Source organism: Fusobacterium perfoetens (assembly GCF_021531475.1).
In the GTDB taxonomy this organism is placed as follows: Bacteria; Fusobacteriota; Fusobacteriia; order Fusobacteriales; family Fusobacteriaceae; genus Fusobacterium_B.
On sequence record NZ_JADYTX010000013.1, the window covers coordinates 1 to 48,643 of the forward strand.

Below are 48,643 nucleotides of genomic sequence, written 5' to 3' on the forward strand. Positions count from 1 at the left end.
AAGATGAATTAGGAGCAGACAGAGTAGTATTCAACGGTCCAGACGAACAATTATTATCAGGACTAGCTATGGGAGCTGACGGAGGAATCGGTGGAACATACGGAGTAATGCCAGAATTATACTTAGAAATAGAAAGATTATTCAAAGCAGGAGAAATAGCAAAAGCAAGAGAAATCCAATATGAAGCATGTAGAATAATCTATGCAATGTGTGGATGTAAAGGAAACTTATACGCAGTAATGAAAGCAATCTTAAAAATGAGAGAAGGAATTGACTGCGGAAGCGTAAGAAATCCATTACCAGAATTAGTAGCAGAAGACATGCCAAAAGTAGAAGCATGTGCAAAAATGATAGACGAAGCAATGAAAAAATTCTTCTAATCAATTGAGTAAAAATATAGCTAATTCAAAATTTATAAAAATTAAGGGGCTATCTATTTTGATAGCCTTTCTTAAAATACCAAAGGAAAAATCTTTTGGTATTTTTTCTTTTAAAAAATAAAGATACTGTATAATATTTTGTTAAAAAAGATAAAACTTATTTTTCTTTTACTTGACAAAAAAAGTAAAATATATTATGATATGATGTAAAATAATTTAGTTTATTTATTAAAGCACTATATAAGCCTATAATATGGTTAGGCGTCTCTACATACAACCGTAAATTGTATACTATGGCCTGCAACAAATTTATTTTATTATAAGGGCCTGAAGCTTTTTCAGGCTCTTTTATATTTTTTATTTTATTAGGGAGGATTCAATGGAAAAGTTTTTTAAATTGTCTGAAAAAAACACAACAGTAAGACAAGAAATCATTGCAGGTATCACTACTTTTTTAACTATGGCTTACATAGTTTTTGTTAACCCAGCTATTTTATCAGCTACTGAGATGGATCAAGGAGCATTAATCACAGCTACTTGTCTTTCAGCTATAATTGGTACAGGACTTACAGGTCTTTGGGTAAATGCACCATTTGCTATGGCACCAGGAATGGGACTTAACGCTTTCTTTGCTTTTACATTAGTAAAAGGTATGGGAGCAACTTGGGAACAAGCTCTTGGAGTAGTATTTTTATCAGGAATTATATTTGTAATTTTAACAGTTACTGGAGTTAGAAAAGCTCTTATCCTTGCAATTCCTATGGAATTAAGACTTGCAACAGGAGCAGGAATTGGTTTATTTATAGCGTTTTTAGGAATGCAATCAATGGGACTTATAGTAGATAATCCAGCTACACTTGTAGGACTTGGAGCATTTACAAAACCAGTGGCTATTTCAGTTATAGGATTAGTAGTTATGGCTTTCCTAGAAGTAAGAAAAACTAAAGGTGGAATCTTATTAGGAATAGTAATCACAACTATTTTAGGAATTTTAATGGGAGAAATTGAAGCTCCAAAAACAATAATCTCTATGCCACCAAGCATAGCTCCAATAGCTTTCAAACTTGATATATTAGGAGCTTTAAAACCAGCTTTAATGGGAGCAATATTATCATTCCTATTTGTTGACTTATTTGATTCTTTAGGAACAATCTTAGCTTGTGCAAATGAAGCAGGGCTTATAGATAAAGATGGAAATGTTGAAAAAATAGATAAAGTATTAGAAGTAGACGCTGCATCAACAATGATAGGTTCACTTCTTGGAACTTCAACAGTTACTACATTTGTTGAATCTGCATCAGGAATAGCAGCTGGAGGAAGAACAGGACTTACTTCTATCACAACAGCAATTTGTTTCTTTATAGCATTATTCTTCTCTCCATTAATCGGAGCCGTACCAGCTTACGCAACAGCACCAGCTTTAGTTATAGTTGGAGTATTTATGTTTAAAAACTTATTAGACATAGATTTAAGAAATCTTGAAACAGCTATCCCTTGTTTCTTAACAATTGCTATGATGCCACTTGCTTATAGTATCTCAATAGGACTTGCATTTGGTTTCGTATCATATGTTTTAATCAAAGTGTTTGTAGGAAAAGCAAGAGAAGTAAACTTAATCCTTTGGATAGTTGCCATATTCTCTTTCTTAGAAATTACAGGTTTAATGAAAGTTTTAGTAGGAAAATTATTCTAGCATAAATTAAAGAAATAGTATATAATATATAGTGTAACATTTTTATGTTACACTATATTTTTTTATTGTAAATTAAGGAGAAAATATTATGTTAGAGAATCTTTTAGTATCGCTAAATGTTGTATTTCCCATTTTTGTTATGTTGACAATAGGGGTTTATGTGAGAAAGAAAAAAATGGTAACAGATCAGTCCCTATCTGTTATGAATAAACTTGTGTTTAGAATATTTATGAGTTCTCTACTTTTTATAAATATCTCAAATATGGATATAAAAGCAGTTCTTGATGTAAGAAATTTAAAATTAGTTTTAATTATCTGGGGAGCTTTATTTTCTATAACTGTGCTTTGTTATTTTTTATTTGAAAAAACTATGACTGATAGAAATCAAATACCAGTTATGATACAAGGAGCTTATAGAGCAAACTTAGCACTTTTTGGAATACCTATGGCAATGTCTTTATATGGAGAAAAGGGTCTTGGAGTGATGTCACTTGTGAGTGCTGCTGCAATTCCTCTTACAAATATGATGGCGGTAAGTCTTTTGGAAGGGTATGCTACAAAAAAAGTAAATGTAAAGAAAGTTTTAATCTCTATTGCAAAAAATCCTTTGATTATTTGTAGTACCCTGGCTTTGATTGTGGTATTTCTTGATATAAAACTTCCAAAACTTATAAAAAATCCTATTGTAAGTCTTGGGCAAGTGGCTACACCTCTTTCATTTGTGGTTTTAGGGGCAACTTTAAAATTTGACAGCCTTGTAAAAAATCTTAAACTTAGTATGGTAGCAAATACAATAAAACTTATAATTCTTCCATTGATAGCTGTAAGTATTGGAATAAAAGCTGGATTTACTAATGAATATTTGCTTGGAATTTTAGGGGCAACAGGAGCTCCAGGAGCAGTATCATCTTTTATTATGGTTAAAGAGATTGGAGGAGATGAAAATTTAGCAGCGGAACTTGTGGTTTCTTCAACTCTTTTATCAATACTTACTTTATTTGTATGGATATTTGTTTTAAAAACTTTTGGTTATTTATAAGAAAATTGGAGAGAAGATGACAGATAAAGAGATTGAAATTCAAATGGAAAAAGCCATAGATAAAATTCCGTGGGAGATAAAAAAAATAAAAGTAATACTTTTTTTAATAAAAAACTTTAGAAAATTAAAGGGATTTTTAAAAATATAATTGGAGGATAGAATGGATAAAAAAGTTGAAAAATTAGTTAGAAAAATAGATGAAGAATTTAAAAAAAGAGGATTTGAAATAACTGAGGATTTAGAAGAACTTGTTGAAACAACTCCTAGCGTAGAAAAAGCTTTAGGAAATACAAATTTTAATAGCATTGAGATATTTCAAGTAGATGAAGAAAATGCAATAGGATTTACACTAGATGAGATGCAAGTAAACTTCTTTATAGAATATGGAGAAGATGAAGAAGGACCTTGGTATGAGGCGTCTGCTGAAATAATCAATTTCTAAAAATAAAAATAAGATAAAAAATGGGCTGTTGTGTCATAAAATATATATGATTTACAACAGCTTTTTTTAATAAAAAAATAATGTTTGACTTGAAAAAATTAAAGGAATATAATATACAGGTATTTTTTAAAAAAGTTAAAAAAGGGGGCAACATTTTGTTTATTCAGCTTTTAATTTTATTGTCTATTAATTTTGTCGGTATTCTTATCCAAAAGTTTTTTCATCTACCTTTACCAGGAACTATAATAGGTATGATGATACTTTTTATATTACTATACACAAAAGTTTTAACAGAGAAAACTATTGGAGATATATGTGATTTTCTTATAAAGATAATGGTACTTCTGTTTTTACCTCCAATAATCGATTTGATAGAAAACTTTGATTTGTTAAGAGTAGGATTTTTGAAAATTATATTTTTATTAGTAGTGACAACAGCTATCACAATGGTTGTCACAGGAAAAACAGTAGACTTTTTAATTAGAATGAAAGAGGGGAAAAAATAATGAGTATGGAAATTTTAAACAGTCCACTTTTTGGGCTTATACTAACAATTTTGGCTTTTAACATAGGGCTTTATATATTTGAAAAATCTGGAAAATTTCCATTATTTAATCCATTGCTTATAAGTGGAATAATAGTTATAAGTTTGATGGAGGGATTTAATATTCCACTAAGTTATTATCAAAAAGGTGGGGTTATGTTATCGTTTTTCTTAGCACCAGCCACAATAGCTCTTGCACTTCCTCTTTATAGACAGGTTGATAAATTGAGAGAACATTTTTTCCCAATCATTGTTGGAGCTTTAGTAGGAGCAGTGACAGCTATTGTATCGATAATATTTATAGGAAAAGCTTTGGGAATTGATGAAGTTCTTCTTAAATCTTTTATGCCAAAATCAATCACAACACCTCTTGGAATAGAGTTAAGTGCTTTGGTTGGAGGAATTCCTGCAATAACAATTTTCGCTATAATAATTACTGGGATAACTGGAAATGCTATCGCTCCATTTATCTGTAAATATTTTGGAATAAAACACCCAGTAGCAAAAGGTTTAGGAATTGGAATATCAAGCCACGCTGTTGGAACAGCAAAAGCTATTGAAATGGGAGAGATTGAGGGAGCTATGAGTGCTTTATCAATAGTAATAGCTGGGATAATTACTTTTTTAGTAGCACCACTTTTATTATTCTTAATCTAGGGAGGAAATGTGAAAATATATTTTGTACGCCACGGAGAAACTGAATGGAATGTAAAAAAAATATTTCAAGGGGTAAAAGATTCTCCTTTAACAAGTCTTGGGAAAGAGCAAGCTAGAAAATTAAAAAATAGATTAAATCAGTTAGATTTTGATTATTTTTATTCATCTCCACTTGGGAGAGCCAAAGAAACTTTAAGAATACTTACAGAGGATAGAAAAAATATTACTTTGGGAGAGATAGAAAATTTTAGAGAGATTGATATGGGAGAGATGGAAGGAGTTCCAAGAGATGATTTTGAAAGAAAATACCCTGTTCAATTTAATAATCTTTGGTACAATGGAAAAGATTATGATCCAAGTGAATATAAGGGAGAAAATTTCCAAGGAGTAATAGATAGAGTAAAAAAAGGCTTAGATTTTTTAGTGACAAATCATAAAAAAGATGATAAAATTCTTGTAGTTTCTCACGGAATTGCTTTAGAGGCAATATTTGCTTGTATAAATAACGAGGGAGTGGAAACTTTTTCAGAAAGAAAAGTTCCAGAGAATACAAGTCTTACAATAGTAGAGTATATAGACAATCAATTTAAAATTTTGGATTTTTCTAATACTTCACATCTGGACTAATAAAAAGGGGGAGATAAGATGAGATTTACAAAAATGCAAGGGGCTGGAAATGATTTTTTATTAGTAAATGGTTTTGAATATAATTTGGAAGAAATAGTTCCAAAAATAAAAAATCTATGTGATAGAAGATTTGGTGTTGGAGGAGATGGGCTTATGGTAGCTCTTCCAAGCGAAACTTGTGATGTAAAAATGTATTACTACAACAGTGACGGTTCACAAGGTGAAATGTGTGGTAATGGACTTAGATGTTTTGTAAAATTTGTCTATGAAAAAGGAATAGTAAACAAAGAAAATCTGAAAATAGAAACTTTAGCAGGAGTTCAATCTGCTGACCTTATAACAGAAAATGGAAAGGTAAAACAAGTTGAAATAGAAATAAGTAATCCTATATTTGAGCCTAAAAAAATTCCTGTGGAAGTAGAGGGAGAAAATGCTTTTAATCAAGAGTTGGAAGTTTTTGGAGAAAAAGTTAAATTCTCTACAATATTTTTAGGTGTACCTCATACAGTTATCTTTATGGATAATGAAAATCAATATGATATAAATAAATTTGGGAAAGAGATAGAAAAACACCCATTATTCCCAAGAAAAACAAATGTAAACTTTATAGTTGTAGAGGATAGAAAAACTATAAAAATATTTACTTGGGAAAGAGGTGCTGGAAGAACTTTAGCTTGCGGTACTGGTTCTTGTTCAGCTGGTCTTGTATCTTACAAATTAGGTTTTACAGATAAAGAGGCAAAAATCATAACAGAAGGTGGAGATCTGTTTGTAAATGTATTAGAAAATAGTGTAAGACTTCGTGGTGGAGCAGAGATAACTTTTGAAGGTGAAGTTGATTTATCAAAATATTAATCTATAAATAAAAAACTTTGAATTACTTCATACTTCAAGAAATTGATTAACTACGGTTTATCTCTCTAAAATCTCAAAACTCGCTAGCGCTCAAACAGTTGAGATTTTTAGCGTTCGATAAATCCTTGTTATTCTAATTTCTTTCAGTAAATTACGTAATTCTTAAAGTTTTTTAAATTAAAATATAATTATGTAAATAAAAATAGGATTTTATTTAGAAAAATTTTTAGAAAAAATCCTATTTTTCTTTTTTTGAAAAAAATTAAAAAATTTTTTAGCAATTTAGCAAAAAATACAGTCTATATAAATGGATAAAAAAATAAATTTTGGAGGAAATATGGAACTGATTCATAGAGATACCAAAGATGGTTTAAACTTAGTAGGTTGTTACTGGGAGGGGAAAAAAGAAAAAGCGTGTATTGTATTTACTCACGGTATGTATGATAATATTTTGGAAAATAATTTCGTAGAACTTATGGGAGAGGAACTTTCAAAAAAAGGTTACGGATTTATTTTTGGACATAACAGAGGTTATGGGGTTATAAATACAATATTAGTAAAAGATAGAGAAAGTGGAAAGTTTAGCAATAAAATAATCGGATCAACTTTTGAAAAATTTGGTGAAAGTATCTATGATGTTGATTTGTGGGTTGAAACTGCCAAAAGTTTTGGATATTCAAAAATTATTCTAGCCTCACATAGTTTTGGTTGGCTAAAAAATCTATATTATATGTCTAAAAAAGGATTAAGTAATATAGCGGGAGTTATAATGATATCTCCGCCAGATACAGTTGGACTTGTAGGAAGATGGGAAAAATCAAAGGAGATGTTTGCTGAGGCTTGGGAAAATATCGAGAAGGGAAACTCTAAAAAAATAATGGAGCATAAAATGTTAGATATATTTCCCATTAGTTCAAGAACATTTTATTCATATAGAAGAGATGGGATTTTGGATATATTTCCCCTTGTAGAAAGTCCAGAAGAATTTGGATATTTTTCAAAAATTGATAAACCAATAATTATGTTTTTAGCCGAAAGAGATAATGTAATAGTGGAAACTCCACAAAAAGATATAGAAAAAATAAAAAGTTATGCAAAGTCTACTGATGATTTTACAGGAATAGTTATAGAAAAAACAACCCATAAATATATAAAAAAAGAAAAAGAGCTTGTAAATTATATTGTTGATTGGGTAGAAAAAAGATTTTAGAAAATAAAAGGAGTAAATTTATGAAAAATGAATATTTTTATGAAATAGAAAAAAAATATTTTGAAATAAAAGATGATATTGATAAAAGACTTGAAGAGTATAAAAAAGTTTGGGAAGAGGGAACAAATGAAGATATTCATGCAGAACTATCTTTTTGTATATTAACTCCTCAATCAAAAGCTCGAAATGCTTGGAAAGCTATTACAAATATGAGAAATGATAATGTTTTATTTAGTGCTGATGCAGAAACTTTATCAGAATATTTAAACATAGTGAGATTTAAAAATAATAAGGCAAAATATCTAGTTGAACTTAGAAACCAAATGACAAAAGATGGAAAAATTATAACTAAAGATTTTTTTGAAAGCATTCCTACTGTTCCAGAAAGAAGAAATTGGATAGTTGAAAATATAAAAGGAATGTCTTGGAAAGAGGCTGGACATTTTTTAAGAAATGTTGGATTTGGACAAGAGGTAGCAATCCTTGATAGACATATTCTAAAAAATCTTGTAAGACTTCAAGTGATACCAGAAGTACCAAAAACTTTATCCAAAAAAATCTATTTAGAGATAGAGGACAAGATGAAAAATTATTGCAAAGAAGTGGGAATTACAATGGATAGAATGGATTTATTGCTTTGGTATCTAGAGGCAGGAGAGATATTTAAGTAAATAGAAATATTGAAAAAAAAGAGAAATCGTGTTATAATTCTCAAGATACTAAAAAAATGTGGAGGACTGATGAAAAAAAACGCTACTGTTATAACTTATGGTTGCCAAATGAATGTTAATGAAAGTGCAAAAATAAGAAAAATAATGGAAAACTTAGACTATGATATAACTGATAATATAGATGAAAGTGATGTAGTATTCTTAAATACTTGTACTGTAAGAGAGGGAGCTGCAACACAAATATATGGAAAGCTTGGAGATCTGAAAAGAGCTAGAGATGCTAGAGGAACAAAAATAATAATTACAGGTTGTTTTGCTCAAGAGCAAGGAAAAAAACTTTTAGAAAAATTCCCTTACATTGATATTATAATGGGAAACCAAAATATTGGAAGAATTCCTGAGGCATTAGATGAGATAGAACACAACAAAAAAGTAAAACACGTAATCTTAACAGAATATGAAGAAGAATTACCACCAAGAATTGATGCAGATTTTGATAATAAAATCACAGCCTCAATTTCTATCGGTTATGGTTGTAATAACTTCTGTACATATTGTATAGTTCCATATGTAAGAGGAAGAGAAAGATATGTGCCAATGGCTGAGATTGTAGAGCAAGCAAAAGAATTTGTAAAAAAAGGTTATAAAGAAATTATGCTTTTAGCTCAAAATGTAAATTCTTATGGAAGAGGGCTTAGCGAAAATGAAACTTTTGCAAATCTTTTACAAAATCTTTGTGATATAGAGGGAGATTTCTTAATAAGATTTGTTTCTCCTCACCCAAGAGATTTTACAGATGATGTTATTGATGTTATTGCAAAAAATCCTAAGATTGCAAGAAGTATCCATATTCCTTTACAATCTGGTTCTAGTAGAGTTTTAAAACTTATGAACAGAGGTTACACAAAGGAAAAATATTTAGATTTAATAGAAAAAATAAAAACAAGAATACCTGATATAGCTATTACAACAGATATAATAGTAGGATTCCCTCAAGAAACTGAGGAAGATTTCCAAGATACTTTAGATGTTGTAAGAAAATCTAAATATGATACAGCATTTATGTTTATGTATTCTATTAGACAAGGAACAAAAGCTGCTGTTATGGAAGGACAAATAGATGATGAAGTAAAACACGATAGACTTCAAAGATTAATTGCTCTTCAAACAGAAATTTCAAAAGGAATAAGTGAAACTTACGAAGGAAAAATCGAAAGAGTTTTAGTTGAAGGGCCAAGTAAGAAAAATAAAGAAGTTTTAAGTAGTAGAACTTCTACAAATAAAATAGTTTTATTTAAGGGTGAAAAAGAGTTAGAGGGACATTTTGTAGATGTAAAAATTACTGAATGTAAAACTTGGACTTTATATGGTGAGTTAGTAAAATAAAAATAATGGAGGAGTGATATGGAGTTTGAAAAATTTCTACTGAAGGAACTTTTAGAAATCTGCAAACAATTAGAGATAGAAAATGTTTCTGGGAAGAAAAAAAATGAGATAATTAAAATGCTAGAGGAACATTTTGCCAATTCAGATGATCTTACAATAGCAAGTGGGACTTTGGATATAATGGGAGATGGATACGGATTTTTAAGGGATACAACAGTAGAAGGGAAAAAAGATATCTATATTTCTCTTTCACAAATTAAAAGATTTAAGTTAAGACAAAAAGATATAGTAATCGGAGTTATCAGAAAACCAAAAGATGATGAAAAAAACTATGCTCTTAGAAAAGTTTTATTTGTAAATAATGAATCAACAGAGAAAGCTGAGGCAAGAGTACCTTTTGAGGATTTGATTCCGTACTATCCAACACAAAAATTAAAACTTGAAACAAATCAAAAAAATATTTCTGGAAGAATAATAGACCTTATTGCACCTATTGGAAAAGGACAAAGAGGACTTATAGTTGCACCACCAAAAGCTGGAAAAACTATTCTTATAAGCACAATAGCAAATTCTATAATCGAAAATCATAAAGATGTAGAAGTTTGGATTTTGCTGATAGATGAAAGACCAGAAGAGGTAACAGATATAAGGGAAAATGTTAAGGGAGCGGAAGTTTATTATTCAACTTTTGACGAAGATCCGAAAAATCACACAAAAGTAACAGAAGAAATTATAGAGAGAGCTAAGGTAAAAGTTGAAAATGGTGAAGATGTTGTAATACTTATGGACTCTTTAACAAGGCTTGCAAGAGCTTACAACATAGTTATTCCATCAAGTGGAAAACTTATATCAGGGGGAATTGATCCAAGTGCTCTATATTATCCTAAAAATTTCTTTGGAACAGCTAGAAATATAAAAAATGGTGGAAGTTTAACAATAATTGCAACAGCCTTGGTTGATACAGGAAGTAAGATGGACGATATTATTTATGAAGAATTTAAAGGAACTGGAAATATGGAAATCCATCTTGATAGAAGTTTAGCTGAGCTTAGAATATATCCTGCAATAGATATTCAAAAATCAGGAACAAGAAAAGAAGAACTACTTATTGATAAGAAAAAATTATCAGTAATTTGGGATTTTAGAAGATATTTGGCAGGACTTGATAAAGCTTCAGCTACAAAATATTTGATAAATGAGATAAAAAGTACAAAAAGTAATGATGAAATGATAGAAAAATATATGAGTTCTGTGGAAAAGAGTTAGAAAGGAGATTTTAGTCAAATGGCTTTTAATTTAGAAGAACTTAATAAATTAAGAAAAAAGAATATAAAGCAATATGTAATGGTAAAAAGAAATAAAGAGATTGTTATAATTTTAGGAGTTTTTCTAATAATAAATATGATTATTATAAATACCTTTCTAAAACCTTTTAACAGAGAAGTTGTAGATACATCAAAATTTACTGAATTTTATCAAAGTGAAAGCGAAGATAAAAAAGATTTAGAAGATGTATTTGTTGTTTTAAGCAAAAACTATTATACAATAAAGAAAAATTATAATTTAAAAGATAAGCCAGTAGAAATTACAGAAGAACAAGTTTCTAAAATTTTAGGTGAAGAGATAAAAGAGCCTGAAATAAAACCAGAAACGACTACTGCACCAAAAGTAGCTTTAGAAAAAAGAATTTATGAAGTAAAAGCTGGAGATTCTTTAGATAAGATTTCAAAAGAATTTTCTCAAAGTATAAATATTATAAAAGCTAATAATCCTAAAATTGGTACTACTCTTCAAATAGGAGAAGAATTGTTAATACCAACAATAAATGGTATTTATTACAAAGTTAAAAATGGAGATAGTCTTTCTAGAATTTCAACAAAATATAAAGTAAAAATAGATGTTATAAAAGAATATAATAATTTAACATCAGATACTTTAAAAGTAGGGCAAGAGTTATTTTTAAAAGATCCTAACTTAAAAAATATATCTTCTTCAGTAAGAACTTTTACAATGCCAGTAAATTATAAAGGGATTACTAGTCCTTATGGAAATAGATTTCACCCAGTATTAAAAAGATATATTTTACATTCTGGTGTAGATATGGTAGCTAGCTATGTTCCTGTAACAGCTTCAAGAAGTGGAGTAGTTACTTTTGTGGGAGTTGCTGGAGGATATGGAAAATTAATAAAAATAAAACACTCAGATGGATATGAAACTAGATATGCCCATCTTAATAGAATTGATGTAAAAAAAGGTCAAAAAGTAAGCCAAGGTCAATCTTTGGGACAAAGTGGAATGACTGGAAGAGTAACAGGACCACATTTACATTTTGAAGTTAGAAAAAATGGTAAACCTGTAAATCCAATGAAATATTTAAAAAGATAAAACAAAAATAGAGAAAGCCTAAAAAACTTTCTCTATTTCTTTTATAATAACTTTTTAAATTTTAACTAAAAACAAAAACTCTATTTATTTCTTTCTGCAGCAATAGCTCCAGCTCCAGCTCCAAGTCCAGCTCCAACAAGAGTACCCGTATCTCCTCCTATTATATGACCAGCCACAGCTCCGACAGCTGCTCCAGTAGCTATATGTTTTTCAGTTCTTGTACATCCAACAAAAGCGATACTTGCAAGTGCTAAAACAACTAAAAATTTTTTCATAAATTACCTCCCAAAAAGCAATATTGATATAAAAAAAGAGGATACCTTTTTTAATAAGACATATCTTTTATAAAAAAAGTTTAAAAAAATTAATAAAATTAAAAAGAATTTGCAAAAGTTTATAAAAAAATATATAATAACAATTAGCATATACATCTGACAAGACAGAAAAAAGGAGAAAAAATGGGAGTAAGAGAATTTTTAAGAAAAAAAGATGTTATCTTTAGTACAGAAAGGTATTTGATAGTTGCAATGAGTAATATGGCAATGGGACTTTTTTCATCGCTACTTGTGGGAACTATTTTAAAAACAGTGGGAACAAAATTAAATATTAGTTATTTAGTTGAAGTTGTATCACCACTTGCTATGCAAATGACAGGACCAGCAATAGGAGTTTCAATAGCATATGGTTTAAAAGCACCAGGACTAGTTTTGTTTGCTTCTACAATAACAGGAGCTTTTGGAAATAAAGTTGGTGGACCAGTTGGAGCTTTTTTTGGGACAATAGTTGGAGTAGAAATAGGAAAATTAATATCTAAAGAAACAAAAATAGATATAATTTTAACTCCAGTACTTACAATTTTAACAGGAATGTTAGCGGGAGAATTAATAGGACCAACAGTTGCAAGAGTAATGTCATCTTTTGGTAAAGTTATAATGGTAGCAACAGATTTACAACCATTCTATATGGGAATTTGTATCTCAGTTCTTATGGGAATAGCTTTAACTTTACCTATAAGTAGTGCAGCTATTTGTATGATGCTTGGACTAAGTGGACTTGCAGGGGGAGCAGCTACAGTTGGTTGTTGTTGTCAAATGGTTGGATTTGCCGTGATGAGTTTTAAAGAAAATGGATTTGGTGGACTTGCAGCTCAAGGACTTGGAACATCAATGCTTCAAATGGGAAATATAATTAGAAACTGGAAAATTTGGATTCCACCTACACTTGCTTCTGCGGTACTTGGACCAGTGGCTACAATAATATTTAAAATGGAAAATAGTCCTATTGGCTCAGGAATGGGAACTTGTGGTTTAGTTGGACAAATCGCTACAGTTGGTACAATGGAAGAGATTGGAAGAGGGGGAACAAATCTTTATCTTACAATTTTACTTTTACATATTGTACTACCAGCAATATTAACACTTTTCTTTGCTCATATAATGAGAAAGAAAAATTTAATAAAAGATGGAGATTTAAAACTAGAATTATAAAAAAATGTAAATAAAAAAGAAGCTATTTTCTGGGGGGATAGCTTCTTTTTTTCATTAGTATAACTAATGGGGAAAATATTATGATACGTTTATTATAGAGATGTTATATGTCACTAATATGTCAAAAATAAAAAATTAGAAAAAATATTATTAAATAAATATTACAAAAAAATAAAAAAGAAGCTATTTTTGGGGGGATAGCTTCCTTTTCATCCATATAATTAATGGGGAAATATTATGATATTTGAATTGTACTAAATAAATGTGTCAAAACTGTGTCACAATAAAAAAGTATCAAAAAAATGTTATAAAATAAAAAAGAAGCTACTTTCTGGGGGAATAGCTTCTTTTTATTAGTATAACTAATGGGGAAAATATTATGATGGCTTTATTATATCGGTACAATGTGTCAAAAATATGTCAAAGAGAAAAAACTATAAATTTTTGAATAATATCATGTTATGTGATAAAATATCTTTATAAAATCTAAATAAAATATAGAGGTGCTTTAATTATGAGAAAAACAAGAGAGATAAAAATAGGTAATTTATATATTGGCGGAGAAAATCCTATTATTATTCAGTCTATGACAAATACTCCTACTGAAGATGTAGAAAAAACAGTGGCTCAAATAAAAGAATTAGAAAAAGCTGGTTGTGAATTAGTAAGAGTTACAGTAAACACAGAAAAAGCAGCAGAAGCTATAAAAGAGATAAAAAAGCAAATAAATATTCCACTTGTGGCAGATATACATTTTGATTATAAGTTAGCTTTAAAAGCTATGGAAAATGGAATAGACAAACTTAGAATAAATCCTGGAAATATAGGTGATGATGAAAAGGTAAGACTTGTGGTAGAAAAAGCAAAAGAATCAAATGTTCCTATAAGAATTGGAGTAAATAGTGGTTCTGTTGAAAAAAAAATATTAGAAAAATATGGAAGAGTAACTGCTGATGGAATGGTAGAAAGTGCTATGTACCACGTTAATCTTTTGGAAAAATATGGATTTAATAATATTATAATCTCACTAAAAGCTAGTAATGTAAAAATGATGGTTGATGCTTATAGAAAAATATCAGAGCTTGTTGATTATCCATTACATTTAGGGGTTACAGAAGCTGGAACAGAATTTCAAGGAACAGTAAAATCAGCTATTGGAATAGGAAGTCTTTTAGTTGACGGAATTGGAAATACAATAAGAGTTTCATTAACAGAAAATCCAGTTGAAGAGATAAAAGTGGCAAAAGAAATTTTAAAAGTTTTAGGATTAAGAGAGGGAGTAGAGATAGTTTCTTGTCCTACTTGTGGAAGAACTCAAATAGATTTAATTGGACTTGCTAAAAAAGTTGAAAAAGAGTTTGGAAATATAGAAAAAAATATAAAAATAGCTGTTATGGGTTGTGTTGTAAATGGACCTGGAGAAGCTAAAGAAGCAGACATTGGAGTTGCTGGTGGAAAAGGAGAGGGACTTTTATTTAAAAAAGGAGAGATTGTAAAAAAAGTTAAAGAGGAAGAAATTATCCCAGAACTTAGAAAAATGTTAGAGGAAATTTTGTAAAATTTTAAACTAAAATAAAAAAAAATAAGTCAAAAGAGTAAATCAATTTTTAGGAGTATAATTATGAAAGCGAAGGCAGGGATTTTAGTATTATTAATATTAATTGTAACTAGTCTCAGTGGCTGTAAAGCTTTGGATTCTCTTTTGCCAAAAGATTATAACAATGAGATAGCTATGGAAAAAATAGAGGGCAGATATGTCTTTCAAGTTAATTATGACCCTCAATATACAAAACATGTATACCTCGATAATGTAAAAATAAGACCTGGAGTTAAATATTACGTAAAAGAAGGAAAATATTGGTTTAGATATATTGAAGAAGAAAAATATAGATTATCTCTCTTATTTTCAAGACACTCTTTTGATGATGAAGATGACTCAGGTAGCGTAATGCAAGACTATGAAACAGTCAGAAGAGTTATAATGAATGAAGACAAAACAATAAATATAGAAGGAAGAAGGTGTAGAATTGAATTTCAAATCGGCACTGGATGGGATTAAAAATTAATATAGGGGGAGAGAGATGGATTTTGATGAAATATATGATGAATATTTCGATCGTATTTATTATAAAATCCTAGGCTCAGTAAAAAATGCAGAAGACGCGGAAGATATAGCTCAAGAAGTATTCGTGAGTGTTTATAAAAATTTATCTAAGTTTCGAGCTGACAGTAAGATTTATACTTGGATATATAGGATTGCTATCAACAAAACTTATGATTTCTTCAGGAAAAAGAAAATTGATTTAGAATTAAATGAAGAGATTTTAAATATAGAAGATAATAGTGATCTGAATAGTCCTATGATAATTCAAGAAAATCTTAAAAAGTTGAGTAAAGAGGAAAGAGAAATATTGTTGTTGAAAGATGTATATGGTTATAAGTTGCGTGAAATTTCAGATTTAAAAGGAAGAAATATATCGACTATAAAATCTATTTATTATAAAGCTTTGAAGAGTTTAGAGGAGGACAAGTGATGACGCCAAAGGAAAGAGTTAGATTAAATGTATATAAGACATTATTAAAAGAAGAAAAAGAAAAAAATAAAAAGAAATCTTATCTGACTATGTCTGTATTTGTTGTTGGAATATTTGCAGGTTCTGTTTATAATCTTATTCCAAGTACAGAGTCAAAAACTTTAGAAAAAAATATCGGTGAATATACAATATCAAGAGTTGCAGAAGCTCCAAGAGAAAGAGACTTCAATGATTCAATAGACAATTATTTTAATGTCAACTCAAATCACGATAAATCAGAAATAAAAACAGATGAGTATTTTGTATTAAATATGCAATCTTAGTGGAGGCAAAATAGATGTTAAAGAAATACATACTAATATTTACTATCCTTTTTGGAACTTTATCTTTTGGAGATACTAATAGTGAAAATTTAGGAATGATAACAGAAGAAGATTTTGCCAAAGTGGGAGTAACAAAAGAAAATATACTAAAAGCTAAAGATATAATAAATAACTCAAGAAATAAATGTAACTATCTTTTACTTGATAAAAAGAGCAAAGAGTTGGAGATAAATAAATATATTTTAGCTGGAATAGAAAAAAACTGGGATAAAGTTTATGACTTAATTGATGAAATAGGAGATATTGAAGCTGATATTTTAAAGGATAAAATAAGAGCTCAGTACGAAGCTCAACAATGTATATCTCAAGAACAATATTTAAAAGCGAGAGAAATAGCTATAAAAAGAATAGAAAAAGCATCTCAAAATAAGAAAAAATAGAATATTTTATTGACTGAATAAAATATGTGTGATATAATACTAAAGCCGTGAGAGTGATGGAGGTTTATGGCGTAAAGATATCGAACCGTGTCAGGTCTGGAAGGAAGCAGCACTAAGGTATGTTTGCGGGTGTAGATTCAAAGTCATTTTTACGGTTTTGATATGTATATCGAGGAGAGGGAGACTTCTCCTTTTTTTTATAACTATGGAGGAGTAAAAATGTATAAAGTTTTATATGGAGAAGAAATAAAAAAATATACAAATACTTTTAAAAGAATGGAAAAACTTCTTCCAAAATTAAATGAAGCTGAATGTATAATATTGGAAGAGGATAAAGAAACTATCGGATATATTTCTGCTTGGAAAGAGGATAAAAAATATAAGATAGAAAATATCTTTATAAGAAAAGAAGATAGATATAAATCAGCTGGAACTAAACTTATTAACTTTTTTATAAATCATAGCAAAAAGAATGGAAAAAGAGAGATTGAATATGTAGGTGGAGAACAAACAGTTATATCTTTTTTGAAAAAATATAGATTTAAAGAAAAAGATGGAAAAATAGTCCTTGATATATATGAGGATTCTAAAAGGAAAAAAGATGGCTTTGCAGTAGTTATAAGCTCAATATTTTTAAATATATTTTTGGCAGTTATAAAGATTTTTGGTGGAATAAAAGGAAAATCAAATGCTTTATTAGCTGACGGATTTAACTCACTATCAGATGTGGCAAGTTCAACAGCTATTCTTTTAGGGATACATTTCAGTAATATGCCAGAAGATGAAGACCACCCTTACGGTCATGAAAAAATAGAAAGTATAATAGGAATAATGGTTGGAATTTTTGTTGTTATAACAGGGGTTGAGCTTGGAAAAGATGCTGTGATAAAACTTTTAAATAAAGATTATACAGCTATTCCAAATTTTTCAACAATATATCTTGCAATGATATCTATCGTTGTAAAATATGGAATGTATTTTTATAAAATGAAAATAGGAAAGGCTACAAAAAATACAGCATTAATAGCTGATGCAAGAGATAGTAAAAGTGATGTATTATCTTCTAGTGGAGTAGTTATAGGGATTTTACTTTCAATCTATGTGTCTCCAATTTTTGATATAATAGTTAGTATTGTAGTTGCAGGACTTATTTTAAAAGAGGGAATAAGTACAATATTTGAAGTTTCAGATATAATTCTTGATAGACAAGAGGAAGATTTTATTCAAGAGATAGAAGATTATATTTATCATAATACAGATATAAAAAATGTTCACGATATATATATGAGACGTTCTGGGGATAAAATATTTTTGAGTTTGCATATAAGAGTTGATAAAAATATGACAGTTTATGCGTCACACAGCCTTGCAGATAATTTGGAAGAGTCAATAATGACAGATTTTAAAGAAGTGAAAGAAGTTATGATTCATATAGATTCGTTATTAGATTAAAAAGGAGAGGAAATGAAAAGCATACTTGATCAGTTAAATGAACAGCAAAGAAAAGCTGGAGAAAAAATAGATGGACCACTTTTAATTTTAGCAGGAGCAGGTTCTGGAAAAACTAGAACAATAACTTATAGAATTGCTCATATGATATTGGAGAGAGGGATTTCTCCTTACTCTATATTAGCAGTTACTTTTACAAATAAAGCTGCCAAAGAGATGAAAGAGAGAGTTGAAAATCTTATAGGAGAAGATGGAAAAAAAGTTATGCTGTCAACTTTCCACTCTTTTGGATTAAGACTTTTAAGAATTTATAGCTCAAAAATAGGATATAATCCCAATTTTACAATTTATGATACTGATGATCAAAAAAGAATAATAAAACCTATTCTTAAGCAACTGGTAGTAAAAGATAAAGATTTAACAGAGGGAAGAATTGCTTCAATAATCTCTCGTAACAAAGAGGACGGAATCTCTCCAGATGAATATTTAGCAGGAAATAAATATGATGGAAATGCAAAAATTGTTTATGAAGTTTTTGTAAGATATAATCAAGAATTAAAAAATAATAATGGAATGGATTTTTCTGATATTTTAGTAAATACAAATAAACTTTTGGATAATGAAGAAATCCTTACAAAAGTTCAAGAAAAATTCAGATATATAATGGTGGACGAATATCAAGATACAAACAATATTCAATATCAAATTGTAAATAAAATAGCTCAAAAATATAAAAATATTTGTGTTGTTGGAGATGAAAACCAAAGTATATATGGATTTAGAGGAGCGAATATAAAAAATATCTTAGATTTCGAAAAAGATTATAAAGATGCCACAGTTATAAAACTAGAGGAAAACTACCGTTCTACAAAAGTAATTTTAGAGGCAGCAAACTCTGTTATAAAAAACAATAAAACTTCTAAAGAAAAAAATCTATGGACAAGAAAAGCTACAGGAGATTTAATACTTTTAAAACACTGTGACAATGGAAGAGAGGAAGTAAATTTTGTAATTGAGCAAATTCAAAAACTTAAAAAATCTGGAAAAAGATATAATGATTTTACAATCCTTTATAGAACTAATGCTCAATCAAGACTTTTTGAAGAGGGATTTTTAAGAGAAAATATTCCATATAAAATTTTCGGTGGAATGCAATTCTATCAAAGAGCTGAGATAAAAGATATTTTAGGATATTTATCTGTTGTAAATAACCAAATGGACGGAATAAACCTTGACAGAATAATAAATGTTCCTAAAAGAAAAATAGGTGATAAAACTGTTGAAAAAATTAGAAACTATGCTAATGAAAATAATATCACTTACTATGAAGGACTTAAAAATATAGAAAGTGTTGAAGGAATAGGAAAAACAACAGTTGAAAAAATAAAAGAGTTTACTAAAATAATCGATACTCTTATAGAGGAAAGTCAAGAACTTCCAGTGTCAGAACTTTTTAATGATTTACTGGAGATGACAGAATATAAAAAATATTTAGAAACAAATTATGAAGATTATGAGTCTAGAATAGAGAACGTAGAAGAGTTAAGAACTTCTATAGTGGAACTAGAAAAAATTGTTGAAAATTTAACTTTAAGAGAATATTTAGAAAATGTTTCTTTAGTTAGTGCCACTGATGATTTAGATGAGCAAAAAGAGTATGTAAAATTAATGACAATCCATAATTCTAAAGGTTTAGAGTTTCCAGTAGTATTTTTAGTTGGAATGGAAGATGAAGTTTTTCCTAACACAATGAAAGTAATAATAGATCAAGATCAATTGGAAGAGGAAAGAAGAATCTGTTATGTAGGAATAACAAGAGCTGAGGAAAGATTATTTATATCTTTCGCATCTTCAAGATATGTTTATGGAAGAGAGGATTGGAGAACTCCGTCAAGATTTATAAATGAAATTTCTCCAGATCTTATAGAAAAAGAAGAAAATACTCACACAATTAAAGAGAAAAGTGTAGAAGATAAAATTTATGATAAAATAGCTAAAAAATCTTTAAATACTTTTGCAAATACAAAAGAATTAAAACAATCAATTGAAAATATGAAGAAATTACCATATAATATAGGGGACAAGGTTACTCATGTAAAATATGGACTTGGAAAAGTAGTAGGAATAAACGAAAAGAAAGTAAGTGTACAATTTGTTGATGGTACAAAAGATATAGCATTGATATTAGCAGGTAAATTTCTAAAAAAATAGGAGGAAATTGATGAAAAGAAAAACTATAAATCAAGAGATTTTTTATGAGGGGATAGGTCTTCATAAAGGAAAAAATATAAAACTTCATCTAATTCCAGCTGAAAAAGGTGGAATAATATTTAGAAGAACAGATTTAGAAGAGGGAAAAAATGAAATAGCTCTTCACATTGATAATACTTTTGATTTAACAAGAGGAACAAATTTAAAAAATGAATTTGGAGCAGCAGTTTATACAATAGAACATTTTTTATCAGCTCTATATATTTTAGAAATAACAGATTTAGTTGTAGAATTAAGTGACAATGAACTACCTATTTGTGATGGAAGTTCTCATACTTTTATTGAAGAGATAGAAAAAGTGGGAATAAAAGAGCTAGATGAAGATGTAAAAGAGATAGAAATAAAAGAGCCAGTTTATCTTGCTAAAGGAGATAAATATGTAATCGCTCTTCCTTATGATGGATATAAATTAACTTATACAATAAAGTTTGACCATACATTTTTAAAATCTCAAATGTTAGAAACTGAGATTAATTTAGAGAATTATAAAAAAGAGATATCTTTTGCAAGAACTTTTGGATTTGATTACGAGATAGAGTATTTAAAGAAAAATAATCTGGCTTTAGGTGGAACTTTAGAAAATGCAATCGTTATTAAAAAAGATGGAGTATTAAATCCAGATGGATTAAGATATGAAGATGAATTTGTTAGACATAAAATGTTAGATATCATAGGAGATTTGAAAGTTTTAAATAGACCTATAAAGGGGCATATAATAGCAATAAAAGCTGGACATGCTCTTGATATAGAGTTTGCAAATTTGATAAAAAATTTATAATTTGAAAAAATATTTTAAGAAACGAAGAAAAAATCTACAAAAAAAATATACAATATAGTATAATATAGTATAGAAAAAACTCGGAGGTTAATAAATGTTAACAGTTAATGAAATAATGGAAAGAATCCCACACAGATATCCTTTTTTGTTAGTAGATAGAATAGTAGATATCGATAGAGAAAATAATAAAGTAATAGGATTAAAAAATATAACAATAAATGAAGCTTGTTTCCAAGGTCATTTTCCAGGACATCCTATTCTTCCAGGAGTTTTAATAGTTGAAGGAATAGCACAAGCTTTAGGAGTTTTAGTTTTTGAATTAGCTGGAGATGACGGAAAAGATAAAGTTCCTTACTTCGCAGCTCTTGATGAAGTAAAATTTAAAGCTCCAGTAAAACCAGGAGACCAATTAATATATGAAGCACAAATTATAAAACAAAGAAGAAATATTATAAAAGCAGAAGGTGTAGCTAAAGTAGACGGGAAAGTAGTTACAGAGGTAAAATTTACTTTTAGCATAATGGATAAATAACTTAGAATGGGGGAGTTAATGTGACTGAAATACACAGTACATCAATAATAGAAGAGGGAGCAGTTATAGGCGAAAATGTAAAAATAGGTCCTTTTTGCATAATAGGAAAAGATGTAAAAATAGGAAATAATACAACTTTACAATCTCATATAGTTATTGAAGGAATAACAGAGATAGGAGAAAATAATACTATTTATTCATTTGCTTCTATAGGAAAAGCTTCTCAAGATTTAAAGTATAAGGGAGAGCCTACAAAAACTATAATAGGAAATAATAATACAATTAGAGAATTTGTAACTATTCATAGAGGAACAGATGACAAATGGGAAACAAGAATAGGAAATAATAATCTTTTAATGGCTTATGTTCATGTGGCACATGATGTAATAATTGGAGATAATTGTATTTTTTCAAATGCTGCAACATTAGCAGGTCACGTAGAGATAGGAAACTGGGTAATAGTTGGAGGACTGACAGGTGTTCATCAATTTTGTAAAATTGGAGATCACGCAATGATCGGAGGAGCTTCAGCAGTTACACAAGATATATGTCCATTTATTTTAGCTGATGGAAATAAAGCAATTCCAGTGGGACTTAATAATATAGGATTAAGAAGAAGAGGATTTACAGACGAAGAACTTTTAGATTTAAAAAGAGCTTACAAAGTTTTATTTAGAAAAGGTCTACCTTTAAAAGAAGCTTTAGCACAGCTTGAAGAAACATATAGTGAAAGTAAAAATGTAATGAATCTTGTAAACTTTATATCTCAAAGTAAACGGGGGATTGCAAAATAATGGAAAAAGTGGGAGTAATAGTTGGAAATGGGAAACTTCCCTATTCAATTATGAAAGAGATAGAAAAAGATAAAAATATAGAATTTTTTCCAATAGGTCTTTTTGATACAGTAGTCAGCGAGATAAAAGCTCATAAAAATTATAAAAGTTTTAATATTGGTCAGGTAGGAGAGATTACAAAATATTTTATCAAATCCAATATTAAAAAAGTTATTATGCTCGGAAAAGTAGAAAAAGAGTATGTTTTTAAAAATGTAAAATTTGACAAATTCGGAGAGAAAATTCTTGATAATCTTCCAGATAAAAAAGATGAAACTCTCCTTTTTGGAGTTATAGCATTTTTTAAATTAAATGGAATTTCTGTTATCCCACAAAATTTCTTTCTAAAAAAAATAATGTTTGAAAAAAAATGTTATACAAAATCTATGCCAAGTGAAGAGGATTTAGTCACAATAAAAATAGGAAAAGAGGCAGCAAAAGCTTTAAGTGAAGTGGATGCTGGTCAAACTGTTGTATGTAAAAATTCCTCTGTGGTAGCTTTGGAAGGTTTGGAAGGAACTGATAAAGCAATACTAAGAGGAGGAGAACTTGGTGGTGAAGGTTGTATAGTAGTAAAAATGTCAAGACCTCAACAAGATGCTAGGGTGGATATTCCTACAATTGGAGTAGAAACTATAAAAACTTTGGTAAAAATAAAAGCTCGTGGAGTGGTTGGGGAAGCTAAAAAAATGATATTTACAGATCAAGAGGAAGCTATAAAACTAGCAGATGAACACAATATATTTATTGTGGGAATAAAATAAAATTTAGAGGTAAATTTATGAAAATATTTGTATCAACTGGAGAGGTATCTGGAGATTTACATCTTTCTTATTTAATAAAAAATATGTTGGAAATAGATAAAAATATAGAGTTTTATGGAGTAGTAGGAGAGCATTGTAAAGCTTTAGGTGTAGAATCTGTTTTTGATATAAAAGAGTTGGCAATAATGGGTTTTTTAGAAGCTTTAAAAAAATATAGCTTTCTAAAGAAAAAAGCCTATGAGTATATAGAATTTATCAGAGAAAAAAATATAGAAAAAGTGATACTTGTTGACTATGGAGGATTTAATTTAGAATTTCTAAAACTTATAAAAGAGATGCTCCCACAAGTAGAAGTTTATTATTATATTCCACCAAAACTTTGGATTTGGGGAAAAAGAAGAATAAAAAAATTAAGACTTGCCGACCATATTATGGTAATTTTTCCTTGGGAAGTGGAGTTTTATAAAAAATATGGGATAGATGTTGTCTATTACGGAAACCCATTTATAGAAAAATATCCCCTTGTAGAAACTGAAGGAGATAAGATACTTTTATTGCCCGGAAGTAGAAAACAAGAGGTTACATCACTTTTACCAGTGATGCTTGATTTGGTAGAAAATAATAAAGAAGAAAACTTTCTATTGAAACTACCTGATAAGAAAACTTTTAAATGGGTAAGTTATGATTTAACAAAATATAAAAATTTAGAAATTTCTGAAGAAAGTTTAGAAGACGTAGTAAAAAAATCAAAAATAGCTGTGGCAGCTTCAGGGACAGTTACTTTAGAGCTTGCTATTATGGGACTGCCTGCAGTGGTAGTCTATAAAGTGACTTTATTAAACTATTTAATAGGTAAATATATATTAAGATTAAAATATATATCTTTGCCAAACTTAACAGAAAATAAAGAAGTTTATCCAGAACTTATTGGAAAAGACTGTAATGAAAAAAATATTTTATCGAAGATAAAATATATGTTAGAAAATATAAACAGTATCAAAAATGACATAAAAGAAATAAGAGAAAAACTTTACGGTAGAGAGATAACAAAAAATTATGGGGATTACATTTTGAAAGGAAAAAAATATGTTCAAGGATAAAATAGCGAAAATATATAGCAGTGATGCTTTAGGGGGCTTTGTAAAGTATAGTTTTAAATATAAAAAATGGCTTTTTGGAACTTTACTTTTATCAGTCATTTCATCAGCTATGGGGGCGGTACCAGCTTGGTTATCAAAATATTTGGTTGATGATGTCTTAATATCAAAAAATGGAAAGATGATGGTAGTTGTAGGTGGAGGAATATTTCTGACTACAATGATAAAAGCTCTTTCAGCCTATTATGCAGAAACGACCTCTGTTTATCTAAGTGAAAAAATAAGAAGAGAGGTTAAGATAGATATATTTAAACATTTAGAACATCTTCCAATGTCTTTTTTTACTCAAAATAAGCTTGGAGATATAATGGCTAGACTTTCTGGAGATTCCTCAAGTCTTGGAAGAATAGGGTTTCTTTTATTTGATATGGTAAGAGAGATCATAGCTGTTTCAGCATTTTTAATAAGAATGTTTCAGTTGGATATAACACTTTCTTTTATAGCTTTAATAGTGGCACCAGCAATTTTTGGAATGGTAAAAAAATACACTAGAAAAATGAAAAGAAGCGGTAAAGAAAGACAAGATACTATTGGAGAGGCAACAGCTTTTATGCAAGAATCTTTAGCAGGGATTCAAGTTATCAAGGGATTTAATAAAATTGATAAAATTATAGAAAATTATGAAGATGTAACAGAAACAGAGATGCAAAAAATTTATAGAGCAGCTAAGATAAAAGCAAAAATATCTCCAATCAATGAGATTTTAACAGCTTTAATGCTTGTGATGATTGCTGCTTATGGTGGTTATGCAATAATTTATCTAAAAGATTTTACACCAGGAGATTTAATTTCTTTCTTAACAGCAGCAGGACTTATGCAACAACCACTTAAGAGATTTATAAGAAGAAACAGTGAACTTTATGAAATTATCCCATCTGGTGATAGGGTAATGGAAATATTTAAAATTAAACCTGAAGTGGATTGCTTTATAGAAGAACCTAAAAAATTTAGCGGTGAAGTAAATAGCATAGAGTTTAAAAATGTAGGATTTACTTATCCAAATAGTGAAACAAAAGTTTTAAAAGATGTAAGTTTTTCTGTAAAAAAAGGTGAGGTTGTAGCTTTTGTAGGAAGTAGTGGAAGTGGAAAAACTACAATAGTAAATCTTCTTCCAAGATTTTATGATATTGAAGAAGGTAATATAGAAATAAATGGAATAGATGTAAGAGAATATTCTTTAAAACAATATAGACAATATATTGGAATGGTACCTCAAGATACATTTTTATTTAGTGGAACAATAGCCGATAATATTGGCTTTGGAAAAGAAGGAGTATCGTTTGAAGAGATAGTGGAAGCTTCAAAAATGGCAAATGCTTATAATTTCATAAAAGATTTAGAAAAAGGATTTGATACAGAAGTTGGAGAAAGAGGAGTTTTACTTTCTGGTGGACAAAAACAAAGAATCGCTATAGCTAGGGCTTTAATTCAAAATCCAGCTATAATGATACTTGATGAGGCTACATCAGCTCTTGATACAGAATCAGAAAAACTTGTACAAGAGGCACTTGATAAATTAATGGTAGGAAGAACAACTTTTGTAATAGCTCATAGACTTTCAACAATAATTTCTGCTGACAAAATAGTTGTTATGGAAAAAGGAGAAGTTAAAGAGATAGGAAAACACGAAGAACTTCTTGCAAAAAATGGATTATACGCAAAATTATATAATATTCAATATAATAAATCAGAAAATTAGAGGGTGAAAAAATGAACGAAGTAATAAGAGAAGATGGAAGAAAAATAGATGAAACTAGAAAAGTAGAATGTATAAGAAATTATACAATCCACGCTGAAGGATCTGTACTTATGTCTTGTGGAAATACAAAAGTAATCTGTACAGCATCAGTTTCAGATAAAGTACCACCATTTTTGAGAAATACAGGAAAAGGTTGGATAACAGCTGAGTATTCAATGCTACCAAGAGCCACTGGAGAGAGAACTCAAAGAGAATCAGCTAAGGGAAAACTTTCTGGAAGAACAATGGAAATCCAAAGACTTATTGGTAGAGCTTTAAGAGCTTGTATAGATTTAGATAAAATTGGAGAAAGAACAATAACAATAGATTGTGATGTAATCCAAGCTGACGGAGGAACAAGAACTACTTCTATAACAGGTGGATATATTGCTCTTGCAATGGCAATAGAAAGAATGGTAAGAAACGGAGTTTTAGAAGAAAATCCAATAAAATCTAAAATAGCTGCTATAAGTGTTGGAATTGTTGGTGGAACACCTATGCTAGATTTAAAATATAGCGAAGATTCAGCAGCAGAAGTTGATATGAATGTAATTATGAATGACAGAGGAGAATTTGTAGAAGTTCAAGGAACAGGAGAAGAGGCTACTTATACAAGAGCGGAACTTAACACACTTCTTGACTTAGCTGAAAAAGGAATAAATGACCTTTTTGAAATTCAAAATAAAAATTTAGAAGAGGAATTTTCTAAATAGGTGAGGTAAAAAAATGAAAATATTTTTAGCAACAGGAAACAAAAATAAAATAGAAGAGATTAAAAAAATCTTTTCAATGGAAAATATAGAAATTCTTTCAATAAAAGATGGAATAGAGATTCCAGAAGTTGTGGAAGATGGAACAACTTTTGAAGAAAATTCAAAGAAAAAAGCATTAGAGATTGCAAAATTTACTAATATGGTAACAATAGCTGATGACTCTGGAATATGTGTTGATGCTTTAGGTGGAGCTCCTGGAGTTTACTCTGCAAGATATTCTGGAGAAAATGCTACTGATGAAAAAAATAATAAAAAACTTATAGAAAATTTAAAAGGTATCGAAGATAGAAGAGCAAAATTCGTATGTGTAATAACTCTTGCTAAACCTACTGGTGAAACATATAGTTATTATGGAGAGGTTTGTGGAGAAATAATAGACGAACCTCGTGGAGAATATGGATTTGGTTATGATCCGCATTTCTATATGAAAGAATATGGAAAAACAACAGCAGAGATGAAAGATTTTAAAAATCAGATAAGCCATAGAGCAAAAGCTTTAGCAGAGCTAAAGAAAAATCTAGATGAGATATTAAAATAAGCTAGCTAGTAAGTTAGCTTTTTTTATAGTGGGAGGGAAAAATGATTCCAAGAGAGATTGTAAAAGAACTTGATAAATATATAGTTTCTCAAGATGAAGCTAAGAAAAATTTGGCTATCTCTTTAAGAAATAGATATAGAAGACAAAATATAAAAGATGAAAATATGAGAAAAGAGATAACTCCTAAAAATATAATTCTTATGGGCTCAACAGGAGTTGGAAAAACAGAACTTGCAAGACGTCTTGCAAAAATAACTAACTCTCCATTTTTAAAAGTAGAGGCTACTAAATATACTGAAGTTGGTTATGTAGGAAAAGATGTAGAAAGCATTATAAAAGATATAGTGGCTCTTACAGTAAAAAGAGTGAAATCAGAAGAAACAGAAAAGTTGAGAGAAAAATATTATGATTTGGCTGTTGAAAAAGTAGCAAAACTTATAAACAATCTTGATACTTTAGATGATGAATTTAAAAATAATCTTGTAGAACATATAAAATCAGGAAAATTTGACGATGCAATTGTTGAGATGGATAAAAGTCAATATGAACAAAGAGGTCCTATAATAGAAATTATGGGATATTCTGAGGGAAATGATATAGAAAATGTTTTACAAAATGTTATGAGTCTTGGAGAAAATAAAAAGCCTAAAAAATCTAAGGTAAAAGTAAAAGATGCTATCACTATGATAATTAATAAAGAGATTGAAAATAATCTTGATAATGAAGCGATAGGAATGGAAGCTATAAAAAGAGTAGAGGAAAATGGAATTATTTTTATAGATGAGATAGATAAGATAGCTGCTACAAATAATGCAGGAAGAGGAGAAGTATCAAGACAGGGAGTTCAAAGAGATATTTTACCAATTATTGAGGGAACTACAGTTATGACAAAATTTGGTGCTGTAAGAACTGAGCATATTTTATTTATAGCAGCGGGAGCTTTTAGTGAGGCAAGTTTTTCTGACCTTATGCCAGAACTTCAAGGAAGATTTCCTCTTGTGGTAGAGATGGAAGATTTGACACAAAAAGATTTTGTAAAAATTTTAACAGATATAGATTATAATCTTATTGAGCAATATAAAAGTTTATTAGCTGTTGACAATGTGGAATTAAATTTTTCTAAAACAGCCATAGAAAAAATAGCTGAGTACGCTTATGACCAAAACTGTAATGTTGAAAATATCGGAGCTAGAAGACTTGCAGGAGTAATTGAGTTGATACTTAGAGATGTGATGTTTGAAGCTCCATATGAAGAAAAGAAAAAAGTAAATATAGATAAAAAAATGGTTGATAAAATTTTAAAATTTGATACAGAGGAAGAAAATTTAGATAAATATATATTGTAGTATATGAGGAGATAATATGCATTTAAAGGGAGTAGAGATATACGGATTCAAATCTTTTGGTGAAAGAATAAAGATAGATTTTACTGGAGGAATTACATCAATAGTAGGACCAAATGGGTCGGGAAAATCTAATATATTAGATTCTATCCTTTGGGTGCTAGGAGAACAATCATATAAAAATATAAGAGCTAAAGAGAGTAAAGATATAATATTCTCTGGTGGAGAATCTAAAAAAAGTGCCAACAGTGCTGAGGTTTCTCTTTTTATAGACAACAAAGATGGATATTTTCCAACTGATGAAGACACTCTAAAAGTTACAAGAAAAATCTACACAAATGGAGAAAATGAATATTTAATCAACGATAAAAAAGCAAGACTTAAAGATATAAGTGATATGTTTATGGATACTGGTATTGGAAAGTCTGCTTACTCTGTAATCGGTCAAGGAAAAGTTGAGAGAATAATCTCATCTTCTAAAAAAGAGGTAAAAGAGATAATCGAAGAGGCTGCAGGAGTAAAAAAATATCAGATTAGAAAAATAGAGTCTGAAAAAAAACTAGCCAATGTAGTAAACGAAGTTGAAAAAATAGATTTGATTTTGACAGAAACAGGGGAACATAGAGCTAAAATAAAAAAACAAGCTGAAAAAGCTTTGGAATTTTTAAAAATAAAAGATGAAAGAGATTCTCTGAATAAGGGAGTTTTTACTTTTGAACTAGCTAGAAACAAAAATCTTTTTGAAAAATCAAAGGCTAGAGAGCAAGAGCTTGTTGAAAATCTTGAAAAAATAGAAAATGAAAAAAAATCTAAAGAGCAAGAGATAGAGCAAGTAAAAAAAGATATATCCTTTGTAAAAGAAACTATCGAAAAATTAATGAGCAAAAATGAAGATCTAAAAAATATGATTAATGATTTTGAAAAAGAGAAAGCAAAACTTCTTGAAAGAGAAAAGGGATTTGAAAGAGAAGAAAAAGAAAGAAATGAGAGAATTGAAAGTTTTAAGGATAAAATCCTAAAAAATCAAGAGGAATGCAATAAGCTTTTGGAAGAGAAAGAAAATTTAAAATCTTTCTTAGAAACTAGTGAAATAAAAGTAGGAGAACTTGAAAAAGAGATAAACTCTCTTGAAAATAAAAAAAGCTCTCTAGAAAAAGAGATTGAACTTAAAAAAAGACAGATACTTGATTTTGAAGTAACAAAACTTCAATATGATAACGAAATAGAAAGTTCAGAAAAAAGAGTTAAAGGAAGTACCGCAAGAATTAACAATTTAACTACTGAACTACAAGAGATAGAGAAAAAAATCTTAGAAAATAAAACTCTTTTGGAAGAAAGTAAAAAAAATAAAGAAAATTCTGAGAAGAGTTTAAAAGAAAATGAAAAAAATCAAAATGAATGTGAAAAAAATATAAGTGACATCAGTATAAAAATAAATAGAGCTAATGATGAGCTTAGAAAAAGTGAATTAGATGTTACAAAAGCTCAAGATAGATATAATAGCATTCATAGATTTGAAGAAAATAACGAGGGATTTTATAAAGGAGTTAAAGAAATTCTTAATCTTGGAATGAAAGGTGTAGAGGGAGCTTTAATCTCTATAATAAATATTCCTGAAAAATTTGAAAAAGCTATTGAGGCATCTATTGCAGGAAATCTTCAAGATATAGTTGTAGAAAATAGTGGAATTGCTAAAAAATGTATTGAGATTTTAAAAGAGAGAAAGGTTGGTAAAGCCTCTTTCTTGGCTCTTGATACAATAAAAACTTTTGCTAAAAAAGATATTCCGAGATTTGATGGAGTAATAGGAAGAGGGTCTGAACTTGTGGAGTTTAACCCAAAATACCAAAAAATAATCGATATGGTGCTTGGAAATCTTTTAATAGTGGAAAATATAGATATAGCTATTGCAATCTCTAAGAAAAATATTTTTTCTGGTAATATTGTAAGTCTTTCTGGGGAATTGATAAGTGGTAGTGGAAGAATTACAGGGGGGGAAAATAAAAACTCAGCTATCTCTCAAATGTTTGAAAGAAGAAAAGAGATGAGAAGACTAGAGGAGATAATCTCAAACTCGACTGAAAGAATTGGAAAGATAAAAAAATATCTAGAGGAAAATAGCGAAAAATTATCAGAACTAGAAACTAGAACTCAAAATCTTGATAGTGAAAATACTACAATCAGAAAAAATATTAAAAATTATACTGAAGAATTTGAAAATTTAAAATCTAAGTCTGAAAGATTTGAAAAAGAGAAAAAAGTATCTCTAACTGAAAAGGAAGAGGAAGAAAATTACATAAGAGAATATAATAAAAGAATAAAAGAATCAACAGAAAATAGAGAAAACTTGGAAAAAAATACAAAAGAGATTAGAGAATCTATTGATGAAAAATCAAAAGAGGTATCTACTCTTGGAGAAAATGTTGATAAAATAAAAATAGAATATTCTGATATAAAAATAAAATATTTAAATAGTAAAGATAGAAACACTCAGATTGAAAATGATATGGAGAAAAATCAAACTGAAAAGAAAGAGCTAGAAAATGAAAAAGTTCAAGCTGTTGAAAGATTGGAAAAATTAAAATTAGAGATAGAAAATATCAAAAAAAATCTGATGGATATAGAAAAAAACAAAGAGGAAAAAGAGTTACAATTTGAAAAGGAAAATAAAGAGCTTGGAGTGGCTGATGAAAAGGAACAACTTCTTCAAATAAAAGAAAAGGAACTTATAGGTCTTATAAAAGATATTGAGGGAAAAAAATATAAAGAGGAAGAAAAAAGAGTAACAGAAAGGGAAAAACTTTCACAATATGAGGAAAAAATAAATTATTTTGAAGAAACACTTGCTGGAATGGAAAATATTCCAATAAAAACTATTGAAGAAAGTATTTACAAATCTTCGGTAGATAGAGTAAAATATTTAAATAATAAATTAAAAGATTTTGAAAGTGTAAACCTTTTGGCTGTGGAAGAGTTTAAGGAACTTGACGAAAGATATAATTTTATAAAATCGCAAAAAGAGGATTTAGAAGCAAGTAGAAGTTCTCTTCTTGAGATAATAGAAGATATTGGAAACTCCATAAGAGAGAGATTTTTTGATGCCTATAACAATATAAATAATAACTTTAATCAAATGTGTATGGAAACGATTGATAACTCTGAGGGAAGTCTGACACTATCCAATGAGGAAGATTTTGAAAACTGTGGAGTAGAGATTTTTGTAAAATTTAGAAATAAAAAAAGACAATCTCTAACTTTACTTTCTGGTGGAGAAAAATCAATGGTGGCGATAGCATTTATTATGGCAATATTTATGTACAAGCCAAGTCCATTTACATTCCTTGATGAGATTGAGGCAGCTCTTGATGAAAAAAATACTAAGAAGCTTATTGGAAAATTAAAAGAGTTTACAGATAAATCTCAATTCATTCTAATAACACATAATAAAGAAACTATGAGATCATCTGATAGTATATTTGGAGTTACTATGAATAAGAAAATCGGTATCTCAAAAATAGTCCCTGTTAAACTTTAATAAAAAATTGTATAATAAAATAAAATTTTTCTTTGATTTTTATGTAAATTAAGGGTAAAATATAGAAAGCATATAAATAAAGATATTGAAGAGGAAAAAATGAAATTATTATCATATATATATTATCTTGTTACGAGCCTGAGAAACTGGCTCTATGATAGGAAAATTTTTAAAATAAAAAAAATAGAAGATCTTTTTGTAATCTGTATAGGAAATATCACAGTTGGGGGAACAGGAAAAACTCCAGCTGTACAATATTTTGCAAAAAAATTACAAGAGCAGGGAAAAAAAGTAGTGGTAGTTTCTAGAGGTTATAGAGGAAAAAGAAAAGTTGACCCACTGGTTGTATCAGACGGAAAGAAAATTCTTGTTACCTCAAAAGAAAGTGGAGATGAACCATATAGCCACGCCCTTAATTTAAAAGTTCCAGTTGTTGTAGGAAGAGATAGGTATGAGGCAGCAAAACTTGCAAAAAAAGTTTTTAATGCAGATACTATTCTTTTAGATGACGGATTTCAACATAGAAAGTTTTTTAGAAATTGGGATATAGTTTTAGTTGATGCTACAAATCCTTTTGGTTGGAGAGCTTTACTTCCAAAGGGAACTTTGAGAGAGGCTTTTAGTAGTGGTGCAAAAAGAGCCTCAGAATTTATAATTACAAAATCAGACCTTGTGTCAGAAGAAGATTTAAAAGTTATAAAAAGATTTTTAAAAGTGAGATATAAAAAACCTGTTTCAGTAGCAGTTCATGGAATAAAAGCTCTGTATGATATGAAAGGAAATATGAAACCTCTGTTTTGGGTAAAAGGAAAGAGGGTTTTACTTTTTTCAGGACTTGCCAATCCTCTTAATTTTGAAAAAACAGTTATCTCTCTTGACCCAGCTTATATAGAGAGAGTGGACTTTTTAGATCATCACAGCTTTAACAAAAAAGATATTGCTCTTATAGAAAAAAGAGCTAAGGATATGAAAGCAGAATATATAATAACTACTGAAAAAGATATGGTAAAATTACCAAAAGATATAAATATAGAAAAACTATTTGTTTTAAAAATAGAATTTGATATACTAGAGGACAATACTTTAGAGTGTTTGAGAGGAGAAACAAATGAATAATATATCAAACCTAAAAGATTTTAAAGGGGAGAATTTATTTGTAGAGTTAGAAAAAATCTATAATCAAGATGAAAAATCAAGAGAAAAATTTGTTAGACAACTTATCCACACTACAAATAAAAGAGCTTTTTTCACAATTGATGAGAATGGAAGAATAAAAAGAAAAGCTGGAAATTATCTTTTGACTATGTCAGTTTTTGAAGAAGATGATGAAAAGTTTTTAAGATATTTTTATGAACTTATGGATTTTTCAGAACAAGATTCATTAAAAGAAAAATCTCTAAGCAGAATACAAAATATAGATACTGCAGATATGAAAAAAAATATAATAAAACTTATTATAAATGGAAAAGTTGAATATGCTATAAAATATCTATACGAACTTTATAAAAGAGATGAAAAAGAATTTTTTAAATATATCTCTGAGATAATTTTAATGGATAATATGGACTTTGAAAAAACTATATATATCTACTCAATGAAAAAATATTTTGAAAAATATGGATATTCTTTAGAAGTTTTCTATTATGTAATGTCTTATATAATAAAAGCTAGATTCGACTTATATGAGTATGAAAATATTCAAGTAGTAGAGGGAATTATAAAAGAAAGTTTAAAAGAAAGAGTAAAAAACAGTTTAGAAAAATATAAAAATAAAAATGGATTAAAAGTAGCAGGATATTTGAAAGTTTTAGAAGAAGAAACTTATGAAAATGAAAAAATTTATCTAAGTATTTTAAATTCTAGAATGAATAAAATTGAAAATACAAATAATCTTGAAAAATTAACAGATATTGAAGAGAAGGTTTTTGAAATTCTTATAAAATAAGAGGAGAAAAATGGTTAAATATACTAATGAAAAATTAATAAAAATTATTAGGGGAAAGAATACTAAAGATGAGATACTAGAAAAAATAGTAAATTTAATTGATGAAAATACAGACTTAGTCATTGATAAAAAAATATTCTTGGAAAATATTATGGAAAGAGAAAAAATTGGAAGTACTGGTATAGGAATGGGGATTGCTATGCCACATACAAGATGTGAAGGGGCAAAAGATCTTGTAGTAAGTATCGCACTTTTAGAAACTCCAGTTGATTTTGGGGCTATTGATGGAGAACTTATAAAAGTGGTTGTTCTTGTTGGAGGACCAAAAGAAAAAGGACAAGAGTATCTAAAAGTTATGTCAAGTATTGCTAGAATTTTTAGAGAAAAAGAAAATAGAGATAATATAAAAACTGCTAGAACAGAGGAAGAATTAATAAAAAGTATAATGGAGATAGAACATTGAGAATAGGAATTTATGGGGGAAGTTTTGATCCTCCCCATTTTGGACATAAAAGTGTAGCTTATTATACAATAAAAAATCTAAACTTGGATAAACTTTTGATTATTCCTGTGGGACGTGCTTCTCACGGAAAAAATAATCTTTCAGATAATATCCTAAGATATGAGATGTGTGATATTGTCTTTGGAAGTTTAGATAAGGTCGAAATCTCTAAAATCGAGATAGAAAAAGATGAAATATCTTATACATACAAAACTTTAAATGAAATTATGGAAATTTATGGAAAAGATAATGAGTATTTTGAGATAATCGGTGGAGATTCAGCTGCATATTTTACAAAATGGAAAAATTATGAAGAGATCTTAGAAAATTCAACTGTAGTTATACTTAGAAGAAAAGGTTATGTAAGTGAGATAACCTCAGATAAAATAATAGAATTTGAAAATGAATATTTTGATATATCTTCTACTGAGATAAAAGAAAAACTTAGAAATAATGAAGATTGTAGTGGGATATTAGATGATAAACTAATAGAGTTTATAAAAGAAAATAATCTATATAGATAAAAAATAAAAAGTTATTGTGAAAGTAAAATCACAGTAACTTTTTTTATTTTGTTTTAAAATAATACTCATTGACAAAAAAAAAGTGGTATAATTCCGTGATTAAGCTTTGGGGAGTGATATGAAAATGAAATTTTTAAATTTTATCTGGAAAAAAATAGAAAATATTTTTGAAAATGATTTTTTAGTTTTAATGCAAATAACACTTTTAAATTTTATTCCTTACGGAATTAGTAAATATTTTTTTAATAAATATGCAGAACGTCCATTGTATCAGAAAATTTTAAAATTTTTATTGGGTGAAATAGAATTTTTTATTTTTTGTTTAGGGATAATGATAATTTTATCTTTATTTAAAGAAAAAATAAAAAATATTATTTTAAAAATAATAGTATGTATATCTTATTTTACATTTATAGTAGATATTTTATTATTAAAAAATTTTGGTGCTTTAATGAATGCTGGATTTTTTCAAATTCTTTTAGAAACAAATCAAAAAGAAGGATTTGAATTTCTAAAAATGTATTTTAATTTTAAAATAGTTATATTAATGATTTTTTTAATAGCATTAAACTATTTAATTATTAAAATTTTTAACAGAAAAATAGATATAAATAAATTTTTTAAGATAAAATCTTTTAAAATAATTTTTATAATCTATATTATTTATTCAATATTTGATTTTAAAGGAATGAAAATTCTTTCAATAAAAAGATTTTATACTGCCATAAATGGAGCTTATACTAATGTAAAAGAGTATAAAGATATTGGAGAAAAATTTAAAGATAATAAACTTACTATAATTTCAAATGATTCTAAAATAAAAAATATTATTTTGGTAATAGGGGAATCAACTACAAGAAATCATATGAGCTTATATGATTATTCTTTAGAAACTAATCCATTACTAGAAAAGATAAATGAAAAAAATCTTTATAAATTTACAGATACAATAAGTCCACATAGTCATACTATTGCTGTAATAAAAAAATTAATGACTTTCTATAATCTAGAAAGTGAAAAAGAGTGGTATAAAAATAATAATCTGATAGATGTTATGAAAAAATCAGGATATACAACTTATTGGTTTTCTAATCAAGAATCTAGTGGAGTTAACGGAAACGTGGCTGTAGCATTGGGAGAACAGTCAGATGAAATAGTATTTAGTGCTTATAGAGATTCAGATACAGAAATAATATCAAACTATGATGAGGAAATAGTAAATAAAAGTGTAAAATATATAGAAAAAGAAAATAGAAATTTTATAATTTATCACTTAATGGGAACTCACGGAAGTTATAGGCATAGATACCCTAAAGAGTTTAATATTTTTGAAAATGATTCAAATGAAAGAATAGGAGAATATGATAATGCTGTTCTTTATAATGATTATGTTATAGATAAAATTATATCTAATTTTAAAGATGAGGATAGTATTATTTTATATGTTTCAGACCACGGAGAAGAAGTTTATGATTTTAGAGATTTTGCAGGTCACGCTGAAACAAATATTAGTAGATATATGGTAGAAATTCCATTTTTAGTTTATACTAGTGATAGATTTATAGAAAATTATCCAGAGAAAGTGGAAAGTATAAAAAATTCTGTAAATAAACCTTATATGACTGATGATTTAATTCATACGATTTTAGATATAGCAGATATAAAAACTTCAGAGTTTGATGAAACTAGAAGTATCATAAATAAAAATTTTAATGATAAAAGAAAAAGAGTTATCAGTGGAAAAGATTATGATACAGAATTAAAAAATAAAAACTAGAAAAATATAAAAGGTCTTGGATAATATTTTAAAATCCAAGTCCTTTTTTTACTTTTTCTAATTTATCAGGAGCTAATATTTTTATAATTTCAAAAGATAAATCTTGAGAATATCCAGTCCCTCTACAAGTAATAAGATTGTCATCTATTGTAATAGGAGAGTTTGAGATATTACAAAATTTTTCAGTTTCTTCTAAAAAAGATTGATGAACAGACACAGTTTTTCCAGTTATTAAATCTTTTTTAGCAAGAGCATAAGGAGCTCCAGAGATAGCCATTACAAGTTTTTGATTTTTTAGATAATATTTTATAAGTTTTAAAGCCTCATCAGATTTTGGAAGATTTTCGTAGTGAGAATATCCACCAGCTAAGAAAATTCCCTTGGCATCTTTATAATCTCCTAAAAAATCATCAGCTATAATCTTTATATCTTGGGCAGAGTTAACTTCTAAAGTTTTTCCAAGAGATAGAGTCACGACTTTTATCCCAGCTCTTTTTAAAATATCTATGGGTGTTGTAGTTTCTATAAGCTCAAATCCCTCAGCAAGTAAAAAATAAATTTTTTTCATATATCTCCTTAAAGTTTTTATTTCTTTTGATGAAAAAAATTGTAAAAATGTTTAAAATTTAGGTTATAATATAAAAAAACTTAGGAGAAAATTATGTTTGAAAAATTTAATATAGAGAAAAAAAATATAATAACCATAACAGGAGCAGGTGGTAAAACAACTCTGATGTTTTTATTAAGTGGAGAACTATCTAAACTTGGAAAGGTAATGGTTACCACTACAACTAAAATTTATACTCCAGGGAAATCCCAATTTGAAAAAATGTACATTGATAATAAAGAGACGATTGGAGAAAATAAAAATATTTTTGTGGTTGGAAAAGAGATAAAAGATAAAAAATTAATTGGAATTGGGTATCACGAGGTTGAAAGATTAAAAGATGATTTTGATTATATTTTAATTGAGGGAGATGGCTCAAAAGAAAAATTTTTAAAAGAGTGGAATGAGTTAGAGCCTTGTATACCTAATTTTTCTAATGTGATAATAGGAGTTATAAATCTTGATATTATAGATTTAGATTTGATAGAAGAAAATATCCATAGATTTGAACTTTTTAAAGAAAGATACCCAAAATTTATAAATAAAAAAGTAAATTTTGATTTTCTAAAAGAATATATAAAAAATGGAAAATTTTTTGGAGAAAATAAAATTGCTAAAAAATATATTTTTCTTAATGGAGCAGATGGAGAGAAAAAATCAGAAAAAGAAAAAATAGCAAAAGAGTTACAAGAGATATTTAAAAATGAAAATTTTAAAATAATATATGGAAGTTTAAAATAAAAGCTGTTGCGTTAAAATTGCAACAGCTTTTAAAATTTTAATTATTTCTAGCTAATTCATAAAGTCTTTCTATTCTATCTTTTGTAGATGGATGAGTGCTAAAAAGAGTAGCCATTTTATCTCTAGATGAAAGAGGATTTACTATAAACATATTTTCAGTAGCTGGATTAGCATTCATAGGATTTCTTCTAACTCCTAACTCTAATTTTTCAAGAGCATTTGCAAGATAGATTGGATTTCCACAAAGTTTTCCGCCGTATTCATCAGCTTTATATTCTCTAGTACGAGAGATAGCCATTTGAACTAACATTGCAGCAATCGGAGCTAGAATAGCTACGAAAATAAGACCGATTCCTCCCCCATTGTCATCATCTCTATCACTTCTACCTCCACCAAAAATTGCAGACCATTTTGCCATATTTGCCAAGAAAGATATAGCTCCAGCAAAAGTAGCAGCCACAGTTCCAATTAAAATATCTCTATTATTAACGTGTCCTAATTCGTGTCCAATAACTCCAGAAAGTTCATTATCATCTAAAATATTTAAAATCCCAGAAGTAACAGCCACAGCTGCGTGGTGAGGATTTCTTCCAGTGGCGAAAGCATTTGGTTGAGAACTATTTATAATATACACTTTTGGCATTGGAAGATTTGCTTTTTTTACAAGCCCCTCTACAAGTTTATAAACATCAGAGTTTGAAGACACTGGTTTTGCTCCATACATAGCAAGAACTATTTTATCGCTGTACCAATAAGAGATAAAGTTAGTAATTCCTGCAAAGACAAGAGCCATATAAACTCCTTGACGACCTCCTATGGCATTTCCTAAAGCTAACATAATAAAAGTCATTACTCCCATCAGTAAAAAAGTTTTAAAATTTTTCATTTGTTCCTCCTAAAAAATATTAAAAAAATTGAATATTTAACTAATTTTTTGTTATAATTAAATTATAAGGGTAGATTACCCAATTGTCAATTAGATGTAAAAAAATATAAAATAGTTGAAAATTTTTAGGAGTGAAAATGATAAAATATATAAAAGGAATTATTGATATAGGAACAAATTCTTGCAGACTTTTCTTAGCAGAAGTGGGAGAAAGTGAAAATAAAATAGAGATTTTAAAAAAAATCTACAAAGAAACAAGAATAACAAAACTTGGAAATTTTATACAAAGTGATACAAGTATCTCTAATGATGGAATTGAAAAACTTATAGAGATTATAAAATATTTTAAAAATATTTGTGATAAATATGAATGTAAAAAAATTATTGGTTTTGCTACCTCAGCTGTGAGAGAATCTAGCAATAAAGATGAAATAGTAGAGAGAATAAAAAAAGAATCAGATATAGAAGTAAGAGTTATATCAGGAGATCAAGAGGGAAAAATAACTTTTGCTGGTTCAAGCACAGAGTTTTCTAAAAAAATTCTTCTTATGGATATTGGTGGAGGAAGTACAGAGTTTATTTTTGGAGATAGAGAGAAGATAGATTATGTAAAAAGTTTTAAGGTGGGAGCTGTAAGAGAAACTAAAAAATATTTCCAAAATGATAACTATGATGATATTAAAAGTTGCATAACTTCCGTAAGAGAAAGAATTGGTGAGATAGAAAAATTTAAAGGACAAGATTTTATTTTTGTAGGAGTAGCAGGGACAGTTACAACAAATGTAAGCGTTTATGAAGAGATGAAAGTTTATGATTCTGAAAAAGTTCATCTTTATACCTTAACTAAAAAAAATTTAAAAAGAAATTTAGATAAGTTTTTGAGTCTAAGATTAAAAGAAAGAATGGAGATGATAGGTCTTCAACCTGAAAGGGGAGAAAATATTATAGCTGGGACTTTGATAATTCTTGAAGCAATGGATATTTTAGGAAAAGATGAGATAGTTGTTTCAGAGTGTGATGGTCTTGAGGGAGCTATGATAAATTTTAGATAAGAGGTGGTGATATGACGACTTTTCATTATATTATAAGTGGAAAAGTTCAAGGGGTAGGATATAGATTTTATGTTGGATTTAGATTGGAAAAACTAGGAGTAAAAGGTTTGGTAAGAAATTTAGAAAATGGAGATGTAGAACTTTTTATGCAAGGTGATGAAGAACAAGTTTTTATTGGTGAGAAATATATAAAAATGGGTACACCTTGGAGCAAAGTTCAAAATATAGAGAAAGAAATGGTAGAAATGAAAGAATTTTCAAAATTTAATATTGAATATTGATTTAGTAAATGATATAATTTCTAATGGTCATTTACTAGAGAAAGGGGAATCTTTATGTTAAGGGCCGAAATTTTTAAAAAATATGACTCAATAGAAGACTTTGAAAAGAAAGAGGAAGAATTGAGAATCTCATTGCTTGTCAATGGAAATGATATAAAAAATTTAAAAGAGTTGGGATTTTTAACTTATTATAAAAAGGACTATAACTCAGCAATAAGAATTTTTAAAAAATTAGTTGAGCTAGAACCAAAAAACAGTAATTTTATAGCTTTTTTAGGATATTTATTTTATGAAAATGATGAATATGAAAAAGCTATTGATTATTATTTGAAAGCGTTGGAAATTTCTAAAAATATGCCTTTTGTATATTTTCTTTTGGGAAATGCCTATTCAAGAATAGGAAATGTAGTTGAGGCTATAAAGTGTTATGATTTGGCTATATTTTCAGAAGATGATATTTATGATATTCATATAGATTTTGGTAAAAAATATGAGGAGATAGGTAGTCTTGATAGAGCTTTAAAAGAGTATAAAACAGCCTATGAGATAGATCCTAGAGATAAAAAAATTTTAGATAAAATTTCTGAGCTTTCTAAAAAAATGAGTTAAAAATACCGATCTAAAATTGTAGAGAGATTTTTAATAAGGAGAAAAAATGGAAATAGCTTTGATAATAACAGTGATTTTATTTTTTATAATTGCTGGGATATTGGGACCACAAAGAGCCATAGGATTTATTCCTGTGTTGCTTGTATTAGGTGTGTTATTTGTATTATTTGGATATATAATAGTTGCATTTTTCCCGATTATATTAATATTTATGCTTTGGAATATGATAACAGGAAGAAATAAAACTAATACTAGTAATGGTAGAACAAGAACTTATTATTACAGAACTACTGGAAATGCACAAGACTTTGAAGAATTTTTCAGAAGAGCTAGTGAGCAACAAAGTGGTGGATATTATTATAATGGAAATTACAGCAACAGTGGAAATTCATATAATAGTTACAATAATTATTTTGAAGATAAGTCAAAATATTATAGAGTTTTGGAAGTGGAGCAAGGTGCAAGTCAAGATGAAATAAAAAGAGCTTTCAGAGCAAAAGCAAAGCTTCATCACCCTGACAAATATGCAAACGCTTCTCACGAGGAAAGAGATTATCACGAAAAGAAATTTAAAGAAATAAATGAGGCTTATGAGAAATTAACTAAATAAGAAAATTTTAGTGATTTTTTATTGCATAATTTCGTTTATGTGGTATAATTTAGTAAACTAGTTTGTAAGGAGAGAGATAGTATGCAATTAAAAGCGTTAATTCTAGCTGCTGGAAAAGGAACTAGAATGAAATCTGATTTGCCTAAAGTAATTCATTTAGTAAATGGAGTACCTATGGTTCAAAAAATACTTAATGAGTTAAAAAAAATAGACACTGAAGAAAATATATTAATATTGGGACACAAAAAGGAAGAAATTCTTGCGAAAATAAAAGATGTTTCTTATGTAGTTCAAGAGGAACAACTTGGAACAGGTCACGCAATAATGCAAGCTAAAGAACTTTTAAAAGATTATGAGGGAGATGTAATGATCCTTTGTGGAGATACTCCTCTTTTAAAAAGTGAAACTTTAGAAAAAATGTACAACTACCACAAAGAAAATGGTTGTACAACAACAGTTCTTACAGCAATCTATGAAAATCCATTTGGCTATGGAAGAATAGTTAAAGAAAATGGAGATGTTGTAGGGATAGTTGAGGAAAAAGAAGCAAGCGAAGAAATAAAAAAAATAAAAGAAGTGAATGCTGGGGTATATTGTTGTAATTCTAAAGAGTTATTTAAAGCTTTAGACAGAATAGATAATAACAATGAAAAAGGTGAATATTATCTTACTGATATAATAGGTATCCAAGTAAAAGATGGAAAAAAAGTTTCAAGCTTTGTGTTAGAAGATAGCGAGGAGATTTTAGGAGTTAATTCTAAAGTAGAATTAGCACAAGCTTCAAGAGTATTAAGAGAGAGAAAAAATAAAGAGTTGATGGAAGAGGGAGTAATACTTATCGACCCAGCAACTACTTACATAGAAGAAACTGTAAAAATAGGTAAGGACACAGTTATTTATCCTGGTGTTGTACTACAAGGGAATACAGTTATTGGAGAAAATTGTGAAATTATCGGAAATACTAGAATAATAGACAGTACATTAAAAAATAATATAAGAGTTGAATCTTCTGTAATAGAAGAAAGTATCTTAGAAGATAAGGTAACAATGGGACCTTTTGCACATCTAAGACCAAAAGCACATCTTAAAGAAAAAGTTCATATTGGAAACTTCGTAGAAGTTAAAAAATCTACATTAGAGCCTGGAGTAAAAGCAGGACATCTAACTTATTTAGGAAATGCCACTGTTGGTAAAGATACAAACATAGGAGCAGGAACAATAACTTGTAACTATGACGGAGTAAATAAATTCGATACTCATATTGGAGAAAAAGTATTTATTGGAAGTAGCACAATGTTAGTTGCTCCAGTAAATATAGGGGATAACGCTCTTACAGGAGCTGGTTCAGTAATCACTAAAGATGTTCCAGAGGACTCTTTAGCTGTTGAAAGAAATAAGCAATTAATAAAACTTAAATGGAGGAAATAGACAAATGCAAATTGATATGAAAGAAGTAAAAATTTTTTCAGGAACATCAAATGTAGAATTAGCAGAGAAAATTGCTAAAAGATTAAATTGCAAACTAGGAGATGTACAAATTGTTAGATTCAAAGATGGTGAAATCTATGTAAGAGTAGACGAAACTGTTAGAGGAAGAGATATATTTGTAATTCAACCAACTTCTGGTCCAGTAAATGAAAATTTAATGGAACTTTTAATTTTCATTGATGCGTTAAAAAGAGCATCTGCCAAATCAATCAACGTTTTAATGCCATATTATGGTTATGCTAGACAAGAAAGAAAATCTAGCCCAAGAGAACCAATCACAGCAAAATTAGTTGCAAACTTACTTACAACAGCAGGAGCAGACAGATTAGTAGGAATGGATTTACACGCTGACCAAATCCAAGGATTCTACGATATACCAGTAGACCATTTACAAGCTCTACCATTACTTGCAAAATATTTCTTAGATAAAGGATTCAAAGGAGACGATGTTGTAGTTGTTTCTCCAGACATCGGTGGAGTAAAAAGAGCTAGAAAATTAGCTGAATGGTTAGATTGTAAAATCGCTATCATCGATAAAAGAAGACCAAAACCAAATTTATCAGAAGTTATGAACTTAATCGGAGATGTTGAAGGAAAAATCGCTATCTTCATAGATGATATGATAGATACAGCTGGAACTATAACAAATGGTGTAGAAGCTATAATCAAAAGAGGAGCTAAAGAAGCTTACATCTGTTGTAGCCATGCTATCCTTTCAGGACCAGCAGTAGAAAGATTAGAAAAATGTCCAGTTAAAGAAGTAATAGTAACTGACAGTATAAGACTTGCTGATGAAAAGAAAATAGACAAAATAAAAGTTTTATCAGTAGATGTATTATTTGCGAAAGCAATCGAAAGAATAGTTAAACACGAATCAGTTTCTGAGTTATTTGAAAGTATCGATACTTTTGAAGACAAATAATATTCTTCGTAAGTAGAAAAAACAAAAAAAGCTAGTGATTATACTAGCTTTTTTTTCTTTTTTATGCTAAAATATATTGCGAAAGTTTAAATAAAAAACTTGATTTTTTCACAAGAGGGATACAATAATGGAAATGTCATTGGAGAAAATAGGTATAAGATTAAAGAAAGGTGAACTTATAATATACCCAACTGATACAGTTTATGGAGTTGGTGGAGTATTAAAAGAGGACACTTTAAAAAAAATATATGAGGCGAAAACAAGAAGTTTTTCCTCACCACTTATAGCTCTCGTTAATAGTCTTGATAAGGTAGACGAGATAGCAATAATAAGTGACGAACATAGGGAAAAAATAAATAAATTGATTAAAAGATTTTGGCCCGGTGGACTAACTATAATTCTTAAAAAAAGAGAGAATGTTCCAGCAATAATGGTTTCAAATGGTGAAACTGTTGGGGTGAGAATGCCAAATCATAAACTAGCTCTGGATATAATTGAGAGTGCTGGTGGAATTCTTGCAACAACTAGTGCTAATATTTCTGGTGAAGCTACACCGTCTTCTTTTGTAGAAATATCTCCTATTTTCAAAGAGAGAGTTGATATTGTGATAGATGGGGGAAAATGTCCAATAGGAACAGCATCTACAATAATTGATATGAGTAAAAGTAAAATAAGTATTTTGAGAGAAGGAAGTATCTCAAAAGAGGAAATAGAAAATATAATAGGGAAAATATAATTAGTGGAGGTAAAAATGAAAGGTCAAAGAATTAACCCAGAAAAAATTAATCCTATGGAAATAAATGCAATGTCTTCTATGATGGGAATGATGGGAATTTTACAAAAAATAGGGAAAGGTAAAAGAAAATACTCTATAAAACTTGAAAAGAATCATAAAAAGTTTTTAGCAAGATTTATGGTTGATATAAAGAAAGAATTTGAAAAAACATATGCAAATGTCCCTCAAATGAAAGGTGTACTATCATTTTTAGATTATATAAAAACTTCTTGTGAAAATAAAGATTTAAAAGAATTAAATGTAAGCTATGAAGAGTTTGATTTCTTAAAAAGAATGCTTATGGATAACTTAAGAGGAATGGAAGCTATGCAATTAAAGTGGTATCAACTTATTAAAAAAGCCACTTTAAAAATGATGAAAACTCAATATAGAGACATTTTAGGGCAATTAAAATAAGTAAAAAATAGGAGGAAACAAGTATAATGGAAAATTTAGATTTATTTGATATAGCAGAACTTGTATATCAAGAAGAGTTTGATAGAATGTACGATTCTTTAGTGGCTGAATATAAAAATGGAGAAATAGATTTAGAAACTTTAGAAAAAAATGAAGAAGAACAACAAAAAGTTTTAATGAATGGTCTTTACGAAGGAGAAACAAAATTTGCTCATACTAACGCAATAGTTGATGCACACCAATTCGTAATTACAATGATAAAAACTGGAAAACTTGTAAGAGAATAATAAAATAAATTTGGCTCAGGACTAGTTCCTGAGCTTTTTTAGTTTAGAAATTTTATGGTTTACTTTTATGAAAAATAGTGGTAGACTTAATTAAAAGGAAAAATAATGGAGGGGAATATTATGGATTTTAGATTAGGTCTTGATATAGGAATAGCATCTGTTGGGTGGTGTCTTTTAGATAATGAAGATAGAATAATGAATGCTGGTGTAAGACTTTTTCCTGAAGCTAAAAGTGATGAAAATCAAACTAGAAGGGCAAGAAGAGGCACTAGAAGATTATTAAGAAGAAGACATCATAGGTTAGAAAGAGTAAGAAAATTATTATTTGAATATAAAATAATAAATAATGAAAATTCTGATTTTTATATAAATGAAATAACTCCTTATGAATTAAGAAGAAAAGGTTTATATGAAAAACTCTCTAAAAGAGAATTAGCAATAGCTTTGTATCATCTTGTAAAAAGAAGAGGAGCAGGAGATTTTAATATTGAAAGCTCTAATAAAGATGAAGATGAGGGTACAAAAGGCATATTACTAAAAAATCAAAAAAGATTAGAAGAAGGATATATCTGTGAATCTCAATTAAAATATCTTGAAGAAAATAAAAAAATAAGAGGAATTAATAATAACTACAAAACAACAGATTATATAAAAGAAGCTAAAAAAATATTAGAAATTCAAAAAGAATATTATTCTGAGTTAGATAATAATTTTGAAGAAAAATACATAGATATTTTATCAGGAAGAAGAAAATATTTTGAAGGACCGGGAAAAGGAAGTGCTTATGGTTGGAAAAATCAAGAGGAATGGATGGATAAACTTGTAGGAAATTGTACTTATTTTCCTGAAGAGTTAAGACTAGTAAAAAACTCTTATACAGCTGAATTATTTAATCTTTTAAATGATTTGAATAATCTAAAAATTAAAAGATCTGAAAATGATAAGTTAACAAAAGAAGAAAAATTAAGATTAATAGAATTATTCAAAACAGCTAAAACAGAAAAATCTATTACTCTAAAAAAAATAGCCAGTGAAATAGGTGTTGAAGAAAATGATATTTTAGGTTATAGAATAGATAAAAATGAAAAGCCTCAATTTACATTTTTGAAAAGTTATGTAGAAATAAATAAAATATATTCTTGTGATAATAGAGATATTTTAGATGAAATAAGCAAAATAGCTACCTATTATCAAGATTCTAATACAAGAAAAAAAGAGTATGAAGAAATTTTGAAAAATATAGATGAGGAAACTTTGGATATTCTTTCTGAAAAAATAAAATATACAGGGACACATTCTTTATCTAAAAAAGCTATTAATTTAATATTAGATGATTTAATAGAAACATCAAAAAATCAAATGGAATTATTTACAGAAAAAGGCTTAGTTCCATATAAAATGGATTTTACTGATGAAAAATATAAATATATTCCTAAAAAGTATGTAGATTATTGGATAATAAGTCCAGTGGTTAAACGTTCTTTAACACAATGTATAAATGTGATTAATGAAATTTTAAAAACATATGGAACACCTAAAGAAATTGTAATAGAACTTGCTAGAGAGAAAAATTTAAAAGAACAAACAGATAGAATAAAAGAAGCTCAAAAGAAAAATGAAAATGAAAGAAATGAAATAAAAGAAATGTTAGAAGGAAAAAAATTAGATAAAAGATATTTCGAACTTTTGAGATATTGGAAAAAACAAGATGGAATTTGTATGTACTCTGGAGAGTATATTCCAATAGAAAATTTAATATCAAATCCACTTGCTTATGAAATTGATCATATTATACCAAGATCAATCTCTTTTGATGATAGCCAAAATAATAAGGTATTGGTTAAAAGAATAGAAAATCAACAAAAAGGTCAAAGAACCCCTTACGAATATTTTAATCTTTCTATTTCAAAAAGAAGCTATGAAGATTTTAAGACACAAGTATTAGATATGTATAAATCTAAAAAAATAACTATTCAAAAAAGAGATAATCTTTTATTAGAAGATGATATATCTAAATATTCAAGAACTTTTATAGCTCGTAATTTAGTTGACACTCGTTATGCAACTATTGAATTTATGAATTTACTTATAAGATTTTTTAGAGATAAACAGCAAGATGTGAAAATAAAAAATATTAAGGGTAGTTTTACTAGTCAGATAAGAAAACAATGGGATATGACAAAAAATAGAGATATTTCTCACAGTCATCACGCCCAAGACGCATATATTATACTTATGGGAGAAAAAATTCTTAATAATTTAAGATGGGTCAAAGAATATCATCATAAAGATGAAAATATAAGATATCATATTTCTACTGGAGAAATTTTAGACGATAAAGCTTTTAAAGAGTTATTTAATTATAAGTATTCTCTAGCTATAAAAGAATATAAAGATTATAAATATTCTCATTTTGTAGATAAAAAACCTAATAGACAATTAATGAATGAAACAATATATAGTACAAGAAAGTATATTGAGAAAGATAAAAAAGGAAAGGATATTGAAAAAGAATATGTAATTTCTAAAATATCTAATATTTATGATCCTAAAAGTAAGATTGTAGACTTTTTTAAAGATGAGAAAAAACAAAAACAATTATTGATTTATAAAAATGATCCAATGACTTTTGAAAAATTATTAAAAGTATACAACGAATATAAAGATAAAAAAGGAAATCCATTCTATTTCTTCTATGAAGAATATAAAAAATATATTACAAAATACGCTAAAAAAGATAATGGACCAGTTGTAATGGATTGATATGATACCCATAAAGGACACATATATATTATCAACAAATTAAAAAATATAAGAAAGTTGGTAATGTATGTCT

At 28.3% G+C, this 48,643-nt stretch carries 51 protein-coding genes, 1 other RNA gene and 1 riboswitch; of the genes, 49 read left to right on the forward strand and 3 right to left on the reverse strand.

The genetic code is table 11. The features are described 5' to 3' along the window. From I6E15_RS04225 to I6E15_RS04285, 14 genes are all read left to right on the forward strand, one after another. Nucleotides 1-380: dihydrodipicolinate synthase family protein (locus I6E15_RS04225; RefSeq protein WP_235244992.1), on the forward strand; the 380-nt coding region annotated here is incomplete at its 5' end. Between the two features lie 216 nt (nt 381-596). Further along, a riboswitch (purine riboswitch) is annotated at nt 597-694 on the forward strand. A 65-nt stretch (nt 695-759) separates the two neighbouring features. Next, a complete protein-coding gene (locus tag I6E15_RS04230) occupies nt 760-2,073 on the forward strand; it encodes an NCS2 family permease (RefSeq protein ID WP_235244994.1) in 1,314 nt (437 codons plus the stop codon). Nucleotides 2,074-2,161: 88 nt separating this feature from the next. Next, nucleotides 2,162-3,112, forward strand: coding sequence for an AEC family transporter (locus I6E15_RS04235; protein WP_235245003.1), 951 nt, complete (start codon nt 2,162-2,164; stop codon nt 3,110-3,112). A gap of 16 nt (nt 3,113-3,128) precedes the next feature. Then, nucleotides 3,129-3,260: a hypothetical protein gene (locus I6E15_RS10190; protein ID WP_268827922.1), complete on the forward strand. Its 132-nt coding sequence runs from the start codon at nt 3,129-3,131 to the stop codon at nt 3,258-3,260. 12 nt (nt 3,261-3,272) lie between these two features. After that, nucleotides 3,273-3,554: a hypothetical protein gene (locus I6E15_RS04240; protein WP_177160203.1), complete on the forward strand. Its 282-nt coding sequence runs from the start codon at nt 3,273-3,275 to the stop codon at nt 3,552-3,554. Between the two features lie 155 nt (nt 3,555-3,709). Continuing rightward, a complete protein-coding gene (locus I6E15_RS04245) occupies nt 3,710-4,060 on the forward strand; it encodes a CidA/LrgA family protein (RefSeq protein ID WP_177160204.1) in 351 nt (116 codons plus the stop codon). Next, nucleotides 4,060-4,755: an LrgB family protein gene (locus I6E15_RS04250; RefSeq protein ID WP_235245005.1), complete on the forward strand. Its 696-nt coding sequence runs from the start codon at nt 4,060-4,062 to the stop codon at nt 4,753-4,755. The genes I6E15_RS04245 and I6E15_RS04250 overlap by 1 nt, the downstream gene beginning before the upstream one ends. 9 nt (nt 4,756-4,764) lie before the next feature. After that, a complete protein-coding gene (locus I6E15_RS04255) occupies nt 4,765-5,382 on the forward strand; it encodes a histidine phosphatase family protein (protein WP_235245014.1) in 618 nt (205 codons plus the stop codon). 18 nt (nt 5,383-5,400) lie between these two features. Further along, a complete protein-coding gene (dapF, locus tag I6E15_RS04260) occupies nt 5,401-6,237 on the forward strand; it encodes a diaminopimelate epimerase (protein WP_235245119.1) in 837 nt (278 codons plus the stop codon). Nucleotides 6,238-6,574: 337 nt separating this feature from the next. Continuing rightward, on the forward strand, nt 6,575-7,447 hold the full coding sequence (locus tag I6E15_RS04265; RefSeq protein ID WP_235245121.1) for an alpha/beta hydrolase: 873 nt from the start codon (nt 6,575-6,577) through the stop codon (nt 7,445-7,447). 20 nt (nt 7,448-7,467) lie between these two features. Next, nucleotides 7,468-8,118, forward strand: a complete 651-nt coding sequence (locus tag I6E15_RS04270; protein ID WP_235245123.1) for an N-glycosylase/DNA lyase — start codon at nt 7,468-7,470, stop codon at nt 8,116-8,118. A 69-nt stretch (nt 8,119-8,187) separates the two neighbouring features. After that, a complete protein-coding gene (miaB, locus tag I6E15_RS04275) occupies nt 8,188-9,504 on the forward strand; it encodes a tRNA (N6-isopentenyl adenosine(37)-C2)-methylthiotransferase MiaB (RefSeq protein WP_235245144.1) in 1,317 nt (438 codons plus the stop codon). An 18-nt stretch (nt 9,505-9,522) separates the two neighbouring features. Further along, complete coding sequence (gene rho, locus I6E15_RS04280) at nt 9,523-10,770, forward strand: transcription termination factor Rho (RefSeq protein ID WP_235245146.1); 1,248 nt, start codon at nt 9,523-9,525, stop codon at nt 10,768-10,770. An 18-nt stretch (nt 10,771-10,788) separates the two neighbouring features. Then, a complete protein-coding gene (locus tag I6E15_RS04285) occupies nt 10,789-11,889 on the forward strand; it encodes a peptidoglycan DD-metalloendopeptidase family protein (RefSeq protein ID WP_235245155.1) in 1,101 nt (366 codons plus the stop codon). Between the two features lie 80 nt (nt 11,890-11,969). Here the strand turns inward: I6E15_RS04285 and I6E15_RS04290 are convergent, their stop codons facing one another. Next, a complete protein-coding gene (locus tag I6E15_RS04290) occupies nt 11,970-12,164 on the reverse strand; it encodes a YMGG-like glycine zipper-containing protein (protein ID WP_177162137.1) in 195 nt (64 codons plus the stop codon). 183 nt (nt 12,165-12,347) lie between these two features. Between I6E15_RS04290 and I6E15_RS04295 the strand changes: the two genes are divergently transcribed. The 24 genes from I6E15_RS04295 to I6E15_RS04410 all read left to right on the forward strand — a co-directional run bounded on the left by I6E15_RS04295 (nt 12,348) and on the right by I6E15_RS04410 (nt 37,132). Beyond that, nucleotides 12,348-13,376: a PTS transporter subunit IIC gene (locus tag I6E15_RS04295; protein WP_235245171.1), complete on the forward strand. Its 1,029-nt coding sequence runs from the start codon at nt 12,348-12,350 to the stop codon at nt 13,374-13,376. 511 nt (nt 13,377-13,887) lie between these two features. Then, the gene (gene ispG / locus I6E15_RS04300; RefSeq protein ID WP_320614814.1) at nt 13,888-14,934 is read left to right on the forward strand and encodes a flavodoxin-dependent (E)-4-hydroxy-3-methylbut-2-enyl-diphosphate synthase; all 1,047 of its coding nucleotides are present in this window, start codon (nt 13,888-13,890) and stop codon (nt 14,932-14,934) included. A 63-nt stretch (nt 14,935-14,997) separates the two neighbouring features. After that, on the forward strand, nt 14,998-15,435 hold the full coding sequence (locus I6E15_RS04305; RefSeq protein ID WP_235245200.1) for a hypothetical protein: 438 nt from the start codon (nt 14,998-15,000) through the stop codon (nt 15,433-15,435). 22 nt (nt 15,436-15,457) lie between these two features. Further along, nucleotides 15,458-15,910, forward strand: coding sequence for an RNA polymerase sigma factor (locus I6E15_RS04310; RefSeq protein ID WP_235245202.1), 453 nt, complete (start codon nt 15,458-15,460; stop codon nt 15,908-15,910). Then, on the forward strand, nt 15,910-16,233 hold the full coding sequence (locus I6E15_RS04315) for a hypothetical protein (protein ID WP_177162142.1): 324 nt from the start codon (nt 15,910-15,912) through the stop codon (nt 16,231-16,233). The genes I6E15_RS04310 and I6E15_RS04315 overlap by 1 nt, the downstream gene beginning before the upstream one ends. Before the next feature lie 14 nt (nt 16,234-16,247). Further along, nucleotides 16,248-16,673 carry a hypothetical protein gene (locus I6E15_RS04320; RefSeq protein WP_177162143.1) on the forward strand — a complete coding sequence of 142 codons (426 nt, stop codon included), beginning with the start codon at nt 16,248-16,250 and terminating at the stop codon, nt 16,671-16,673. Nucleotides 16,674-16,731: 58 nt separating this feature from the next. Then, nucleotides 16,732-16,824, forward strand: an RNA gene (gene ffs, locus I6E15_RS04325) — signal recognition particle sRNA small type. A gap of 68 nt (nt 16,825-16,892) precedes the next feature. Continuing rightward, nucleotides 16,893-18,125 carry a GNAT family N-acetyltransferase gene (locus I6E15_RS04330; protein ID WP_235245253.1) on the forward strand — a complete coding sequence of 411 codons (1,233 nt, stop codon included), beginning with the start codon at nt 16,893-16,895 and terminating at the stop codon, nt 18,123-18,125. A gap of 12 nt (nt 18,126-18,137) precedes the next feature. Further along, complete coding sequence (locus tag I6E15_RS04335) at nt 18,138-20,333, forward strand: ATP-dependent helicase (RefSeq protein ID WP_235245255.1); 2,196 nt, start codon at nt 18,138-18,140, stop codon at nt 20,331-20,333. A 10-nt stretch (nt 20,334-20,343) separates the two neighbouring features. Continuing rightward, nucleotides 20,344-21,171 carry a UDP-3-O-acyl-N-acetylglucosamine deacetylase gene (gene lpxC / locus I6E15_RS04340; protein WP_235245257.1) on the forward strand — a complete coding sequence of 276 codons (828 nt, stop codon included), beginning with the start codon at nt 20,344-20,346 and terminating at the stop codon, nt 21,169-21,171. 94 nt (nt 21,172-21,265) lie between these two features. Continuing rightward, nucleotides 21,266-21,703, forward strand: a complete 438-nt coding sequence (gene fabZ, locus I6E15_RS04345; protein WP_235245289.1) for a 3-hydroxyacyl-ACP dehydratase FabZ — start codon at nt 21,266-21,268, stop codon at nt 21,701-21,703. A gap of 20 nt (nt 21,704-21,723) precedes the next feature. Further along, a complete protein-coding gene (gene lpxA, locus I6E15_RS04350) occupies nt 21,724-22,497 on the forward strand; it encodes an acyl-ACP--UDP-N-acetylglucosamine O-acyltransferase (protein WP_177162148.1) in 774 nt (257 codons plus the stop codon). After that, nucleotides 22,497-23,300, forward strand: a complete 804-nt coding sequence (locus tag I6E15_RS04355; protein WP_235245308.1) for an LpxI family protein — start codon at nt 22,497-22,499, stop codon at nt 23,298-23,300. Before lpxA ends, I6E15_RS04355 begins: the two co-directional genes overlap by 1 nt. 17 nt (nt 23,301-23,317) lie before the next feature. Further along, the gene (gene lpxB / locus I6E15_RS04360) at nt 23,318-24,400 is read left to right on the forward strand and encodes a lipid-A-disaccharide synthase (RefSeq protein ID WP_235245310.1); all 1,083 of its coding nucleotides are present in this window, start codon (nt 23,318-23,320) and stop codon (nt 24,398-24,400) included. Beyond that, a complete protein-coding gene (locus I6E15_RS04365; RefSeq protein ID WP_235245321.1) occupies nt 24,387-26,156 on the forward strand; it encodes an ABC transporter ATP-binding protein in 1,770 nt (589 codons plus the stop codon). The genes lpxB and I6E15_RS04365 overlap by 14 nt, the downstream gene beginning before the upstream one ends. A gap of 11 nt (nt 26,157-26,167) precedes the next feature. Next, the gene (gene rph, locus I6E15_RS04370) at nt 26,168-26,908 is read left to right on the forward strand and encodes a ribonuclease PH (protein ID WP_268827923.1); all 741 of its coding nucleotides are present in this window, start codon (nt 26,168-26,170) and stop codon (nt 26,906-26,908) included. 13 nt (nt 26,909-26,921) lie between these two features. Next, the gene (locus I6E15_RS04375) at nt 26,922-27,506 is read left to right on the forward strand and encodes an XTP/dITP diphosphatase (RefSeq protein WP_177162152.1); all 585 of its coding nucleotides are present in this window, start codon (nt 26,922-26,924) and stop codon (nt 27,504-27,506) included. 41 nt (nt 27,507-27,547) lie between these two features. Further along, entirely contained in the window at nt 27,548-28,852 is a 1,305-nt protein-coding gene (gene hslU / locus I6E15_RS04380; RefSeq protein WP_235245324.1) for an ATP-dependent protease ATPase subunit HslU, read from the forward strand. Between the two features lie 16 nt (nt 28,853-28,868). Beyond that, the gene (smc, locus tag I6E15_RS04385) at nt 28,869-32,384 is read left to right on the forward strand and encodes a chromosome segregation protein SMC (RefSeq protein WP_235245355.1); all 3,516 of its coding nucleotides are present in this window, start codon (nt 28,869-28,871) and stop codon (nt 32,382-32,384) included. Nucleotides 32,385-32,483: 99 nt separating this feature from the next. Further along, nucleotides 32,484-33,500, forward strand: coding sequence for a tetraacyldisaccharide 4'-kinase (lpxK, locus tag I6E15_RS04390; protein WP_235245357.1), 1,017 nt, complete (start codon nt 32,484-32,486; stop codon nt 33,498-33,500). Next, entirely contained in the window at nt 33,493-34,329 is an 837-nt protein-coding gene (locus tag I6E15_RS04395) for a hypothetical protein (protein WP_235245359.1), read from the forward strand. Before lpxK ends, I6E15_RS04395 begins: the two co-directional genes overlap by 8 nt. 10 nt (nt 34,330-34,339) lie before the next feature. Further along, nucleotides 34,340-34,792: a PTS sugar transporter subunit IIA gene (locus I6E15_RS04400; RefSeq protein ID WP_235245363.1), complete on the forward strand. Its 453-nt coding sequence runs from the start codon at nt 34,340-34,342 to the stop codon at nt 34,790-34,792. Further along, on the forward strand, nt 34,789-35,355 hold the full coding sequence (gene nadD / locus I6E15_RS04405) for a nicotinate (nicotinamide) nucleotide adenylyltransferase (protein WP_235245377.1): 567 nt from the start codon (nt 34,789-34,791) through the stop codon (nt 35,353-35,355). The genes I6E15_RS04400 and nadD overlap by 4 nt, the downstream gene beginning before the upstream one ends. 118 nt (nt 35,356-35,473) lie before the next feature. Further along, a complete protein-coding gene (locus tag I6E15_RS04410; protein WP_235245380.1) occupies nt 35,474-37,132 on the forward strand; it encodes a phosphoethanolamine transferase in 1,659 nt (552 codons plus the stop codon). 28 nt (nt 37,133-37,160) lie between these two features. On the opposite strand, the gene I6E15_RS04415 is transcribed toward I6E15_RS04410, so the two are convergent. After that, complete coding sequence (locus tag I6E15_RS04415) at nt 37,161-37,700, reverse strand: DJ-1/PfpI family protein (RefSeq protein ID WP_235245388.1); 540 nt, start codon at nt 37,698-37,700, stop codon at nt 37,161-37,163. A gap of 93 nt (nt 37,701-37,793) precedes the next feature. Between I6E15_RS04415 and yqeC the strand changes: the two genes are divergently transcribed. Then, on the forward strand, nt 37,794-38,480 hold the full coding sequence (gene yqeC, locus I6E15_RS04420) for a selenium cofactor biosynthesis protein YqeC (protein ID WP_235245397.1): 687 nt from the start codon (nt 37,794-37,796) through the stop codon (nt 38,478-38,480). A 37-nt stretch (nt 38,481-38,517) separates the two neighbouring features. Here yqeC and htpX read toward each other — a convergent pair whose 3' ends face one another. Continuing rightward, entirely contained in the window at nt 38,518-39,366 is an 849-nt protein-coding gene (htpX, locus tag I6E15_RS04425; protein WP_235245399.1) for a zinc metalloprotease HtpX, read from the reverse strand. A 137-nt stretch (nt 39,367-39,503) separates the two neighbouring features. Between htpX and I6E15_RS04430 the strand changes: the two genes are divergently transcribed. The 10 genes from I6E15_RS04430 to cas9 all read left to right on the forward strand — a co-directional run bounded on the left by I6E15_RS04430 (nt 39,504) and on the right by cas9 (nt 48,570). After that, nucleotides 39,504-40,418: a Ppx/GppA family phosphatase gene (locus I6E15_RS04430; RefSeq protein ID WP_235245406.1), complete on the forward strand. Its 915-nt coding sequence runs from the start codon at nt 39,504-39,506 to the stop codon at nt 40,416-40,418. An 11-nt stretch (nt 40,419-40,429) separates the two neighbouring features. Further along, complete coding sequence (locus I6E15_RS04435) at nt 40,430-40,699, forward strand: acylphosphatase (protein ID WP_235245414.1); 270 nt, start codon at nt 40,430-40,432, stop codon at nt 40,697-40,699. A gap of 54 nt (nt 40,700-40,753) precedes the next feature. Next, a complete protein-coding gene (locus tag I6E15_RS04440; RefSeq protein WP_235245443.1) occupies nt 40,754-41,308 on the forward strand; it encodes a tetratricopeptide repeat protein in 555 nt (184 codons plus the stop codon). 46 nt (nt 41,309-41,354) lie between these two features. After that, nucleotides 41,355-41,918, forward strand: a complete 564-nt coding sequence (locus I6E15_RS04445) for a J domain-containing protein (protein WP_235245452.1) — start codon at nt 41,355-41,357, stop codon at nt 41,916-41,918. An 81-nt stretch (nt 41,919-41,999) separates the two neighbouring features. Further along, the gene (gene glmU / locus I6E15_RS04450) at nt 42,000-43,346 is read left to right on the forward strand and encodes a bifunctional UDP-N-acetylglucosamine diphosphorylase/glucosamine-1-phosphate N-acetyltransferase GlmU (protein ID WP_235245467.1); all 1,347 of its coding nucleotides are present in this window, start codon (nt 42,000-42,002) and stop codon (nt 43,344-43,346) included. 4 nt (nt 43,347-43,350) lie between these two features. After that, nucleotides 43,351-44,328 (forward strand): ribose-phosphate diphosphokinase, encoded by a 978-nt coding sequence (locus I6E15_RS04455; RefSeq protein ID WP_235245469.1) that lies wholly within the window; start codon nt 43,351-43,353, stop codon nt 44,326-44,328. Between the two features lie 127 nt (nt 44,329-44,455). After that, a complete protein-coding gene (locus I6E15_RS04460) occupies nt 44,456-45,064 on the forward strand; it encodes an L-threonylcarbamoyladenylate synthase (protein WP_235245579.1) in 609 nt (202 codons plus the stop codon). Between the two features lie 15 nt (nt 45,065-45,079). Next, the gene (locus I6E15_RS04465) at nt 45,080-45,520 is read left to right on the forward strand and encodes a hypothetical protein (RefSeq protein ID WP_177162375.1); all 441 of its coding nucleotides are present in this window, start codon (nt 45,080-45,082) and stop codon (nt 45,518-45,520) included. A gap of 26 nt (nt 45,521-45,546) precedes the next feature. Then, on the forward strand, nt 45,547-45,807 hold the full coding sequence (locus I6E15_RS04470; RefSeq protein ID WP_177162376.1) for a hypothetical protein: 261 nt from the start codon (nt 45,547-45,549) through the stop codon (nt 45,805-45,807). 120 nt (nt 45,808-45,927) lie between these two features. Continuing rightward, a complete protein-coding gene (gene cas9, locus I6E15_RS04475) occupies nt 45,928-48,570 on the forward strand; it encodes a type II CRISPR RNA-guided endonuclease Cas9 (protein WP_235245587.1) in 2,643 nt (880 codons plus the stop codon). The last annotated feature ends 73 nt before the right edge of the window (nt 48,571-48,643 follow it).

Bases quoted from the DNA above. Each gene is read 5' to 3' on its own strand.
- I6E15_RS04460 (WP_235245579.1), top strand. From the start codon at position 44,456: ATGGAAATGTCATTGGAGAAAATAGGTATAAGATTAAAGAAAGGTGAA.
- I6E15_RS04310 (WP_235245202.1), top strand. From the start codon at position 15,458: ATGGATTTTGATGAAATATATGATGAATATTTCGATCGTATTTATTAT.
- I6E15_RS04305 (WP_235245200.1), top strand. From the start codon at position 14,998: ATGAAAGCGAAGGCAGGGATTTTAGTATTATTAATATTAATTGTAACT.
- I6E15_RS04270 (WP_235245123.1), top strand. From the start codon at position 7,468: ATGAAAAATGAATATTTTTATGAAATAGAAAAAAAATATTTTGAAATA.
- I6E15_RS04440 (WP_235245443.1), top strand. From the start codon at position 40,754: ATGTTAAGGGCCGAAATTTTTAAAAAATATGACTCAATAGAAGACTTT.
- I6E15_RS04400 (WP_235245363.1), top strand. From the start codon at position 34,340: ATGGTTAAATATACTAATGAAAAATTAATAAAAATTATTAGGGGAAAG.
- I6E15_RS04290 (WP_177162137.1), bottom strand. From the start codon at position 12,164: ATGAAAAAATTTTTAGTTGTTTTAGCACTTGCAAGTATCGCTTTTGTT.
- lpxC (WP_235245257.1), top strand. From the start codon at position 20,344: ATGAAAAGAAAAACTATAAATCAAGAGATTTTTTATGAGGGGATAGGT.
- I6E15_RS04430 (WP_235245406.1), top strand. From the start codon at position 39,504: ATGATAAAATATATAAAAGGAATTATTGATATAGGAACAAATTCTTGC.
- I6E15_RS04235 (WP_235245003.1), top strand. From the start codon at position 2,162: ATGTTAGAGAATCTTTTAGTATCGCTAAATGTTGTATTTCCCATTTTT.
- I6E15_RS04335 (WP_235245255.1), top strand. From the start codon at position 18,138: ATGAAAAGCATACTTGATCAGTTAAATGAACAGCAAAGAAAAGCTGGA.
- I6E15_RS04445 (WP_235245452.1), top strand. From the start codon at position 41,355: ATGGAAATAGCTTTGATAATAACAGTGATTTTATTTTTTATAATTGCT.
- fabZ (WP_235245289.1), top strand. From the start codon at position 21,266: ATGTTAACAGTTAATGAAATAATGGAAAGAATCCCACACAGATATCCT.
- yqeC (WP_235245397.1), top strand. From the start codon at position 37,794: ATGTTTGAAAAATTTAATATAGAGAAAAAAAATATAATAACCATAACA.
- rho (WP_235245146.1), top strand. From the start codon at position 9,523: ATGGAGTTTGAAAAATTTCTACTGAAGGAACTTTTAGAAATCTGCAAA.
- smc (WP_235245355.1), top strand. From the start codon at position 28,869: ATGCATTTAAAGGGAGTAGAGATATACGGATTCAAATCTTTTGGTGAA.
- lpxK (WP_235245357.1), top strand. From the start codon at position 32,484: ATGAAATTATTATCATATATATATTATCTTGTTACGAGCCTGAGAAAC.
- I6E15_RS04465 (WP_177162375.1), top strand. From the start codon at position 45,080: ATGAAAGGTCAAAGAATTAACCCAGAAAAAATTAATCCTATGGAAATA.
- I6E15_RS04230 (WP_235244994.1), top strand. From the start codon at position 760: ATGGAAAAGTTTTTTAAATTGTCTGAAAAAAACACAACAGTAAGACAA.
- I6E15_RS04320 (WP_177162143.1), top strand. From the start codon at position 16,248: ATGTTAAAGAAATACATACTAATATTTACTATCCTTTTTGGAACTTTA.
- dapF (WP_235245119.1), top strand. From the start codon at position 5,401: ATGAGATTTACAAAAATGCAAGGGGCTGGAAATGATTTTTTATTAGTA.
- I6E15_RS10190 (WP_268827922.1), top strand. From the start codon at position 3,129: ATGACAGATAAAGAGATTGAAATTCAAATGGAAAAAGCCATAGATAAA.
- glmU (WP_235245467.1), top strand. From the start codon at position 42,000: ATGCAATTAAAAGCGTTAATTCTAGCTGCTGGAAAAGGAACTAGAATG.
- I6E15_RS04365 (WP_235245321.1), top strand. From the start codon at position 24,387: ATGTTCAAGGATAAAATAGCGAAAATATATAGCAGTGATGCTTTAGGG.
- htpX (WP_235245399.1), bottom strand. From the start codon at position 39,366: ATGAAAAATTTTAAAACTTTTTTACTGATGGGAGTAATGACTTTTATT.
- I6E15_RS04250 (WP_235245005.1), top strand. From the start codon at position 4,060: ATGAGTATGGAAATTTTAAACAGTCCACTTTTTGGGCTTATACTAACA.
- I6E15_RS04330 (WP_235245253.1), top strand. From the start codon at position 16,893: ATGTATAAAGTTTTATATGGAGAAGAAATAAAAAAATATACAAATACT.
- lpxB (WP_235245310.1), top strand. From the start codon at position 23,318: ATGAAAATATTTGTATCAACTGGAGAGGTATCTGGAGATTTACATCTT.
- I6E15_RS04455 (WP_235245469.1), top strand. From the start codon at position 43,351: ATGCAAATTGATATGAAAGAAGTAAAAATTTTTTCAGGAACATCAAAT.
- I6E15_RS04410 (WP_235245380.1), top strand. From the start codon at position 35,474: ATGAAAATGAAATTTTTAAATTTTATCTGGAAAAAAATAGAAAATATT.
- cas9 (WP_235245587.1), top strand. From the start codon at position 45,928: ATGGATTTTAGATTAGGTCTTGATATAGGAATAGCATCTGTTGGGTGG.
- I6E15_RS04240 (WP_177160203.1), top strand. From the start codon at position 3,273: ATGGATAAAAAAGTTGAAAAATTAGTTAGAAAAATAGATGAAGAATTT.
- miaB (WP_235245144.1), top strand. From the start codon at position 8,188: ATGAAAAAAAACGCTACTGTTATAACTTATGGTTGCCAAATGAATGTT.
- I6E15_RS04435 (WP_235245414.1), top strand. From the start codon at position 40,430: ATGACGACTTTTCATTATATTATAAGTGGAAAAGTTCAAGGGGTAGGA.
- I6E15_RS04355 (WP_235245308.1), top strand. From the start codon at position 22,497: ATGGAAAAAGTGGGAGTAATAGTTGGAAATGGGAAACTTCCCTATTCA.
- rph (WP_268827923.1), top strand. From the start codon at position 26,168: ATGAACGAAGTAATAAGAGAAGATGGAAGAAAAATAGATGAAACTAGA.
- I6E15_RS04295 (WP_235245171.1), top strand. From the start codon at position 12,348: ATGGGAGTAAGAGAATTTTTAAGAAAAAAAGATGTTATCTTTAGTACA.
- I6E15_RS04285 (WP_235245155.1), top strand. From the start codon at position 10,789: ATGGCTTTTAATTTAGAAGAACTTAATAAATTAAGAAAAAAGAATATA.
- I6E15_RS04470 (WP_177162376.1), top strand. From the start codon at position 45,547: ATGGAAAATTTAGATTTATTTGATATAGCAGAACTTGTATATCAAGAA.
- I6E15_RS04415 (WP_235245388.1), bottom strand. From the start codon at position 37,700: ATGAAAAAAATTTATTTTTTACTTGCTGAGGGATTTGAGCTTATAGAA.
- I6E15_RS04395 (WP_235245359.1), top strand. From the start codon at position 33,493: ATGAATAATATATCAAACCTAAAAGATTTTAAAGGGGAGAATTTATTT.
- I6E15_RS04265 (WP_235245121.1), top strand. From the start codon at position 6,575: ATGGAACTGATTCATAGAGATACCAAAGATGGTTTAAACTTAGTAGGT.
- hslU (WP_235245324.1), top strand. From the start codon at position 27,548: ATGATTCCAAGAGAGATTGTAAAAGAACTTGATAAATATATAGTTTCT.
- I6E15_RS04315 (WP_177162142.1), top strand. From the start codon at position 15,910: ATGACGCCAAAGGAAAGAGTTAGATTAAATGTATATAAGACATTATTA.
- I6E15_RS04375 (WP_177162152.1), top strand. From the start codon at position 26,922: ATGAAAATATTTTTAGCAACAGGAAACAAAAATAAAATAGAAGAGATT.